At 71.4% G+C, this 57,671-nt stretch carries 53 protein-coding genes, 2 tRNA genes and 1 pseudogene (2 of these 56 only partly in view); 22 read left to right on the top strand and 34 right to left on the bottom strand.

Features of this window, described 5'->3' with window-relative positions; all coding sequences use genetic code 11:
• A protein-coding gene (locus ACYVP9_RS17915) for a cryptochrome/photolyase family protein (RefSeq protein WP_460606277.1) crosses the window boundary here: on the bottom strand, window positions 1-708 show its 5' portion. Its footprint begins 780 nt before the window's first position; only the first 708 of its 1,488 coding nucleotides appear in the window; its start codon is at window positions 706-708; its stop codon lies off the left edge, out of view.
• Between the two features lie 106 nt (window positions 709-814).
• Between ACYVP9_RS17915 and ACYVP9_RS17910 the strand changes: the two genes are divergently transcribed.
• From ACYVP9_RS17910 to ACYVP9_RS17880, 7 genes and pseudogenes are all read left to right on the top strand, one after another.
• A complete protein-coding gene (locus tag ACYVP9_RS17910) occupies window positions 815-1,855 on the top strand; it encodes a carbohydrate kinase family protein (RefSeq protein ID WP_460606276.1) in 1,041 nt (346 codons plus the stop codon).
• Between the two features lie 56 nt (window positions 1,856-1,911).
• The gene (locus ACYVP9_RS17905; RefSeq protein WP_460606275.1) at window positions 1,912-3,171 is read left to right on the top strand and encodes an ABC transporter substrate-binding protein; all 1,260 of its coding nucleotides are present in this window, start codon (window positions 1,912-1,914) and stop codon (window positions 3,169-3,171) included.
• Window positions 3,172-3,175: 4 nt separating this feature from the next.
• Window positions 3,176-4,165: a carbohydrate ABC transporter permease gene (locus tag ACYVP9_RS17900; protein ID WP_460606274.1), complete on the top strand. Its 990-nt coding sequence runs from the start codon at window positions 3,176-3,178 to the stop codon at window positions 4,163-4,165.
• The gene (locus ACYVP9_RS17895) at window positions 4,162-5,007 is read left to right on the top strand and encodes a carbohydrate ABC transporter permease (protein WP_460606273.1); all 846 of its coding nucleotides are present in this window, start codon (window positions 4,162-4,164) and stop codon (window positions 5,005-5,007) included. The genes ACYVP9_RS17900 and ACYVP9_RS17895 overlap by 4 nt, the downstream gene beginning before the upstream one ends.
• Window positions 5,008-5,062: 55 nt before the next feature.
• On the top strand, window positions 5,063-5,437 hold the full coding sequence (locus ACYVP9_RS17890; protein WP_460606272.1) for a hypothetical protein: 375 nt from the start codon (window positions 5,063-5,065) through the stop codon (window positions 5,435-5,437).
• Window positions 5,438-5,496: 59 nt separating this feature from the next.
• Window positions 5,497-5,619 (top strand): annotated as a pseudogene (locus ACYVP9_RS17885) (helix-turn-helix domain-containing protein); the annotation flags it as partial.
• A 531-nt stretch (window positions 5,620-6,150) separates the two neighbouring features.
• Window positions 6,151-6,723, top strand: a complete 573-nt coding sequence (locus tag ACYVP9_RS17880) for an HhH-GPD-type base excision DNA repair protein (protein WP_460606291.1) — start codon at window positions 6,151-6,153, stop codon at window positions 6,721-6,723.
• Between the two features lies 1 nt (window position 6,724).
• On the opposite strand, the gene ACYVP9_RS17875 is transcribed toward ACYVP9_RS17880, so the two are convergent.
• From ACYVP9_RS17875 to ACYVP9_RS17855, 5 genes are read right to left on the bottom strand one after another with little or no spacing between them, the layout of a single operon-like run.
• Entirely contained in the window at window positions 6,725-6,877 is a 153-nt protein-coding gene (locus tag ACYVP9_RS17875; RefSeq protein WP_460606271.1) for a hypothetical protein, read from the bottom strand.
• 56 nt (window positions 6,878-6,933) lie between these two features.
• Window positions 6,934-7,593, bottom strand: coding sequence for a type 1 glutamine amidotransferase family protein (locus tag ACYVP9_RS17870; RefSeq protein WP_460606270.1), 660 nt, complete (start codon window positions 7,591-7,593; stop codon window positions 6,934-6,936).
• A gap of 3 nt (window positions 7,594-7,596) precedes the next feature.
• Window positions 7,597-7,758, bottom strand: a complete 162-nt coding sequence (locus ACYVP9_RS17865) for a hypothetical protein (protein WP_460606269.1) — start codon at window positions 7,756-7,758, stop codon at window positions 7,597-7,599.
• On the bottom strand, window positions 7,758-8,621 hold the full coding sequence (locus tag ACYVP9_RS17860) for a class E sortase (protein WP_460606268.1): 864 nt from the start codon (window positions 8,619-8,621) through the stop codon (window positions 7,758-7,760). Before ACYVP9_RS17860 ends, ACYVP9_RS17865 begins: the two co-directional genes overlap by 1 nt.
• 11 nt (window positions 8,622-8,632) lie before the next feature.
• Entirely contained in the window at window positions 8,633-9,409 is a 777-nt protein-coding gene (locus tag ACYVP9_RS17855; RefSeq protein ID WP_460606290.1) for a DUF881 domain-containing protein, read from the bottom strand.
• A gap of 122 nt (window positions 9,410-9,531) precedes the next feature.
• Here ACYVP9_RS17855 and ACYVP9_RS17850 point away from each other — a divergent pair, with 122 nt between their 5' ends.
• Together ACYVP9_RS17850 and ACYVP9_RS17845 are read left to right on the top strand one after the other, a co-directional pair.
• Window positions 9,532-9,813: a cell division protein CrgA gene (locus ACYVP9_RS17850; RefSeq protein ID WP_460606267.1), complete on the top strand. Its 282-nt coding sequence runs from the start codon at window positions 9,532-9,534 to the stop codon at window positions 9,811-9,813.
• Between the two features lie 88 nt (window positions 9,814-9,901).
• On the top strand, window positions 9,902-10,345 hold the full coding sequence (locus tag ACYVP9_RS17845; RefSeq protein ID WP_460606266.1) for a PH domain-containing protein: 444 nt from the start codon (window positions 9,902-9,904) through the stop codon (window positions 10,343-10,345).
• On the opposite strand, the gene ACYVP9_RS17840 is transcribed toward ACYVP9_RS17845, so the two are convergent.
• From ACYVP9_RS17840 to ACYVP9_RS17815, 6 genes are all read right to left on the bottom strand, one after another.
• Window positions 10,338-11,201, bottom strand: coding sequence for a rhomboid family intramembrane serine protease (locus ACYVP9_RS17840; protein WP_460606265.1), 864 nt, complete (start codon window positions 11,199-11,201; stop codon window positions 10,338-10,340). The two genes, ACYVP9_RS17845 and ACYVP9_RS17840, sit on opposite strands and share 8 nt — an antisense overlap.
• A complete protein-coding gene (locus tag ACYVP9_RS17835) occupies window positions 11,201-11,713 on the bottom strand; it encodes a peptidylprolyl isomerase (protein WP_460606264.1) in 513 nt (170 codons plus the stop codon). The genes ACYVP9_RS17840 and ACYVP9_RS17835 overlap by 1 nt, the downstream gene beginning before the upstream one ends.
• A gap of 20 nt (window positions 11,714-11,733) precedes the next feature.
• Window positions 11,734-12,378 (bottom strand): hypothetical protein, encoded by a 645-nt coding sequence (locus ACYVP9_RS17830; RefSeq protein WP_460606263.1) that lies wholly within the window; start codon window positions 12,376-12,378, stop codon window positions 11,734-11,736.
• A gap of 118 nt (window positions 12,379-12,496) precedes the next feature.
• The gene (locus ACYVP9_RS17825; protein ID WP_460606262.1) at window positions 12,497-13,228 is read right to left on the bottom strand and encodes a type 1 glutamine amidotransferase; all 732 of its coding nucleotides are present in this window, start codon (window positions 13,226-13,228) and stop codon (window positions 12,497-12,499) included.
• Entirely contained in the window at window positions 13,225-14,493 is a 1,269-nt protein-coding gene (locus ACYVP9_RS17820) for a MurT ligase domain-containing protein (RefSeq protein WP_460606261.1), read from the bottom strand. Before ACYVP9_RS17820 ends, ACYVP9_RS17825 begins: the two co-directional genes overlap by 4 nt.
• A gap of 85 nt (window positions 14,494-14,578) precedes the next feature.
• Window positions 14,579-16,489, bottom strand: a complete 1,911-nt coding sequence (locus ACYVP9_RS17815; RefSeq protein WP_460606260.1) for a S53 family peptidase — start codon at window positions 16,487-16,489, stop codon at window positions 14,579-14,581.
• A gap of 376 nt (window positions 16,490-16,865) precedes the next feature.
• Here ACYVP9_RS17815 and ACYVP9_RS17810 point away from each other — a divergent pair, with 376 nt between their 5' ends.
• A complete protein-coding gene (locus tag ACYVP9_RS17810; RefSeq protein WP_460606259.1) occupies window positions 16,866-18,020 on the top strand; it encodes an EAL domain-containing protein in 1,155 nt (384 codons plus the stop codon).
• Between the two features lie 24 nt (window positions 18,021-18,044).
• Here ACYVP9_RS17810 and ACYVP9_RS17805 read toward each other — a convergent pair whose 3' ends face one another.
• The 5 genes from ACYVP9_RS17805 to ACYVP9_RS17785 form a co-directional block, all read right to left on the bottom strand.
• Window positions 18,045-18,863: a serine/threonine-protein kinase gene (locus ACYVP9_RS17805; RefSeq protein WP_460606258.1), complete on the bottom strand. Its 819-nt coding sequence runs from the start codon at window positions 18,861-18,863 to the stop codon at window positions 18,045-18,047.
• Window positions 18,860-20,896 carry a cation:proton antiporter gene (locus ACYVP9_RS17800; protein ID WP_460606257.1) on the bottom strand — a complete coding sequence of 679 codons (2,037 nt, stop codon included), beginning with the start codon at window positions 20,894-20,896 and terminating at the stop codon, window positions 18,860-18,862. The genes ACYVP9_RS17805 and ACYVP9_RS17800 overlap by 4 nt, the downstream gene beginning before the upstream one ends.
• Window positions 20,897-20,907: 11 nt before the next feature.
• Window positions 20,908-22,443, bottom strand: coding sequence for an FHA domain-containing protein (locus tag ACYVP9_RS17795; RefSeq protein ID WP_460606256.1), 1,536 nt, complete (start codon window positions 22,441-22,443; stop codon window positions 20,908-20,910).
• A gap of 76 nt (window positions 22,444-22,519) precedes the next feature.
• Window positions 22,520-23,002, bottom strand: a complete 483-nt coding sequence (locus ACYVP9_RS17790; protein ID WP_460606255.1) for a hypothetical protein — start codon at window positions 23,000-23,002, stop codon at window positions 22,520-22,522.
• A 10-nt stretch (window positions 23,003-23,012) separates the two neighbouring features.
• On the bottom strand, window positions 23,013-24,728 hold the full coding sequence (locus ACYVP9_RS17785; protein ID WP_460606254.1) for an FAD/NAD(P)-binding protein: 1,716 nt from the start codon (window positions 24,726-24,728) through the stop codon (window positions 23,013-23,015).
• Window positions 24,729-24,977: 249 nt separating this feature from the next.
• On the opposite strand from ACYVP9_RS17785, the gene ACYVP9_RS17780 reads away from it, so the two are divergent.
• Both ACYVP9_RS17780 and ACYVP9_RS17775 read left to right on the top strand, forming a co-directional pair.
• Window positions 24,978-27,410: a serine/threonine-protein kinase gene (locus ACYVP9_RS17780; RefSeq protein WP_460606253.1), complete on the top strand. Its 2,433-nt coding sequence runs from the start codon at window positions 24,978-24,980 to the stop codon at window positions 27,408-27,410.
• Between the two features lie 140 nt (window positions 27,411-27,550).
• The gene (locus tag ACYVP9_RS17775; protein ID WP_460606252.1) at window positions 27,551-29,863 is read left to right on the top strand and encodes a serine/threonine-protein kinase; all 2,313 of its coding nucleotides are present in this window, start codon (window positions 27,551-27,553) and stop codon (window positions 29,861-29,863) included.
• Between the two features lie 125 nt (window positions 29,864-29,988).
• Here ACYVP9_RS17775 and ACYVP9_RS17770 read toward each other — a convergent pair.
• The 10 genes from ACYVP9_RS17770 to dnaA form a co-directional block, all read right to left on the bottom strand.
• Window positions 29,989-30,061: transfer RNA gene (locus ACYVP9_RS17770), tRNA-Ala, on the bottom strand.
• A gap of 10 nt (window positions 30,062-30,071) precedes the next feature.
• Entirely contained in the window at window positions 30,072-30,203 is a 132-nt protein-coding gene (locus tag ACYVP9_RS17765) for a DLW-39 family protein (protein WP_460606251.1), read from the bottom strand.
• A 54-nt stretch (window positions 30,204-30,257) separates the two neighbouring features.
• A tRNA-Ile gene (locus ACYVP9_RS17760) sits at window positions 30,258-30,331 on the bottom strand.
• Window positions 30,332-30,429: 98 nt separating this feature from the next.
• Entirely contained in the window at window positions 30,430-31,086 is a 657-nt protein-coding gene (locus ACYVP9_RS17755; protein ID WP_460606250.1) for a DUF3566 domain-containing protein, read from the bottom strand.
• A gap of 22 nt (window positions 31,087-31,108) precedes the next feature.
• Entirely contained in the window at window positions 31,109-33,598 is a 2,490-nt protein-coding gene (gene gyrA, locus ACYVP9_RS17750) for a DNA gyrase subunit A (RefSeq protein ID WP_460606249.1), read from the bottom strand.
• 177 nt (window positions 33,599-33,775) lie between these two features.
• Complete coding sequence (gene gyrB / locus ACYVP9_RS17745; protein ID WP_460606289.1) at window positions 33,776-35,755, bottom strand: DNA topoisomerase (ATP-hydrolyzing) subunit B; 1,980 nt, start codon at window positions 35,753-35,755, stop codon at window positions 33,776-33,778.
• Between the two features lie 375 nt (window positions 35,756-36,130).
• Window positions 36,131-36,778 carry a DciA family protein gene (locus ACYVP9_RS17740; protein WP_460606248.1) on the bottom strand — a complete coding sequence of 216 codons (648 nt, stop codon included), beginning with the start codon at window positions 36,776-36,778 and terminating at the stop codon, window positions 36,131-36,133.
• 178 nt (window positions 36,779-36,956) lie between these two features.
• Window positions 36,957-38,126: a DNA replication/repair protein RecF gene (gene recF, locus ACYVP9_RS17735; protein ID WP_460606247.1), complete on the bottom strand. Its 1,170-nt coding sequence runs from the start codon at window positions 38,124-38,126 to the stop codon at window positions 36,957-36,959.
• A gap of 31 nt (window positions 38,127-38,157) precedes the next feature.
• On the bottom strand, window positions 38,158-39,303 hold the full coding sequence (dnaN, locus tag ACYVP9_RS17730; protein WP_460606246.1) for a DNA polymerase III subunit beta: 1,146 nt from the start codon (window positions 39,301-39,303) through the stop codon (window positions 38,158-38,160).
• Window positions 39,304-39,744: 441 nt separating this feature from the next.
• A complete protein-coding gene (dnaA, locus tag ACYVP9_RS17725) occupies window positions 39,745-41,349 on the bottom strand; it encodes a chromosomal replication initiator protein DnaA (RefSeq protein WP_460606245.1) in 1,605 nt (534 codons plus the stop codon).
• A 448-nt stretch (window positions 41,350-41,797) separates the two neighbouring features.
• Here dnaA and rpmH point away from each other — a divergent pair, with 448 nt between their 5' ends.
• From rpmH to ACYVP9_RS17685, 8 genes are all read left to right on the top strand, one after another.
• Entirely contained in the window at window positions 41,798-41,935 is a 138-nt protein-coding gene (gene rpmH / locus ACYVP9_RS17720; RefSeq protein WP_460606244.1) for a large ribosomal subunit protein bL34, read from the top strand.
• A gap of 57 nt (window positions 41,936-41,992) precedes the next feature.
• Entirely contained in the window at window positions 41,993-42,367 is a 375-nt protein-coding gene (rnpA, locus tag ACYVP9_RS17715; protein ID WP_460606243.1) for a ribonuclease P protein component, read from the top strand.
• A gap of 77 nt (window positions 42,368-42,444) precedes the next feature.
• Window positions 42,445-42,681, top strand: coding sequence for a membrane protein insertion efficiency factor YidD (gene yidD, locus ACYVP9_RS17710; protein WP_460606288.1), 237 nt, complete (start codon window positions 42,445-42,447; stop codon window positions 42,679-42,681).
• Window positions 42,682-42,685: 4 nt separating this feature from the next.
• Window positions 42,686-43,810, top strand: a complete 1,125-nt coding sequence (yidC, locus tag ACYVP9_RS17705; protein WP_460606242.1) for a membrane protein insertase YidC — start codon at window positions 42,686-42,688, stop codon at window positions 43,808-43,810.
• A gap of 71 nt (window positions 43,811-43,881) precedes the next feature.
• Window positions 43,882-44,454 (top strand): Jag family protein, encoded by a 573-nt coding sequence (locus ACYVP9_RS17700; protein WP_460606241.1) that lies wholly within the window; start codon window positions 43,882-43,884, stop codon window positions 44,452-44,454.
• Between the two features lie 119 nt (window positions 44,455-44,573).
• A complete protein-coding gene (rsmG, locus tag ACYVP9_RS17695) occupies window positions 44,574-45,239 on the top strand; it encodes a 16S rRNA (guanine(527)-N(7))-methyltransferase RsmG (RefSeq protein WP_460606240.1) in 666 nt (221 codons plus the stop codon).
• 89 nt (window positions 45,240-45,328) lie between these two features.
• Window positions 45,329-46,294 carry a ParA family protein gene (locus ACYVP9_RS17690; RefSeq protein WP_460606239.1) on the top strand — a complete coding sequence of 322 codons (966 nt, stop codon included), beginning with the start codon at window positions 45,329-45,331 and terminating at the stop codon, window positions 46,292-46,294.
• A 58-nt stretch (window positions 46,295-46,352) separates the two neighbouring features.
• Complete coding sequence (locus ACYVP9_RS17685; protein ID WP_460606238.1) at window positions 46,353-47,480, top strand: ParB/RepB/Spo0J family partition protein; 1,128 nt, start codon at window positions 46,353-46,355, stop codon at window positions 47,478-47,480.
• Here the strand turns inward: ACYVP9_RS17685 and ACYVP9_RS17680 are convergent.
• Window positions 47,459-48,058, bottom strand: coding sequence for a nitroreductase family protein (locus ACYVP9_RS17680; RefSeq protein WP_460606237.1), 600 nt, complete (start codon window positions 48,056-48,058; stop codon window positions 47,459-47,461). The two genes, ACYVP9_RS17685 and ACYVP9_RS17680, sit on opposite strands and share 22 nt — an antisense overlap.
• 81 nt (window positions 48,059-48,139) lie before the next feature.
• Between ACYVP9_RS17680 and ACYVP9_RS17675 the strand changes: the two genes are divergently transcribed.
• The gene (locus ACYVP9_RS17675; protein WP_460606236.1) at window positions 48,140-49,375 is read left to right on the top strand and encodes a pyridoxal phosphate-dependent aminotransferase; all 1,236 of its coding nucleotides are present in this window, start codon (window positions 48,140-48,142) and stop codon (window positions 49,373-49,375) included.
• 18 nt (window positions 49,376-49,393) lie between these two features.
• A complete protein-coding gene (locus ACYVP9_RS17670; RefSeq protein ID WP_460606235.1) occupies window positions 49,394-49,993 on the top strand; it encodes a GNAT family N-acetyltransferase in 600 nt (199 codons plus the stop codon).
• Window positions 49,994-50,006: 13 nt separating this feature from the next.
• Here the strand turns inward: ACYVP9_RS17670 and ACYVP9_RS17665 are convergent, their stop codons facing one another.
• The 6 genes from ACYVP9_RS17665 to ACYVP9_RS17640 form a co-directional block, all read right to left on the bottom strand.
• Complete coding sequence (locus ACYVP9_RS17665; RefSeq protein ID WP_460606234.1) at window positions 50,007-51,122, bottom strand: N-acetylmuramoyl-L-alanine amidase; 1,116 nt, start codon at window positions 51,120-51,122, stop codon at window positions 50,007-50,009.
• A 179-nt stretch (window positions 51,123-51,301) separates the two neighbouring features.
• The gene (gene trxA / locus ACYVP9_RS17660; protein WP_460606233.1) at window positions 51,302-51,631 is read right to left on the bottom strand and encodes a thioredoxin family protein; all 330 of its coding nucleotides are present in this window, start codon (window positions 51,629-51,631) and stop codon (window positions 51,302-51,304) included.
• A gap of 90 nt (window positions 51,632-51,721) precedes the next feature.
• Window positions 51,722-52,783, bottom strand: coding sequence for a thioredoxin-disulfide reductase (trxB, locus tag ACYVP9_RS17655; RefSeq protein WP_460606232.1), 1,062 nt, complete (start codon window positions 52,781-52,783; stop codon window positions 51,722-51,724).
• The gene (murJ, locus tag ACYVP9_RS17650) at window positions 52,780-54,777 is read right to left on the bottom strand and encodes a murein biosynthesis integral membrane protein MurJ (protein ID WP_460606231.1); all 1,998 of its coding nucleotides are present in this window, start codon (window positions 54,775-54,777) and stop codon (window positions 52,780-52,782) included. Before murJ ends, trxB begins: the two co-directional genes overlap by 4 nt.
• Window positions 54,778-57,126, bottom strand: coding sequence for a DUF6049 family protein (locus tag ACYVP9_RS17645; protein ID WP_460606230.1), 2,349 nt, complete (start codon window positions 57,124-57,126; stop codon window positions 54,778-54,780).
• Window positions 57,123-57,671 carry the 3' portion of an NUDIX hydrolase gene (locus tag ACYVP9_RS17640; protein ID WP_460606229.1) on the bottom strand. 408 nt of this gene lie beyond the right edge of the window, so only the last 549 of its 957 coding nucleotides appear in the window; its start codon lies beyond the right edge, outside the window; it ends in the stop codon at window positions 57,123-57,125. Before ACYVP9_RS17640 ends, ACYVP9_RS17645 begins: the two co-directional genes overlap by 4 nt.

Raw genomic sequence — 57,671 nt, 5'->3', positions numbered from 1 at the left:
GAAGTGCGGCAACCGGTGTGCCACGAAGTCGCGCAGCGACGCCATCGCCTCGTCGCGGGTGACGGGGAATCGGCGGGGACCGTCCTCGCCGACGAACGCGACGTCGCCGTCGCGTTCCCAGCGGTCGAGCTGCCGCCGCACCTCGTCGTCGACGTCGTCCTCCTGCGGCCACCAGGGCTCGTCGACGCCGAGGGTCGGCTGCTTCGGTGGTGGCTCCCGGTTCTCGTGGTCGTAGTTCCACGTGCCACCCGCAGGCTCGGTGGCGTCCATGAGCACGTCGAGCCGGCGCCGCGCGTCCCGGTAGAAGTCCTCCATGAGCAGGCGGCGCTTGCCGCGGCCGTCCGCCCACGCTGCGAACTCCTCCAGCGTGGTCGCGTAACCGCGCGGCGGCAGCACCTCGACCTTCCCGTCCGCCTCCAGCCTGCGGACGAGGTCGAGCGCGGCGTGCGTCGTCGGGTGGCAGACGGTGAGCCGGTCACGGGTGCGGCCGACCACCTCGCCGTAGGTGTCGGCGCGCACGTAGCGGCACCGGTCGCCGAGCTCGGCCGCGCGGTGGCGCATCGCCGACAGCACGAGATGGGCCTTCTGGCGGTGGAACCGGCGGCGGCGGAACACCGAGCGCGCCTCGATCAGCAGCACCTGCTGGTCGGGCTCGTCGAGGAAGTGCGGACCCACCTGGTCGCCGAACAGCCAGCGTCGCTCGGTCACCTCCGTGACGTACCCAGCGGCACGGCCCGGTACCGGTTGCGCCGCGAACCGATCTGCGTCGCGGTCGCCCGTACCGCTGCGCCCACCCGTCCGGTAGGAAAGATCGGTGACCGACTTCGACCTGGTGCTGCAGGGGACGGTGTTCTTCGACATCGTCTTCACCGGGCTCGAGGCGCCGCCCGCCCGGGGCGCCGAGACGCTGGCCACCGGCATGGGGTCCTGTCCCGGCGGCATCGCGAACCTCGCCATCGCCGCGAGCCGGCTCGGTCTGCGCACCACGCTCGCCGCCGCCTTCGGCGACGACGTGTACGCCGACTTCTGCTGGCGCACCCTCGCCGAGCAGGAGGGCGTCGACCTCGGGCACTCGCAGCGCTTCCCCGGCTGGCACTCGCCGGTGACGGTGTCGATGGTGCTCGACCGCGACCGCGCCATGCTGACGCACGCGCACCCGTCGCCGCTGCCGCCGACGACCATGATCGGACGGCGGCCGTCCGCCCGGTTCGGCTTCGTGCACCTCGAACCCGACCCGCAGGCCTGGGTCACCCACGCCGCAGCGGACGGGATGAAGCTGTTCGCGGACGTCGGCTGGGACCCCGTCGAGGAGTGGTCGCCGAAGATCCTCGAGCAGCTCGACGACTACTACGCGTTCCTGCCCAACAGCGTCGAGGCCATGGCCTACACCCGCACCGACGACCCGCACGACGCCGCGCACGCGCTGGCCGACCGGGTCGAGGTGGCGGTGGTGACCTGCGGTGGCGAGGGCGCGATCGCCATCGACTCCGGCACCGGGGAGGAGGAGTGGGTGCCCACCTTCCCGGTGAACGCACACGACCCGACCGGCGCCGGCGACGTCTTCGGGGCGGCCTTCGTGCTGGGGACGAAGCACGGCTGGCCGCTGGCGCGGCGGCTCGCGTTCGCCAACCTCTGCGCGGCCCTGTCGGTGCAGTACGTGGGCGGTTCCCTCGCCGCCCCGGGGTGGGGTGACATCGCCGACTGGCTGCAATCCGTCCGACGCCGCGCGGCCGCGGGCTCGACCACCGCCGCGGCGAGCGCCGAGCGCTACGCGTTCGTCGACGAGGTCATGCCCGCCGAGCACGCGGCGGTGCGTCGGGCGTCGGCCACCATCGCCCGGTCGTCCGACGCGTGATGCCGTCGTCCCGGACGGTTACTGTCCGAACCGTCCGCCCGATCATGGAGGCAGCCATGCCACGAGCTCGATCCCGCCGCGAGTTCCTCGCGCTCGGCGGCGGTGCGGTCGCCGCCGCACTGCTCGCCGCCTGCGGTTCCAACACCGGCCGCGGGGGCGGCTCCGGCACGCTCGTGCAGTGGTACCACCAGTACGGCGAAGCGGGCACGCAACAGGCGGTGAAGCGTTACGCCTCGAAGTACGACGACGCCGACGTCGACGTCGTCTGGACCACCGGTGACTACGACCGCAAGGCGGCCGCGGCGCTGCTGAAGGACGGCGGCCCCGACGTGCTCGAGCTCGCCAACGGCCCGACGATCGACCAGATCCGCGCCAAGCAGGTCGTGCCGCTCACCGGCATCCTCGGCGACACCGAGTCCGACTTCACCAAGCAGATCATCGCCCGCATGTCCTACGAGGGCGAGCTCTACGCCGTGCCCGAGACCATCGACATGCAGCTGCTCTTCTACCGCAAGAGCCTGCTCGAGAAGGCGGGCGTGCAGCCGCCGGCCACCGTGCCCGAGCTCGTCGAGGCGGCGAAGGCGTTGACCACCAAGCAGGTCAAGGGTCTGTTCGCCGGCAACGACGGCGGAGTGACCGTCCTCGGCGGCCCGGCGCTGTGGGCCGCCGGCCTCGACTACCTCGACGCCGACAACGAGATCGGTTTCGACGACCCGGCGGCCGCCACTTCCCTCGCCGCGCTCCACACGATGTTCGCCAACGAGTCCCTGCTGCTCGGCGCACCGTCGGACTGGTCCGACCCGTCGGCCATCCAGCAGGGGTTGTGCGCCATGCAGTGGTCGGGGCTGTGGAACGTTCCCGTGCTGCAGAAGGCCCTCGGTGACGACCTGGGCGTCGCGCCCTACCCGGCCCTGTCGTCGTCCGTCGGTGCGCCCAGCGTGCCGATCGGTGCGTACGGCTCGGGCGTGAACGCGAAGAGCAAGCAGGTCGACGCCGCGAAGAAGTACGTGAAGTGGCTCTGGGTCGACAACACCGCCGACCAGCTCGACTTCGCGCAGAGCTACGGCTTCCACATCCCGGCCCGGCGCAGCCTCGCGCCCAGGGCCAAGGGCCTGCAGTCGGGCATCGGCAAGGACGCCGCCGACTTCGTGGCGAAGTACGCGAAGGCGCAGACCCCGCTGCTGTGGACGCCGAAGTCGATGACCGCCTACCAGGACGCCGTCAGCCGCATCATCAAGGACGGCGCGAACCCGTCGTCCGAGCTGAAGAGCGTGATCGGCACGGCGAAGGCCGAGCTCAAGCGCATCGGCAAGTAGCAGGTTGTCAGCCCCCACCCTGCGCCGTCGGCTGCTCGGGACGCAGAACCGCAACCTCTGGTTCTGGGTCTTCGTCGGCCCGTTCCTCGCCGGCCTGCTGGTCTTCGTGGTGCTGCCGATCGGCTGGTCGGTGTACCTGTCGTTCTTCGACGCGTACAACACGGTCACGCCGACGACGTTCGTCGGCTTCGGCAACTACCGCGACCTGTTCGAGGACGGCGCCTTCACCGACAGCCTCGTCACCTTCATCGTGTTCGCGCTGTTCATCGTGCCGGTGACGTTCGTCGGTTCGCTCGCGCTGGCGCTGCTGGTCAACCGGGCGCGGTGGGGCAAGGCGTTCTTCCGCTCGGTGTTCTTCATCCCGGTCGCGTGCTCGTACGTCGTCGCGGCCCTGATCTGGAAGCTGTCGATCTTCTCCGGCGTGCGCTTCGGGCTGGCCAACCAGCTGCTCGGCAGCGTCGGGCACGACCCGATCGCCTGGCTGGGCGTCACCCACCCGCCCTACTACTGGGTCGTCATCGTCTCGGTGCGGCTGTGGCTGCAACTCGGCTTCTACATGATCCTGTTCCTCGCCGGCCTGCAGCGCATCTCGCCGTCGCTGTACGAGGCCGCCGCCATCGACGGCGCCCGCTCGGGGTGGCAGACGTTCCGCCACATCACGTTCCCGCAGCTGCGCGGCACGTCGGTGGCGGTGGTGATCCTGCTGCTGGTGAACGCGTTCCAGGCGTTCGACGAGTTCTACAACCTGCTCGCGTCCGCGGGCGGCTACCCGCCGTACGCCCGGCCGCCGCTGGTGTACCTGTACTACATCGCGCTCGGCAGCCAGCAGGACCTCGGGCACGGCAGCGCCGGCGCGGTCATCCTCGCCGCCCTGATCGCGGTCTTCGCGCTGCTGCAGGGACGGGTCGTCGGTTTCGGCGAGACGTCCGCCAAGGACGCGCGCCGCGAGCGCCGGGCGGCGAAGCGGACGGTCGAGCGGACGGTGACCACGTGAGCATCGCCCGCTCGCAGCGCGACCAGGTCGGGTCGGTGGCGCGCTACGTGCTGCTCGTCGTCGGCACCGTGCTGTTCCTGACGCCGTTCTACCTGCTGGTGCGCAACGCGCTGTCGCCCGAGGCCGACATCACCTCGCCCGACTGGAAGGTCGTGCCCGGCCACCTGCAGTGGTCCAACTTCTCGGAACTGTTCGACGACGAGTCGGTGCCGATGTTCCGCAGCCTCGTCAACTCGGTGGTCGTCGCGGTGGCGCAGACGCTCGGCACCGTGGTCATCTGCTCGATGGCCGGGTACGGGCTGGCCCGCATCCCGCACCGCGCCGCCAAGGCCGTGTTCGGCCTGCTGCTCGCGACGCTGCTCATCCCGGCCGCCGTCACCTTCGTGCCGAGCTTCATCGTGGTGTCGAGCCTCGGCTGGCTCGACACCTACCGCGGGCTGATCGTCCCCGGCCTGTTCCAGGCGGTGTCGGCGTTCCTGTTCCGCCAGGCGTTCCTCGGGTTCCCGTCCGAGATCGAGGACGCCGCCCGCGTCGACGGGCTCGGCTACTTCGGCACGTTCTGGCGCATCGTCGTACCGAACAGCAAACCGATCTTCGCCGCCGTCGGCACGCTCGCGTTCATCGCCAGCTGGAACCAGTTCCTCTGGCCGCTGATCATCGCCCAGGACCCCGATTCGTGGACGGTCCAGCTGTCGCTGTCGACGTTCATCACCGCCCAGTCGGTGAACCTGCACGAACTGTTCGCCGCGGCGATCGTCTCGATCGTCCCGCTGCTCGTCGTGTTCGTCGCGCTGCAGCGCTACATCGTCCAGGGCGTCGAGCGGACGGGCGTCAACGGCTGAGAACCGCCGCGCGAACGGCGTTGCTATTGGCCGTTCGGCCGATCATGTTAGGTGCATGGCCGACAAGCTGCTGTCCCGGCTCGTCACCGGGTACGTCCTGATCGTCGTCGCGACCCTCGTCGCCCTCGCCGTACTCAGCGCGGTCCGTCCCTCGCTCGCCACCGACGACGCGTGGGTGCACGCCGCGATCGTCACCGCGTTCGCGGTGCTGTTGCCGCTGCGGTTGCGCTCGGCCGCACACGGCAATGCCGGAGCGCTCCGCGCAGTGGCGATCATCGCCACGGTGCTCGTCGTGGTGAACGTCGTGGAGGCCGCGATCCCCGGCACGTTCCCCGCGTGGATGCGCATCGAGATGGTGGGCATCGCCGTCCTCATGGCAGCCGTGGCGCTGACCGCCGCGCGCACGCGGCGTCCCGTGCCGGCCCGGTGAGGCGCGACCCCGCCCGACCGCGGCAGCGGTTGAGTGCCGCCGAGCGCCGCGAACAGATCATGGCCGCTACCGTCCGGGTGCTGGCGTCGCGCGGGTTCGCCGCGGCGAGCGCCGAGGTGATCGCCCGCGAGGCCGACCTGTCGAAGGGCCTGCTCTGGCACTACTTCGGCAACCAGCGTGACCTGATGCGCGAGACCGCGCTGCGCACCGTCGCCATCCTGCGCCGTGCGGTCGGGTCGGCGATCGACCTCGACGCGCCCGTGCCCGTCCTGGTGCGGGCCGCGCTGCATGCGGCGGTGTCGCTGCGGCACACGCACGACGACGAACGTCGCGCGATGCGGGAGATCATCATGAACCTGCGCGGTCCGGACGGGACATCGGTGCTGTCGCTCGACGACTACGACGACACGTTCGCCGCGCAGGAGGCGATCTTCCGGCGTGGACAGGCGAACGGTGACATCCGCGCCGACCTCGACCCGCGCCTGCTCGCGGTGACCTACCAGGGCGCGGTCGACAGCATGCTCGGCTACCTCGACGCCCACGCCGGTCTCGACGCGGACGCCTACGCCGACCTCGTCGCCGACGTCCTGCTCGGAGGCTGCCGCACCACGACGGCTTTGGCAGACTCGGAGCGTGAGCGAGCGCCAGCGAGCGAACCATGGGCACAGCGCGCCGGGAGTCTCATGCGCGCCCGGAGCGAAGCGAGGACGTGCATGAGCTTCCACATCGCCAATGAGCCCGAGGCGGACAAGGTCCTGGACGGTCACTCGTTCGCCCCGCTGGTCGGCATGATGCTCGACCAGCAGTACGGCATGGAGCACGCCTTCCGCGGGCCGTGGAAGGTGCTGAGCCGGTTCGGCACCCTCGATCCGGCCGCGATCGCCGCCGCCGACCCGGACGAGTTCAAGGCGCTGTGCAGCACCCCTCCGGCGATCCACCGCTTCCCCGGTTCGATGGCCGCCCGGCTGCAGGACCTCGCCCGCATGGTCGTCGACGACTACGACGGCGACGCCGCGAACATCTGGAGCGGTGTCGACACCGGCAAGGAGCTGTTCACCCGCATCAACGCCCTGCCCGGCTTCGGCAAGCAGAAGGCGCAGATCTTCGTGGCCCTGCTCGCCAAACAGCTCGGCGTCCGTCCGGACGGGTGGGAGAAGGTGGCCGGTGACTACGCCAAGGACGGCTACCGCTCCGTCGCCGATGTCGTCGACGCCGCGTCGCTGCAGAAGGTGCGCGAGTTCAAGCAGCAGAAGAAGGCCGCGGCGAAAGCGGCGGCGGACGGGTGATTCAGTCGGCGATCTGCGGACCGCCGGCGGCGCCGAAGGCGTCCTGCTCGTAGCGCAGGAACGCGGTCATGCCCAACAGCACGCCCATGATGCCGGCGCCGGCGACCGGGACGAGACGACGCCAACCGCGGACGGGACCCAGGTGGTTGCTCACGCCGTCCACGGTCGCGGCCGCGGGTGAACCGCCGGCACCGCGCAGGTGAAGGTGGATCAGGTGTGCGCGAACGCCCCGGCCCGCATCGCCTCGACACCCGCCTCGAGCTCGTCCACGAGCACGTCGTCGACGTCGGCGCCGCACTGCCGCAGCCAGTTGGCGACGATGCGGTGACCGCCCTGCGTCAGTACCGACTCGGGGTGGAACTGCACACCCTCGATCGGCAGTTCGCGGTGGCGCAGGGCCATGACGACGCCGGACGCCGTCCGTCCGGTCACGACGATCTCGGACGCGAGCGCGTCCTCGCGCACCGCCAACGAGTGGTAGCGGGTGGCCGTGAACGGCGACGGCAGACCGGCGAGCACGCCGGCGTCGTCGTGGACGACGTCGCTGATCTTGCCGTGCAGCAGTTCGGGTGCCCGCACGATCGGCGAGCCGTAGACCTGCCCGATGGCCTGGTGGCCCAGGCAGACCCCGAACAGCGGCAGCCGGCGCTCGGCGCACGCCGGCACCAGCGACAGGCACGCACCGGCGTCGTCCGGGGTGCCCGGGCCGGGCGAGAGCAGCACGCCGTCGAGTTCGAGTGAGTCCAGATCTCCTACCGAGACGGCGTCGTTGCGGCGGACCTCGACGTCCGCGCCGAGCTGGGCGAGGTACTGCACGAGGTTGTAGACGAAGCTGTCGTAGTTGTCGACGACGAGAATGCGCGCGCCCATGCCTCAGTTACCCGGAACCGTGACGTCGTTGATCGGCAGCTTCGGCTCGACCCACGGGAACACGACGAACAGCAGCAACGCGCACACCGCGGCGACGAGCACGAGCGTCTGCAGCAGCTTGAGCGCGACGTTGCCGGGCAGGTGACGCCAGATCCACACGTACATCAGCCGGTCACCTCCGAGTACAAGCGCGAGACCGCGGCCGGCATCGCCTTGACGTGCTTGCCCTGCGCATCGACCGCGGTCACCTGGTCGACGAGCCGCGCGTGCACGATCATGCGCTGCTCGGCCGTGAACTTGGGGTGGCAGGTGGTCATGGTCATCAGCTTCTGCACCGGACGCAGGTCGGGATGGTTGGGCACGGCGTCGAGCACGCGGCCGGCGCCGGGGTCGACGATCTCGCGTCCCGGCACGTCGACGGTGTCGCCGCCCGCGGTGCGCACCGCCGACATGTTGCCCTGCGGGTCGGAACCCGGTTTCGAGCCCAGCACCGCGTAGACGAACCACGACTTCTGCGTCTCGACGATCACGGTGTCGCCGACCCGCAGCTTGTCGAGGTTGAGGAACGGCTCGCCCTTGCCGACGCGGTGACCCGCGACGCCGAAGTTGCCGACCTTCCCCGGCAGCGCGGTGCCGGTGTAGTGGCCCGGACCCTCCTCGAGCTGCGCGTCCCCGGTGCCTTCGACGATCGTCCAGTGGTAGTCGCGACCGAGGCGCGGGATGTAGATGTTCGCGACGCCGGTGCCGAGCGGGATCGTGCCGCTGCCGCTGCTGGGCAGCGTGGGGTCCTCACCCTTCGCCCACAGCGTCTCGGTCCTGCGCGCGATGGCGTCGTTGTCCGACCGGGCGAAGATGCTGGTGATCCAGACCTCGTAGACGACGAACAGCAGGACGACGAGGCCGAGGGTGATGAGCGTCTGCCCGATGCCCCGCAGCACGAAGCGCACCTTGTCCCCGAGCGTCGAGCCGCCGCCGGCCGCGTGCCGGGGCTGCGGCGGTGGGTCGGCGACCAGCGTGTCGTCCGCCATCGTGTCTCCGTCTACTTCCCTGCCCGGGCGTAGCCGAGCGTGATCGAGCCGCGATAGGCCGGCAACGTCAGGTCGTCGTCGGTCTCGGTGGTGTAGCCGAGGCCGTACGAGCTCGCCGCGCCCCGGAACAGCTGCACCCCGGGCGACGCGTCGAGCCTGTCCAGCATTGTCCGCGACGGGCCTATGGCCGCAACCCGGTACGGGGGCGAATACACCTCGCCGTTCAGCAAGAGGGTGTTGCCGACGCAGCGGACGGCCGAGGTCGGGATGATGCGCTGGCCCGCGATGGTCATGGCCTCGGCGCCGCCGGCCCACAGCGCGTTGACGACCGCCTGCAGGTCCGACTGGTGGACGACGAGCTGGTTGAGGTCGACCGAGCCGTCGTTGCCACCGTTGCCGTCGTTCTGGTCGTTCGACGCGTCGGCGGTGTCGGCGTCGTCGAGCACGACCACGAGGCCGGCACCCCGGACCGCCCGCAGGCCACCGGGCAGCAGCAGCGGGGCGACGCGGCGCTGCTGCCGGGCGACGGCCGAGTCGCCGGCACCGGCGTCGCGGGTCAACCGGCTCACCTCGGCCTGCAACTCGCTCACCCGGGTGTCGAGCTGGCGGACCCGGCCCTCGGCCCGTCCGACGGTGTCGGCCAGGCTGGTGATGCCGGGGGTGCGCAGGTCCTCCCCGCCGGAGTCCCGGGCGCTGGCGGCGAAACCGACGCCGGCCACCAGGCACACGACCGGGACGAGGGCATGCCAGCGGCCACCTGCCCGCAGCCGGGTCAGCCGTTCGCGCATCGGCACGCTGCCTCCTCAAAGCACCGGCGTCTACGCTAGTCGGCAGAATCCGCGCCGATCGGGCGTGTCGCGATCACCGCGCCGTCCGTACGCCCGTGCCGTCGAGTCCGTGAGAGGTTGTCGTGCCCAAGTCGAAGGTCCGGAAGAAGAGCGACGGCCCCAGCCGTCCGGCTGCCACCAGCAGCTCCACCCGCACCCGGCAGCTGGCCCCCAGCCCCACCTGGTACCCGATCGCCATGGCGGTCGTGCTGCTGCTGGGCCTCGCCTACCTGGTCGTGTTCTACCTGACCGCGAGCGGCACCGACCCCGAGGTGCCGGTCATGGGCGGCCTCGGCGCCTGGAACTTCGCGATCGGCTTCGGCGTGATGCTGCTCGGGTTGGTCATGGCGGTGCGCTGGCGATGACCGTGCGGACGGCCGCCACCGGCCGTCCACATGGTTTTCCACGCCTGTGATTACACGGCTGTAGTTCTGCACATCTGGGGACAACCCTGTGGATGACATCTCCCGGCGCACCAGCGTGCGCTTCGTCCCCGACCGCCGACTGACCGGTCTCGCGGCGGGCGGGGCGGTCGTCGCCGCCCTGCTCGCGCTGCTGGCCACCGACGATCCGAGCCGGCTGCTGTTCGCCGTCGCCGTGGTCGTCCTGCTCGCCTTCGCCCTGAGCGACCTGGTGTTCTCGCCCCGGCTCGAGGCCGACGCCGCCGGCGTGCGGGTGCGCTCGCCCCTGGCCCGCGCGTGGTTGCCGTGGTCGCAGATCGACGCCGTCCGCCTCGACGAACGACCCCGCCTCGGACGGCGCAGCGTGACGCTCGAGGTCGACGCGGGCGAGACCCTGATCGTGCTCAGCCGCCGCGCGCTCGGCACGGAACCCGAGGACGCCCTGGCCCTGGTGAACGCGTTCCGTCCGCCGCGCACTGACCCGCGGGTCAGCTGAAGGTCGCCGATCGCACCGCGACGACGAGCACGACGAGCACCAGTACGGCGCCCAGCCCCGACGCCTGCACGGTGCTCGACGGCCGGGTCGAGACGCGGGGGATGCCCCCGATCGCGAGCGCGCACAGCAGGCCGGTCACGAACCCGCCGATGTGCCCCTCCTTCGAGATGCCGTCGACCCGGAACGTGATCACGAAGTTGAGCACCAGCATGGCGACGAGCCACTGCAGATCGAGTCCGAGCCGGCGCACCAGCACCAGGCAGGCGCCGAGCAAGCCGAAGATGGCGCCGGACGCGCCGGCGGTCGGGGTGAATTGGTCGCCGAAGGCGAAGACGGCGGCGCTGCCGCCGAGCGCGCTGATCAGGTAGAGCGCAAGGAAGCGCCACCACCCGAGCAGCCGTTCCAGGGCCGGTCCGACGAAGGCGAGCGACAGCATGTTGGCGCCGATGTGGATCAGGCTGAGGTGCAGGAACGCCGAGGTGATCAACCTGTAGTAGGCGTCGGCGTTCCAGATCGCGTACGGCTGCAGTTGCCACGATTGGAACAGCGCCGACCCGGTCGGGTCGTTCAGCGAGGCGCCCGCCCCGGTGCCGGTGGCGAGGTAGGCGGCGACGTTGAGCGCGATGAGCGTGAACGTGACGTACGGGGTGCCGCCCGTGATCCGGGCGCCCACGCTGGTGCGTGGGGCCCGGATCGAGCGGGCACCCTCCCGGGCGTCGTCCGGACAGTGGAAGCCGACGGACGCCGGGCGCATGCACTCCGGGCAGATCGGACGGTCGCAGCGGACGCAGCGGACGCCGGTCTCCCGGTCGGGGTGGCGGTAGCAGTGCGCGACACCGCTGCCGCCGGGATGCATCAGTCGACGGTGACCGAGTTGATGGTGATCGGCTCGACGGGCTTGTCGTTGCGACCGGTCTTCGTGGTGGCGATGGCGTCGACGACCGCGCGGCTGTCGGCGTCGGCGACCTCGCCGAAGATCGTGTGGCGGCGGTTCAGGTGCGGCGTGGCGCCGACGGTGATGAAGAACTGCGAGCCGTTGGTGTTCGGGCCCGAGTTGGCCATCGCGAACAGGTAGGGCCGGTCGAACTGCAGCTCGGGGTGGAACTCGTCGGCGAACTTGTAACCCGGGTCGCCGTAGCCCTCACCCAGCGGATCGCCGCCCTGGATCATGAAGCCGGCGATGACGCGGTGGAAGATCGTCCCGTCGTACAGCGGGTCGTTCGTCTTCGTCCGGGTGCCGGGGTGGGTCCACTCCTTGGCGCCGGTCGCGAGGTCGACGAAGTTCTTCACCGTCTTCGGCGCGTGGTCGTTGAAGAGGTTCAGGCGGATGTCGCCCTGGGACGTGTGCAGCGTTGCGGTCTGGGCCATGCGGTCAATCCTGCCAAACGCTAGAACTTCCCGACGATGGCCTCGGCCACGTAGCGGGAGTTGAAGGCCGTACCGGCCTTGTTCTGATCGGTGCGGACGACCACGAGGACCCGTCCCTTGGCGAAGGCCCACGCCCAGTCGTTGCCCCCGTCCTGCGAGTAGAACTTCGTGCGGAAGTTGATGCCGTCGACGCCCTTGACGAAGTTGCGGTAGCCGCGGGCGTTCCTGCCCGCCTCGCCGGTCGCCACGAGGGCCGCGTGCGCCGCCGCGGCGGAGGGGTACGTCGTGGGGATGATGTCCGCGACCGGGTGGAAGTCGGTGTAGAAGTAGAACCGGCACCCGACCGGCTTGTGCCGGGTCAGCACCGTCACCCGGCCCACCCGGTTGCCCTCGAGGTCGGCCAGGTTGGGACCGTCGGTGGGCTCGATGTCCACCCCGGCCTTGATGTACGGGCAGGTGCCGTCACGCTCGCCCGCCGGCGGCTTGGTGCCCGGCGGCAACGACGGCACGTACCCGAACTCCAGCGGTGCGCCCGACGTGGGCGGACGGGTGAGCGTCCTCGTGTCGATCACCGTGCTCGTGCGCCCGGGCGTCGGCGCCGGATCGGACGTGCAGCCCGCGAGCGCACCGAGCGCGACCAGCAGCACGATCACCACGCGTTTCACGCCCGCAGCCTAGGCAGCGAAACCCCGCCCTTCCTGTTGGGTGGCGCGGTACGCGGTTATGTGGCGCGAAATTCTGCGCCACAGACCGCGATTCCGCGCCACGGAACAGGAGTGAGGGTCAGCGCGGGCGGCGGACGGCGACGTCGGCCGCTCGCAGCGCGAGCGAGTCGTCGAGCGGTTCGAGCGCGGTGTCGGCGCCGCGGCGGGCGTAGGCGCGCTCGAGCAGCTGGTCGGCGAACACCGGGCTCTTCGCCAGCACCGGACCGTGCAGGTAGGTGCCGATCACGTTGTCGCGGACGGCGCCCTCGGTGCGGTCGGTGCCGTTGTTGCCCCGTCCGGCCTGGGTGCTGCCGAGCGGCTGCACGCCGGCGCCGAGAGTGGTGAGTCCGCTGTGGTTCTCGTAGCCGACCAACCGTCCGGCCGCGATGCCGTCGGACGTGTCGACCCAGTTGTTGCCGATGAGCCGTTCGGGACCGCCGTGGGTGACCACGTCGAGGACGCCCACACCCGGAATGCGGCGACCCTCGTGCGTGACGAACTCGTGCCCGAGCATCTGGAAGCTGCCGCAGATCGCCAGCATGACCACGCCGTCGTCGGCCATCGCCCGCAGCGTCGCGCCGCGCTGCTGGAAGTCGGTGCCGATGTCGCCCTGCGCGGCGTCCTGGCCGCCGCCACCGAGCACGATGTCGGCCTCGGACGGCATCGGGTCGCCGACGCTGACCGGGACGACCGTGACCGGACGCTCGCGCCACTGCAGCCGGCGCCGCAGCACGAGCACGTTGCCGGTGTCGCCGTAGATGTTCATCTCGCGCGGGTAGAGGTGCACGAGGGTCAGCACGGGCGTGGTCACGAGACCGCCTCCCCGATGCGCTGCAGCACCGCGTGCAGCGCCCACATCGCGGTGTAGGTGCTGAAGACGACGACCCGGCCGGACGCGGGGACCGCCCGCACCGCCGAGCGCAACGCCTTCTCGAGGTCGGGTTCGACCTCGTCGACCCGGACGTCGTCGTAGCGCAGCCGGACGGCCATGTCGGCCGCGCGGGTGCCCGAGGTCGACCGGCGCGACGGCAGCGGGGCGAGCGCCTGGAAGTCGACGTCCCACAGCCACGAGACGTCCCGGCCGTCGGCGTAGTCGTCGTTGATGACCACCACCACCGCGTCGGGGGCGCCGGCGTCGAGGGTGCGCAGCGACTGCCGGAATCCGGCCGGGTTCTTGACCAGCTGCAGCGTGACCTGCCGTCCGTCGACCGTGAACGACTGGCCGCGTCCGAAGGCGGGCTGCACGCGGGCGAGCCCGGCGACGACGGTCGCCTCGTCGAGGCCGACGGCGAGGGCGAGGGCGGCGGCGCCGCAGGCGTTCTGGGCGTTGTGCGGCCCCTCGGCGCGCAGCACCAGCTCGTGCTCGGGACCGTCGCCGACGCGCAGCGCCAGGGCAGGGTGCTCGGCCGACGGCAGTCGCTGCAGCTCCACGGCCGCGGGCAGGTCGGACACGTGCACCGGCCCGCCGTAGAGCTCCTCGTCGTTGGGGAAGGCCTCGCGCAGGGCACCGGTGACGCCGTAGTACGACACCGCCGCGGACGTCTGCGCCGCGAGCGCGGCGATGCGCGGGTCGTCGCGGTTGAGCACGACGTGCTCGGTGGTCGCCGCGGCGACCTTGCCCAGCAACCGGGCGGTGGTGTCGATCTCGCCGAAGCGGTCGAGCTGGTCGCGCATGACGTTGAGCAGCAGGCAGTGCCGGGGCTTCACCCGCTCGACGAAGCGGACCGCCCACGCCTCGTCGAGTTCGAAGACGGCGACGTCGTACGGCAACCGTCCGCCCCAGCTCGCATGCTCGACGGTGGCGGTGATGGCACCGCGGACGAAGTTGGAGCCGGTGTCGTTCGTGAGCACCCGCAGCTTCTCGCCGAGGACGGTGGCCACCATCTTGGTGGTGGTCGTCTTGCCGTTCGTGCCGGTCACCACGACGACGCCCTCGGGCAGTCCCGCCAGGGCCCGGGCGAGGAAGCGCGGGAAGACCTTCTCGACCACGAGGCCGGGCAGCGCGTTGCCACGGCGGCCGATCAGCCGCAGCGCGAGCAGCGTGAGCTTGCCCAGCCACACCGCGAGTACCTGCATGGCGACGACGCTACCGATCGGGCCCCGGACGCCGACGGGGCGCGCCACCCGGAGGTGACGCGCCCCGTCGCCGAGGTGCGGTGGATCAGCTGGCCGGGGCGAGAGCCTTCAGCCAGCCGGGGTTCGGGGCGCCGACGCCGGTGACGTTGTCGTAGCCCTTCGTGGTCGCGAGGCTGCCGTTCTCGCCGAACGTGCGCACCGAGTAGGTGAGCCCGTCGTCGGCGTTCTCGCCGTTGACGTAGTCGACGCGGACGTCGCCGGCCTGCGGCGGGTTGCCCTTGACGTCGGTGAACGCCTTCTTGCTGCTGTAGATCGTCGGGTTGAGCAGCCCGGCACCCCGACCGCCCGCCTGCTGCAGGGACAGCGCGGTGACGCCGGCGAACAGCGGCGACGCCAGGCTGGTGCCGCCGATGCGGTACTCGTCGTAGTAGACGCCGTCGGAGAACGTCTGCGTCTGGCCGACGAGCATGCCGGTGTTGGGGTCGGCGTCGAGGCCGACGTCCGGGGTGTTGCGGTACGGGCCCGCCACGACACCCTGCTGGTAGTCGGGCTTGTTGAACAGCGCCGACTGGCCGCCGCCGGCGCCGTACAGGTACCCCGCGGACGTCCAGCTCTTGCCGTCGGACGACAGGGTGTACTTGGTGGTGCCCCAGCCGGTCTGGAAGTCGATCGCGCCGGTCTGGCCGATCGCCGTCGAGGTGCCGCCGATGCTGGTGGCGTACGGGTCGGACGACGGGTAGTCGACCGTGCGGACGCCGGAGCCGGCAAGGTTGTCGCCGCTGTCGCCCGAGGAGAACATGAAGCTGATGCCCTCGGTCGCGCCCTGCAGGAAGACGGCCTCGTAGGCGGCGACGCTGTCGGCGCTCTCATTGGCCTCGAGGTCGCTCCACGAGTTCGTCACCAGCTGGCTGTCGTCGTCGTCGACGACCTGCGCGAGCGTGTCGAGGAAGTCGTCGTCGAAGCAGCTGGCGGCGCCGTAGTAGTGGATCCTGGCGCCCGGTGCCATCGCGTGCACGGCCTCGATGTCCAGCGTCTCCTCGCCGTACCAGCCGGACGGGTCGCAGTCCTTCTGGTGCGTGAACTTGGCGGCCTTGGTCTCGTAGTACTGGCCGGCCGCATACGTGCCGTCACCGTGGCGCGCGGCGTAGGTGTTGGCGTCCTTCTTCGCGGTGGGCGAGGCGTAGGCGTCGGTGATGGCGACGGTGACGCCGGTGCCGTCGAGGGTCGTGTCGCCCTCGTAGGCCGGACGCAGCTGCGGGCCGGTGTAGCCGCACGGCGCGTACGACAGCGTCTGGCCGCGGAACTTCGGCAGCTTGGTCTTGAAGTCGGCCTTGTACGTGGCCTTGACCGAGCCATAGGCGATCGAGCACGGCCGGGCGTTGCGGAAGCCCGCGGACGGCGGCGCCGCCTGCTTGCTGCTCGGGCTGACCCGCCTGGGCGTGGTGTCCAGACCCTTGATCGTGAGGATGCTGGAGCGCAGCGACGCGGGGACGGTGAGGCTCTTCGTCGGCGCCTGCACGGTGCGGCCGTCGTGGCGGAACCGGTCGAGCTGGGCGCCGAAGGCCTTGCGCGCGGCCTTCGCGCTGCCGGTGACGGTCACGTACCGGTTGTTGCCGCCGACGGCGCCGACCTTCAGGCCGCTGTCGCGCAGGTAGGACGACACCTTCGAGACCGTGGCCCCCGTCGGGTCGAAGCGAGCGTGGTACTGCGCGCTCGACAGGAACCGGTGGTACTGCGCGTTGCCCTTCGTCGAGACCGCGGTGGCGACCTGCTTGACGGCGTCGAGACCACCACGCGGCGCGAGGTAGACCCGGGCGTGCACGCGGGCGCTGTCGCTCGCGTGACCCAGGCTGCGCGCGTGGGCGGTCCAGGCGGGCTTGGTGTGCGGTACGGCCTGGGGCGACGCCGCTGCTGATGCATCCCCCGTGGCGGTGACCGAGGTGACGAGCGCCGTGGTGACGGCGACCATCCCCGCGGTGATGCCGCGCTTGTGCATGAAGCTCCTCCACATCCGATTGTTGTGCGTCTCTTACGCAACGCACATCGCACGACGCTAAGTCGGAATTGCGGCGTACGGGACGGCGCTCGCTGTCCACTTCGTGCCGTGCACGTTGTTGCACGCGGCAAGATGTTGCCTCCGTGTAAGAGATTTGCTTTACAACGCCTTCACGACCTCGCTAGCGTGTTCCGGACGGCGGGGGGGTCGGCCGTGTGGGTGGACTCGGCGACGGAAGGTCGACAGTGAAGACATGTGCCTGTGTTCGCGGCGTGCTCGGTCGTGACGCGAACCGGACCTGTGACCTCGAGGGCGGTGACCGCGACGTGCACGCGCCGGACGCCGTGACTGTCGACCGCTGCGAGGTGACGCTCGGGTGAGCGTCACCGACATGGACACGAACAGCCCCGCACTGCGGTCCGCGCGCCCGCGCCCGGGTCCCGCCCGGGACGGCGTGCCGACACCGCCTCGTCCCGAGGTCCGCTACATACCGATCCTGGACGTCGAGCGCGGGGTCGCTGCCGGCTACCAGGCCCAGGTGCACACCGACCCGGGCCGCCCGGCACCGTCGGGCCCGCCGGTGGCCCCGTCCGGGCCCGATCGCTCGGGCGAGACGACCGCGCACGCCATCCGCACCGCGCTCGCCGCGGTGCCGACGCTGCCGAAGCACACGTTCCTGACCCTGCCGGTCGGAGCCGACGTCGCCGCCCGACCCGCGGTGCGCGACGCACTGGCCTCGCGCGACTCGCTCGCCGGCGTGATCCTCGACGTCACCGGCTTCAGCGCCGGCCGTCCGGTCGGCGATCTCGAACTCGCCCTCGCCGAGTACCGCGAGCGCGGCGCCCGCATCGCCGTGGGCGGCAACGGCGCGGCGCAACCGGAACTGACGTCGATCGTGCGGCTGAAGCCCTCGTTGCTGCGGCTCGGGCGCGACTGGATCCGCGGTGTCGACAGCTCCGAGGCCAAGCGCTCGGCCGTCGAGGTCATAGGCCAGCTCGCCGGCCAGCTCGACGCGTGGATCCTCGCCGAGGGCGTGACGACCACCGCCGAGCTCCGCTCGCTGGCGGGGCTCGGGGTGCCCCTCGCCCAGGGCCCGCTCGTCGGCGAGGGCCGGCGGTTCTGGCCGTCCGCCGACGTCCTCGCCGGCCGGGCGCTGCCCGAGCTCACCACCGCGCGCGGAGATCGGCTCCGTCCGCTGCTGGAGCAGGCGTACACCACCCGGGACGCGGTCGCGGCGGGGTCGCTGCAGCCGGGGACGATCGGCTTCGACGTGATGGTCGTCCTCGACGGCGACCAGCGGCCCACCGCCGTGCTGGAGCACTCCGCCACCGGATGGGCGAACCACGACGTGCTCGTCGTGCCCGTCGAGACACCGGTCGCCGACACGGTCGCCCGCGCGATGGCGCGTCCCCGCGAGACCCGGTTCGGCCCTCTCGCCTGCACCGACACGGCCGGACGGTTCCTCGGCATCGTGCGCATCGAACGGTTGCTGGCCCACCTGAGCTCGGACGGGTCGACCGACACCCCCTGACCGCGGTCAGGGGTTTCACGTGAATCAGCGCAAAGTCTCGAGTCGCTCGGCGAACTCCAGCGCGGTGTTCGGACGGTCGGCCGCGGCGCCGCCGATCGCCCACCCGACCAGCTCCGCCGCCGCGGGATCGAGACCCGGGTCGACGGTCGGCGGCTGCGAGAACACCTTGCGCAGCGCGAGCATCGCGTCGCCGGACGGCAGCTCGCCGTAGAGGCCGGTGCCCGACAGCGCGCGGTGCAACGTGGCGCCGAGCGAGAAGATGTCGGTGGCCCGTGACGGCGCCGCCCCCTGCAGCAGGGCGGGGTCGGTGTACTCGATCGAGGTCACCTCGCCCATGCCGGTGACGGTGACGCCCGGTGCGAGCACGTGGCTCAGGCCGAGGTCGGCGAGCTTGGCCCCGCCCTCGTGCAGCAGCACGTTCTCGGGCTTGATGTCACGGTGGACCAGCCCGGCCTCGTGCAGCGCGTGGGCCGCGCGGCTGGCGTCCGCCACCGCGGCGATCGCCCGCGCCCGGTCGACGTGTCCTGCGGTGATCATCGCGCCGAGCGACCCGTCCGGCAGGTACTCCATCGCGTAGTAGAAGGAGTTGCCCTGCTGGCCCGCGTCGTACAGCGACACCAGGTAGGGCGACTGCACCGCGGCGAACGCGGCGAGCTCGCGCGTGGCGCGGCGGAAGACGTCCTCGGACGTCGGCCCCGACAGCACCTTCACGGCGACGAACTCGACGTCGACGGGCAACCGATCCGGCTTGCGCGCGACGAAGAACTCGCCGTGGTTGCCCCGCCCGAGCGACCGGACGAAGTCGTAGTCGGCGATGCCCGCACTGCCGTGGGTCGTGGTCATGACTGCCTCTCGATGGCATCGACGGGACGGCGGTCGCCGCCCGGACGGTCTGCGCCGGACGGCGGCGCGGCGGCGCCGTGCACGAACGGCACCCAGTCGGACAGGTCGTCGGCGGTGTCGTCCGGACGGGCCCGCGCGGCGAGGTGGACCGCGAGGTCGCCCTCGGTGCCGACGAGCAGGGCACCCGCGGGCGCCTCCGCGCCGACGACGACCTCGACCCCGCGCGCGGCCAGCTCCGCCGCGACTCCGCGTTCGCGGCGGGCGCCGCCGACGAGGTGCAGCGCAACGCCGTGGGCCGCGGCCAGGTGTGTCGCGACCTGCAGTGCCGTGGCGCCGTCCGCCCCCGCCTCCGCGCGGACGGCCACGCCCGCGGGCGTGCCCGGGGGCACGTCACCCACCGACACCCGTCGGGGCAGGCGCCCGTCGGCCGGCAGCGCGGTACCGGCCGGCACGACCACGAGGTCCGGATCGGCCGCGCGGATCTGTCGCGCGAGGTCCCCGGCGGGGTCGTCGCCGAACTGCGAGTGCACCGATGTCTCGACCCCCGGGAACGCCGCGGCGCGCGCGGCGAGGTCGTGCAGCTCGGTCATGTTCGCGGTCATGGCCAGCAGATCGGCGCCCATGCCGGTGCCGACCTCGAGCCGCGCCTGCCGCTGTTGCGGCAGCACCCGCGCGATGACCACGCGGGCGGTGCCCCGCGCGGCGGCGATGGCCAGCGCCACGTCGACGACCCGCTCCGGACGGTCGTCCTTGGCGGCGACGGCGAAGACGGTGTAGCGGCTGTCTCCGGCGAGAGCCGCGCGCTCGGCGTCGGCGATGTCGCGCTCGACGAGCCGCTTCGGGTAGATGACCGACAGCAACGGCCCGGTCATCACCGTGGTCACCAGCGCCATGACGACCATCAGCGAGAACAACGACTCGTCCAGCACCCCGATCTCGACGCCGACGGTGAGGATGACGATCTCGGTCAGGCCGCGCGTGTTCATCAGCGCCGCGAGCGCGCCCGCCGGACGTCCGCTGATGCCGGAGGCGCGGGCCCCGAGGTAGGCACCGACGAACTTGCCGCCGATGGCCACGCCCAGGATCGCCAGCAGCTCGACGACGGCGGCGACGTCGATCGTGCGCAGGTCGACCTTGATGCCCGCCACCACGAAGAACACGGGCAGCAGCAGCAGCACGCTCAGCTGCTCGAGCCGTTCGAGGATGCTGTGCCGCAGCTGCTCGCCGTCCTGGCGGGGCATGACGGCGCCCATGATGAACGCGCCGAAGATGAAGTGCACACCGAGCCATTCGGTGGCGGCCGACGACGCGAGCAGCAGCACGAGCACGATCGCGAGCAGGTCCGGTGTCAGCCGCGCCGCCTCGCGGAAGCGGGTGTTCACATAGCTCATCAGCGGACGGACGAGCAGCGCCATCACGATCAGGTACGCGGGCGACAGCAGCACGTGCCACTGGTCGTCGCCGTGGCTGCCGGCGACCGTGACCACGACGGCCAGCAGGCTCCACGCCGTGATGTCGTCGACCGCCGCTGCGGCGATGGTGAGGCCGCCGAGGCGGGTCCGGTGCATGCCCCGGTCGGTGAGGATGCGCGCCAGCACGGGAAAGGCCGTCACCGACATGGCCGCGCCGACGAACAGGCTGAACGCGACGGCGCCCCCCTCGTGGTCGTGGCGCGTGGCCAGCCACAGGCCGAGCAGGAAGCCGCCCACCATCGGCAACGCGATCGACCCGATGGACACCGAGGCGGCGACCTTCTCGCGGCCGCGGATGAGCTTGATGTCCAGCTCGTAGCCGATGATGAACATGAACAGCACGAGGCCGACGTCCGCGACCGCCGAGAAGGTGGGCCGCAGTTCCAGCGGGAACAGCGACTCGGTGAAGGACGTGCCGAACAGGCTCGGCCCGAGCGCGATGCCCGCGACGATCTCGCCGATCACCGGTGGCTGGCCGAGACGGCGGGCCGCGGCGCCGAAGATGCGCGCGAGCACCACGATCAGCGCCAGGACGGCGAGAAAGTGCGTGACGTCGAACATGGCCGTGCGCCTCAGGTGTTGGTGTGCGACTCGTAGCGGACGCGGCGCTGACCGAACCCGACCTCGGTGCCGGGCTTGACGGTCACGGGCACGCCCGGGGGCAACCGCCGCCAGGCCTGCTCACCCGGCACGAGGATGCCGGTGCCGTTGACCGAGTTCAGGTCGACCACGGTCACGTTCCACTGGTCGAGGCGGATGTGCACGTGGGCGCGCGACAGCGTCCCCTGCCGGTCGTCGACCCGCAGCGGACGGGCCGACCCGGACGTGACCGCGTCGTGGCGGTCGGGATTGCGCCCGATCACGTAGTCGGTCTCGAGGCTGAAGATCGTCCCGTCGTCGAGCACGAGCACCCCGAGCGGGGGCCGTCGTCCGGGCCGCGGGATCAACGTCAGCTGCGCCATCGAGATGCCGCACACCGCGCAGTACCGGGCCGCCGGATCGTTGAAGTGCCCGTTCTTGCAGTAGACGCCGAGCACCTTGACGCCCTCGTCCGCCACCGGGTGCGCCGCCGGGGCGACGTCCGGGGCCGGGGGCGGCAGCGGTGCGTCGACCACCGGCAGCGGGGCACGCTGCTCGACGGCCGGCGCGGCGGCCGGGAACAGCGACACCGACTCGAACGGCTGGCTGCGATCGACCTGCGCGGCCGGGCCGGGCTCGACGGGAGGCTGCGCGGAAGGCTCGACGGGAGGCTCGACGGAAGGCTCGACGGAAGGCTCCGCAGCGGGCACCGGCTCACGCAGGTGATCGGGCAGCGGCGGGGGCTCGGGGATCGTCTCGGGTTCGTCCGCGGGTGACGCCCCGGCGGCGTGAGCGGACGCCGGCTCCTCCGGAGCGGGCGCCGGGGGCTCGGGCGGCGGGGCGAGCGTGGGCTCCGACCCGTCGACGTACCCGTCGGTGTACCCGTCGGCGGACGAAGCCGGGTCGGTGCCCATACCCGTCGTCGACGGGGCAGGCGGGGGAACGGGGACGAGCCCCGCGACGGCGGGTTCCGGCGCGGCCGGGGGCTCCGGCGCAGCCGCAGGTTCCTGCACCTCGGCGGGTTCCGCGACCGCCGGCGCAGCCGCGACGGACGGGGGAGCGGCGACGTGCCGTCCCGGGGCGCCGTCCGGCACGTAGACCAGGCCGGCCGCGGGCACGACCCCGCCGTCGAGACGCGCCCAGTCGGACGTCGCGACCTCGGACGGGTCGCCCAGCCCTGCCCGCACCGAGACCAGGTCACCGGGCAGGATGCTGCGCACGCCGCCGCCGTCCTGGCGCAGGGCGAGCCGCTGCTCGCCGTACTGGGTGGTGATGTCGGCCCAGGCGTGACCGAAGACGGCCACCGCGGTGCCGCCGGTCGAGGCCGGCCCGAACGTGACACCCGCGAACGGCGCCTGGCCGACGGCCCGCTCGACGGCGGACGCGAGGTCGTTGCCGTCGCCGCCCGTCCGCCCGGCCTCGGCGTGCGCCGCCAGCGCAGCGGCGGTGAGGTCTCCGGCGGCGCAGAGGAGGACGAGGTCACGTGCACGCGCGAGGGCGCCGTCGCCCGGAGCGGGTCTGAGGCTCATGCACGTACTCGCTTCGCTCCGTGCGCGCACGAGACTCCCTGCGCGCGATGACATTGATTCGCTCGGCAGGCCTCGCTCATACGAGCCGCCCACCGAAGAAGCGCCAATGGATGTTGAACACGCGCATCGGACCGTTCACGAAGATCCACACTGCCATCCACACCACGATGAACAGCGGCCAGAAGAACCAGAACGGCGTGACGCCGATGCCCGCATCGGACAGTTCCTCGCGGCCCGCGTAGCCGGGCAGCACGCCCTCGTTGCTGAGCAGGTACACGACGATGCCCTCGGGCAGGAACGTGATGAAGCCGAAGAACGTCGGCCAGTCCTTCTCCCACCGCCACTGCATCAGGAAGTGGTAGATCACCTCCCAGACGACGCCGAGGATCGCGACCCACATGAGGGCGACGAAGCCGTCCTGCAGCCGGTACTTCCAGGGCACGTCCTGCCCGTTGATGCTGGCCGGGAGGATCGAGGCCATCACGAAGGTCCAGAAGGCCCCGATGGTGGCGAGGAAGAAGATCCGGGACTGGATCCGTCCGTTGAGTGTGGGAAGCATCGTCCGATTCCTAGATCTGCTTGTTCTTGGCCCACTTGAGCCACTGACTGACCGAGCGGGCCGGACCGATCTTCTTGCAGAACCCGCGCCGGGCGAGGTCGTCGGCGATCTCCTGCGCGGCGACCTGCAGGCCGAGGAACGTGTCGACGCCGGGGAAGTAACCGCCGAGCGTGGGCGACCCGGACATGTACATCGCACCCGGCGGGCTCGCCGTCCCCCGCAGCTCGAAGCTGCGCTCGACGTCCATGCGGCCCTTGGGGTTGCGGCCGGCGTTGCCGTGGTCGAGCAGGTCCTTGAGCACGCGGTGCTCGGCGACGTCCGCCTCGAGGCCGGTGCAGTCGATGACGAAGTCGGCGGCGATGTCGAAGACGCCGCGGTCGGTCTTGACCTTCGTGACGATGCGGCCGTCGGGGATCTTCTCCATCGACTCGGCCGTGCCCTGCAGCGTCTGGTACCAGTTCTCGGCGCGGCCCTTGTTCATCTGCGCCTGCCAGCTGCGGCGCCAGGGCGTGTTCGTGCCGCCCATCTCGTCGTAGGCGACCGCGCGCTCCTTGCCCTCGAGGCGCCGCATCTTGGACTTCAGCTGGCCGCCCCACACCGACTTCGGGTAGTTGAAGCCCTGGTAGGCGAAGCCGTTGCCGCCCTTGCGCCGGTTCCACGCGTTCTTGCCGTGCGAACCGGTGATGTAGGTGCGGAACAGGTGGACGATCGTCGTCTGCAGCCCGTACTTCTCCCGGTCGTCCATGAGTCGCTGCAGCACGCGGGAGGCGACGATGCCGCCACCACGGATGAGGACGGTGCCCGGCCGCGTCCGCAGTTGGTTGTAGACGTGCTCGTGGTCCTCGTAGGCGCTGACGACGTGGTGGAAGTCCTGGTGCTCGGTGCGGAAGGCCTGCAGGTCGGGCAGGTACTTCAACCCCGGGTAGCCGATCGCGATGTGCACGTACTGCGAGCGGTAGATGATGCGCTTCGTCTGTGTCGCGCCCTGTGGCGGCGTGAGAACGGTGAAGTAGCCGCCGCCCTGCCGGCGGCGCACCATGCGCACCTGCCCCTTGACCAGCATGTCCCAGTAGCGGATGCGCCTGGCCTCGCGCTCGAGGTGACCGAAGACCATGCCGGCCTTGGGCGTGTAGAAGTCACGCCACATCGGCTCGAGGAAGACGTTGATCGCCTGCTTGAGCGACTTGTCCCGCCACGCCTCCTCGATGGCGTACGACGGGAAGCCCCAGATGTTGTCCGGACGGGACGCGGAGTCCGACCGGATGCGCTCGGGGCGGGGGATCTGCGAGACGCGGGTCAGGTACTCGTACGTCTGCCACGGGTGGTCGATGTTCGACAGGATCTTGATCTGGTCGACCGGCACCCCGGCGATGCGCAGGTAGTCGACCGTCACGAACGAGCCGATGCCGCCGCCCACCGTCACGAACGGGACGTCCACGATCGGGATGCCGGCGCGCTGCACCATGTCGTCGGACCACCAGTCGGACTGCAGCAGCTCGTCGGTGAGGTCGCCCGGGCCGGCCTGCTGTCCCTGCGGCGGACGAGGGGCCTGAGGCGCGGGCGGGGCCTGCGGCGGCGGCTGGCCGGGTGCCCAGCCGGGCGTCCACCCGGGCTGCGGTGCGGGCTGGTAGCCGGGTTGCGGGCCGCCCGGCCCAGCGGCGGGAGGGGGCACCGGATGCTGACCGCCGGGGAACGGTGCGCTGCCCGGCGGTTGCTGGTACGACATGGTGCGACTCCCCACCTACTGATCCGGCGTCCTTCGAACCGGGTCGACGTAGCGCGGAGGTTATCCAACTCTCAGGGTTCCGGAAGGCCCTTTCTTTCGGACCTTTCGGGACGTTCGGGATCCCGGCGGACGAGTTGCCGACGGGGAGCGCTTCCCGGCGCGGCCCGGGCGGTGCGTGCGACCATGGGCGCACCCCCGCGCACCGACCGACGAACCCGACGACCCGGACCCGTGACAGGGAGCAGCACCGTGCCCGAGACCTTCGGCCGCTACGAGCTGCGCGGCCTGATCGGGCGCGGTGGCATGGGCGAGGTCCACCGCGCGTACGACACCGTCCGCGACCGGGAGGTCGCCCTCAAGCTGCTGCCGGCCCACCTCGCCGGCGACGAGTCGTTCACGACGCGCTTCCGGCGCGAGGCCCGCATCGCGGCACGGCTGTCCGATCCGCACATCATCCCCATCCACGACTTCGGCGAGATCGACGGACGGCTGTTCCTCGACATGCGGCTCGTCCGCGGCAAGGACCTGTCCGACCTGCTCGCCGACCGCGGACGGCTGCCGGCCGATCTCGCCGTCGGCATCCTCGGCCAGGTCGCGTCGGCGCTCGACGCCGCGCACGAGAGCGGCTTGATCCACCGCGACGTCAAGCCTTCGAACGTCCTGCTGACCGGTTTCGGCGGCACCGGACGGACCGACGCCGACGACACCCCGTTCGCCTACCTCGTCGACTTCGGCATCGCCCGGGCCACGTCGTCCGAGGGCACCCAGCTCACCTCGACCACCACGACGCTCGGCACGGCCGCCTATCTCGCGCCCGAGCGCATCGGCGGTCAGGTCGGCGACCGGCGGGTCGACGTCTACGCCCTGGCGTGCATGACCTACGAGCTGCTCACCGGCCGCAAGCCGTTCGAGGGCGAGTTGTTCGCGATCATGTACGGCCACGTGAACCAGCCGCCGCCGAGCCTGCTGCAGGAACTGCCCGGCTGCCCGCCCGGGCTCGACGCCGCCGTCCGGCGGGGGATGGCCAAGGACCCCGACCAGCGCTATCCCACGGCGGGCGAGTTCGTCCGGGACCTGCGCACCGCGCTGCGGGTGGCGGCCGTGCCGCTCGCACCACCGCCCGTGCCGCAGCCCCCGCGCAACGAGCCCACCCCGGTGCCGCCGCTCGAGATCCCGGGACGCCGGCCGGGAAGCGTCCCGCCCCGGACCGCGCCGGCCCCGGCCGACGCCGGGCCTGACGTCGAGCCGCCCACCCGAGCCGGCCACGCCGCCGGTGTGGACCCGCGTCCGGCACCGCCGTCCCGACCGCTGTTCGGCCCGGCGACCGAGCACCGGTCGACTCCGGCACCGCTGCCGCTGCGGCCCGACACCGGCAGCCGGTCCGGACGGCGCAAGCGCGGCTTCGCCGTCGCCGCGGCCGTGGCGGTCGCCGTCGTCGTCGCCGCTGTCGTCGCCGCCCTCTCGCTCGGCGGCGACGACTCGCCCAGCGCCGGCCCGAACCCCTCGTCCTCCGTCCGGACGACCGGCTCCCAGGGCGGCGACTTCCCGAGCGACGGTGCGTCGACCAGCCTGCACACCGGCACCGGGACCACCGCCGACTGGGCCGACTACCGGTCGTTCTCGCAGCTCGTCGGCACGAGCGACGGCGACACCGGACACGCCTACGGCAAAGCCGACTGCCGGCTGTTCGTCCCCGGTGACGCTGCGACGGTGGGGTACGTCAGCGCGATCAAGTGCACGCTTCCCGGCAGCACCACCACCTTCGGGCTGTCGCGCTACCGGACCGCGGAGCTCGCGCAGGCGCGGGTACGAGCACTGGCGCAACGGCGCTACGCGCTCACCAGCTGGGCGGTCTCGGGCAGCGACAGCCCGCGCGGCCTGACCTACACCGCCCCCCAAGGCGCCGCCGCCGACGTCGTCAGCACCGTCTGCGGGTTGCCGACGTACCTCGTCCGCTTCGGCAACGGCCTGGCCGGTCCGTCCGCCGCCGACGTCGCCGGCCTGTGGCGCGACGCGGCGTTCCCCGACGCCGTCCCTCCGGCGTGCTCGTCCGACTTCTCCGGCTCCAGCGGCCCCGCCCTGCAGGGCAGCGCGCAGGCGAAGACCACGGCGCCGCTGACCGGTGCCGCGGCCGAGGCCCTGCTGCGCGGCACCGGTGCCGGCGTGCAGGTGTCGTCGGTCCCGATCAGGGGCGGTTCGGACCTCGCCGCCTACGACCAGAAGGGCGCGATCACCTTCTACACGTCCGGACGCAGCGGGCTGGTCCGCGTCGGCGCCAGCAGGTACCCGTACGACACGTCGTTGGGAGCGTCGCCCGACGCGTCGGTCACGTCCGCGGCCCTGCTCACCGGCATGTCGCACGCGACGTTCGTCGTGAAGGGCGTCTTCAGCGGCGACAGCTCGGGCAACGCGGTGGCGTTCGCCTACAGCCCGCAGGCCGGGTGGGGTGTGGTGAAGGCCGAGTCGAACGGCAACCTGGCTCCGTCCGGCGAGCCGGTCGGCGACAACCGCATCGGGCTGGCGTACGACTTCGGGTTGTCGGGTGGGCAGCTCGTCACCACCGACTGCTCCGAACGGGCCGCGATCGCCGAGTGCGGCAGACCCGGCAACCAGATCGTGAAGTACTGGCGCTGGACGGGGTCCGACTTCGCGCTGGCCCGCCGCGAAGGGCCGTCGCGCTGAGCACGATCCCGCCCCCGGGGGACGACGAGCCCGCGACCGGGCCCGTCGCGCCGCCCGGCACCGGGCCGGTGTCACAGCCCGACCCCGGGCCGGTGTCACAGCCCGACCCCGGGCCGGTGTCACAGCCCGACCCCGGGCCGGTGTCACAGCCCGACCCCGACCTGCTGCCGCGCCGGTTCGGACGGTACGAGCTGCGCGCGCTGCTCGGCCGGGGAGGAATGGGTGAGGTCTACCGCGCGTACGACACCGTCCGGCGGCGGGAGGTCGCGGTCAAGTTGCTGTCGGGGGCGCTGGCCACCGACAGCACGTTCCAGACCCGCTTCGAGCGCGAGTCGCAGGTGGCGGCGCAGCTGGCGGACCCGCACATCATTCCGATCCACGACTTCGGCTCGATCGAGGGACGGCTGTTCCTCGACATGCGCCTCGTCGAGGGCGACGACCTCGCCGCACACCTGAAGCGGCGCGGTCGACTGCCCCTGCACGAGGCGCTCGACATCGTCGACCAGGTCGCGTCGGCGTTGGACGCCGCGCACCAGCGCGGTCTCGTCCACCGCGACGTGAAGCCCTCGAACGTGCTGCTCACCGGCGTGCCCGGCGGACGGCCCTTCGCGTACCTCGTCGACTTCGGCATCGCCCGTCCGATCGGCACGGACGGCAGCGCCGTCACGACCTCCAGCAGCGCTTTCGGCACCGCGGCGTACCTCGCGCCCGAACGCATCCGCGGCGAACCCGGCGACCCGCGCGCCGACGTGTACGCGCTCGGCTGCGTGCTGTTCGAACTGGTCACCGGCCGCCGGCCCTGGGACGGCGACATCTACGCCGTCCTCACCGGACACGTCACCCAGCCGGTGCCGAGCATCGTGCCCGAGGTACCGGGTTGCCCGCCCGAGCTCGACGCCGTCGTGCGCACCGCGATGGCCAAGCGTCCCGACGACCGGTACCCCAGCGCGGGCGCGTTCGCCCGCGCAGCCACCGACGCCGCTCGCGCCGCCACGACGGGTCCGGCGTACGGCGGGCCGCCGGTGCCGGTCACGCACCCGGGCCCCAGCTCACGACCGATGGCCGCACCGCCGACCGTCGCCCGGCCCCCGTCGCCGGGCATCGGCGACCCGTACTCCGCGCCCTGGACGGCCCCGCCGCCTCCGCCACCCTCCCCTCCCCGCCGCGGACGCGGCCTGCGGGTCGCGCTGGCCGTCGGTGCCGTGCTCGCACTGGCGCTGGCGGTGCTGCTGGTCGTCGTGCTGCCGGACGACGGGTCGCCCAGCGCCGGCCCGTCCCGCTCCGGACTCACGAGCGGCCGCCCGTCGCCGGGTTCGAGCGGATTGGTCACCGGCAGCGGGACGTCCGTGAGCTGGGCGCACTTCGCGTCCTTCTCGGCTCTGCTCGGCACCCGCGACGGTGATACCGCCAGCTCCTTCCAGGGTGCGACGTGCAGGCTCGGCCCGCGGACGAGCGACGACCCGGCCGGCCTGATCGAGGCGGTCCGATGCGCCAAGCCACAGGGCACGAACACGTTCTTCGTCGGACGTTTCGGCACCGCCGAGCAGGTCACCGCCTACCTGCGCGACGAACTGCGCACCGACGGCTACACCGCGCAGGCCTGGGGTCAGAACGGTGTGGCGCGCGGTCTGACGCTCGTGACACCGCCGCCGCGCACCCTCGACGACCCGGTCTCCATCGACACCGTGACGTGTGCGCTGCCGACCTACGTCGTGCGGTTCAACGCCAGCGACGCCAAGGTCACCGCCGACACCCTGCGCTCGGACGTGTGGGGCGCCGCGACGTTCCCCGATCTCGTGCCGCCGGGGTGCACCGGCGACTTCACCCGGACGTCCGGCGCGACCGGGTCGGCGGCGACCCCGGCGAAGTCGCAGGTCACCCTCGACCCGGGACAGGTCGACACCCTGCTGAGCCGCTTCGTCGGCACGGGCGACCGGACGACGTCGTTCCTTCCCGGCGGCAGCGAAACCATGATCATCGCCGGGGAGCCGTCCGGCGAGCTGGGCCGGTTGGAGTTCTGGACGGCCGACGCGCAGGGCCTGTCCTACAGCGGATACGACAACTTCCCCTACGTCCCCGGCACCGGCCTGGACACCTACACGTTGAGCGGCAGCGCGCTGCAGCCGCTGAAGGGCATGCAGCACTCGACGTTCACCTTCGGCGGCATCCTCACGAAGGGACGGCTCGGCACGCTGGTCTACACCCGGTCGGCGGACGGTGACTGGGGCCCGGTCGGACTCGTGGGCGCCACCGGATCGGTCCTGCGCACCGGCGCCCCCACCTCGACGATCTTCCGCACGGTGAGCCTGGCCGGCGGGGTGCTCACCACACAGCGCTGCTCGAGGTCGTTGCCGGTGGCGGCGTGCGAGACGACGGAGAACCGCGTGGGCGTGCAGTGGGCCTGGTCGGGCACGGAGTGGCGGGCGGAGAAGCGCTTCGGTCGACGGAGCTGACCGGGAGGTCGGGCAGGCTCGGCGTCGCTCGGCTCAATCATCTGTGTTCGGCGCTGCGCGCCTGCGACGCGTTCAATCGCCTCGGATGCTCGAGCAAGCTCGGCATCACTCGGCTCACTCACGCGTGGAGACGAGGGGAATCGAACCCCTAACCCCCGCCTTGCAAAGGCGGTGCTCTGCCAATTGAGCTACGTCCCCGGGGTGGACCTCAGCGTGAGGCGTCGGCAGTCGCCTCACGCCAGAGGGCCTCGGTGTGCGTCTGTGCCTGTCGCCTCCGCACGGCAGCGGCCGCGGCAGCAGCCGCGGCGGCGACGAGCAGGAGCGGCTTGGTGAGATGCACGGCTCGACGGTACCGCCGTCGAGCCGCCGGCGCCTGTGAGGCACCGGGACGCGGTGGGCCTGGGAGGACTTGAACCTCCGACCTCTCCCTTATCAGGGGAACGCTCTAACCGCCTGAGCTACAGGCCCGCGTGACGAGGATCGAGCTTATCCGCTCGGTCCTGCGTCGTGCACACCGGATACCCCCTGCCGCGCGCGACGGCGGGCGGGGCCCCGGCGTGCCGGTACTACCGTTCGGACAGCGTGACCTCGATACCGCCGACCAGGTCGGCGCAGAGGTTGTAGACGATCGAGCCGACCGTCGTCAGGGCAATGAACAGGACGATGTTCACGACGCCGATGACCGCGGCGCCGCCGAAGATCAGGCCCGGTGTCAGCTGGAAGGCCGACCCGTCGCCGTTCAGCGTGGCCAGCACGTCGTTGACCTTGCCGACGATGCCGGCGGCGTCGAGGACGCCGTACAGCACGCCGACCGTGATCAGCCAGACGAAGAACAGCGCGATCGACAGCACGCACGAGAACTTCAGGACCGTCCACGGATTGATGTGGCGCAGCTGCAGCCGGGCCCGCCGCGGACCGCGGTTGCGCGAACGGCCCCCGCCCTGCGACGACTTGCCCGACGCGGACGAGGTCCCCGCGGACGGGGTCGACGTGGTCGGGGCGTCGGCCCGCGAGCCGCTCACCGCGGTGCCGGTCGCCAGCGCCGGCATGGTGCCGGTGGGCGCGTCGGCCTGCACCGGGCCGCCGAACGCCGGGTCGTGGGCGACGGGTCCGCCGGAGCGGCCGTTGCCGGACCATGACCCGGACGACCCTGCCGCGGTGTCGCTGGAGGCGTAGCCGTTCGAGCGTGGCGCCGTCTGCCCGGTCTGGGGCGAGTGCGTCATGTCGTGAGCGTCCCTTCGGCGATTACTCCTGCCCGTCCGGCTCGTCCGCGTTGCGGGCGACGGCAACGACGTTCACGCCGTCGGGCAGGTTCATCAAGCGGACGCCCATGGTCTGTCGCTGTGCGCGACGCACCTCGGACGCCTTCGTGCGGATCACCACGCCATCGGAGGTGATGGCGTAGATCTCGTCCTTCGGGCCCACGGCGACAGCGCCGACGAGCCCCCCTCGGGTGGACACGATACGCGCGGTCAGCACGCCCTTGCCCCCGCGGCCTTGGACGGGATACTCCTCGATGCGCGTCCGCTTGGCGTACCCGCCCTCAGTGGCGACCAAGATTTCGGCGTTCTCGTCGTGCACGACCTCCATGGCGAGAAGCTCGTCACCGTCGTTGAACCGCATCCCGAACACGCCCGACGTGGCCCGGCCCATGGGCCGCAGCGTGTCGTCGTCGGCGGTGAACCGGATCGACATGGCCTTGCGGCTCACGAGCAGCAGGTCCTGGTCGGCGGAGATGAGCGCGGCGTCGATGAGCTCGTCGTCCTCGCGCAGGTTGATGGCGATGACGCCGCCGGAGCGGTTGGTGTCGAAGTCGCTGAGCTTGGTCTTCTTGACCAGGCCGTGCTTGGTGGCGAGCACGAGGTACGGGGCGACCTCGTAGTTCTTGAGCGTGATCACCTCGGCGATCTGCTCGTCCGGCTGGAACGCGAGCAGATTCGCGACGTGCTGGCCGCGCGCGTTGCGGTTCGCCTCGGGCAGCTCGTACGCCTTCGCGCGGTAGACCCGGCCCTTGTTGGTGAAGAACAGGATCCAGTCGTGCGTCGAGGTGACGAAGAAGTGCTGGACGATGTCCTCCTGGCGCAGGGCCGCACCCTGCACCCCCTTGCCGCCCCGCTTCTGCGAGCGGTAGAGGTCGGTCTTCGTCCGCTTCGCGTACCCGGTACGGGTGATCGTGACGACGACGTCCTCCCGGGCGATGAGGTCCTCCATGGACACGTCGCCGTCGTGGGGGATGATCTTCGTCCGACGTTCGTCGCCGTACTTCTCGACGATCTCGTTCATCTCGTCGCGGATGATCTGCCGCTGCCGGCCCGGCTTGGCCAGGATGTCGTTCAGGTCGGCGATCCGCGCTTCGATCTCGGCGGCCTCGTCGATGATGCGCTGCCGCTCGAGGGCGGCCAGCCGGCGCAGCTGCAGGTCGAGGATCGCAACGGCCTGGATCTCGTCGATCTCGAGCAGCTGCATCAGCCCGCCGCGGGCCTCGTCGGCCGACGGCGCACTGCGGATGAGGGCGATGACCGCGTCGAGCTGGTCGAGGGCCTTGAGCAGAGCGCGCAGGATGTGCGCCCGCTCCTCGGCCTTGCGCAACCGGTAGCGGGTGCGCCGGACGATGACCTCGACCTGGTGCTCGACGTAGTGCGTGACGAACTGGTCGATGCGCAGCGTGCGGGGCACGCCGTCGACGATCGCGAGCATGTTCGCGCCGAACGTCGTCTGCAGCTGGGTGTGCTTGTAGAGGTTGTTGAGCACGACCTTGGCGACGCCGTCGCGGGAGAGCTTGATGACGAGGCGCATGCCGATGCGGTCGGAGCTGTGGTTCTCGATCGCCCGGATGCCGGCGAGCTTGCCGTCCTTCACGAGCTGCGCGATCGAGTCGACGAGGTTGTCGGGGTTGACCTGGTACGGCAGCTCGGTCACGACCAGCTGGGTGCCGCCGCCGCGCTTCTCGTCTTCCTCGACCTCGACGACCGCCCGCATGCGGATCGAGCCGCGGCCGGTGCGGTAGGCGTCCTCGATGCCGTCGCGGCCGACGATCAGCGCCCGGGTCGGGAAGTCGGGACCGGGGATCAGCTCGATGAGCTTCTCGAGCAGCTCGGTGTCGGACGCGTCCGGGTGGTCGAGCGCGTACGCGACGCCCGCCGCGACCTCGCGCAGGTTGTGCGGCGGGATGCGGGTGGCCATGCCGACCGCGATGCCCTCGGACCCGTTCACCAGCAGGTTCGGGTAGCGCGCCGGCAGGATCGTCGGCTCGGTCGTGTTGCCGGCGTAGTTGGGGACGAAGTCGACGGTCTCCTCGTCGATGTCCTGGAGCATCGCCATCGCGAGCTGCTGCAACCGGCACTCGGTGTACCGGTACGCCGCGGCCGGGTCGTTGCCCGGTGAGCCGAAGTTGCCCTGCGGGTCGATCAGCGGGTAGCGCAGCGACCACGGCTGCGCCATGCGCACCAACGCGTCGTAGAGCGCGGAGTCACCGTGCGGGTGGTAGTTGCCCATCACGTCGCCGACGACGCGCCCGCACTTCACGTACCCGCGGTCGGGACGGAACCCCGAGTCGTACATCCCGTACAGGATCTTGCGGTGCACCGGCTTGAGACCGTCCCGCACATCGGGCAGCGCACGGCCCACGATCACCGACATCGCATAGTCGATGTAGCTGCGCTGCATCTCCGTCTGGATGTCGACCGGCTCGACCCGGTCATAAGGAGTGCCGGGCGGTTCGGTGGTGTCGGTCATCGGCTAGCCATCTTCCATTCGAGTCGCGCGCTGACGACGGCGTCCGCAGCGCAATCAGAGGTGACCACAGCGGAGGCGGCGGCCGGACGGGCCTCGTCGTGAGCGTGGATGGGACTGGCCCCCCGAGCGAAGCGAGGGGTGGTTGCGAACGACGAGGCCCGTCCGGCCAGAGCCGGATCAGATGTCAAGGAACCGCACGTCCTTGGCGTTGCGGATGATGAACGACCGCCGCGCCTCGACGTCCTCGCCCATGAGGACGCTGAAGAGTTCGTCGGCGGTGGCGGCGTCGTCGAGCGTGACGAGGCGCAGGATCCGGTTGGCCGGGTCCATGGTCGTCTCCCACAGCTCCTTGGCGTTCATCTCACCCAGACCCTTGTAGCGCTGGATGCGCTCGGTCTCGTCCTTGGGCAGCTTGCGGCCGTGCTCCTGGCCGTCCTTGATAAGGGCGTCGCGCTCCCGGTCGGAGTACGCGTAACCCGGCTCGCCCTTCGTCCACTTGACCTTGTAGAGCGGCGGCGCGGCGAGGTAGACGTGGCCGTTCTCGATGAGCGGCCGCATGAAACGGAACAGCAGCGTGAGCAACAGCGTCGTGATGTGCTGGCCGTCGACGTCGGCGTCCGCCATCAGGACGATCTTGTGATAGCGCAGCTTGGTGATGTCGAAGTCGTCATGGATGCCGGTGCCCAGCGCGGTGATGAGCGACTGGACCTCGTTGTTCTTGAGCACCCGGTCGATGCGCGACTTCTCGACGTTGATGATCTTGCCGCGGATGGGCAGGATCGCCTGGAACTGCGAGTCGCGGCACGACTTGGCCGACCCGCCGGCGGAGTCGCCCTCGACGATGTAGAGCTCGCTCTCGCCGGGGTCGGTGGAGCGGCAGTCGGCGAGCTTGCCCGGCATGCCGAAGGTGTCGAGCGCGTTCTTGCGCGCCAACTTGCGCGCCTGCTGCGCAGCCTTGCGGGCCCGCGCGGCCTGGGTCATCTTCGTGACGATGGTCTTGGCCTCGGACGGGTTGCGGTTGAACCAGTCCTCCAGCCACACGCGGCTCGCCTGCTGCACGAACGTCTTGGCCGACGAGTTGCCGAGCTTCGTCTTGGTCTGACCCTCGAACTGCGGTTCGCCGAGCTTGATCGAGATGATCGCGGCCAGGCCCTCGCGGATGTCGTCACCCGTGAGCCGGTCGTCCTTGCTGTCCTTGATCATCTTCTTGTCGATGGCCCAGGCGTTGACCACGCCGGTGAGCGCGGCGCGGAAGCCCTCCTCGTGCGTGCCGCCCTCGATGGTCGCGATCGTGTTGGCGAACGTGTGCACGCTCTCGGCGAACGACTTGTTCCACTGCATCGCGATCTCGATCGACATCGCCTTCTCCTTGTCCTCCTCGGAGAAGTAGACGACGTCCTTGTGGATCGGCTCCTTGTCGCTCGTCCGGTTGATGTGCCGGACGAAGTCGGCGATGCCCTCCTTGTAGCAGTAGGTGAGCTCGCGGGCCTGCTTCGGCTTGGCGGCCTTGGCCTCGCCACCGGCGGCGATCTGGGAGTCGTCCTCCTCGACGATCTTCTCGACGCGCTCGTCGCGCAGCACGATCGTCAGGCCCTTGTTCAGGAAGGCGTACTCCTGGATGCGGCGCCGGATCGTCTCGAAGTCGTAGTCGGTGGTCTCGAAGATCGCCGGGTCGGCCCAGAACGTGACCGTGGTGCCGTGCTTCGTGCTGGCGGCACCCTTCTTCAGCGGCTCGGCCGGCTTCTGGTCGACGTAGGGCTGCGACCAGACGAAGCCGTCGCGCTCGATCTCGACCTCGAGGCGGTGCGACAGCGCGTTGACGACCGAGACGCCGACGCCGTGCAGACCACCGGAGACGGCGTAGGCCTTGCCGTCGAACTTTCCGCCCGCGTGCAGGACGGTGAGGATGACCTCGACCGCCGGCTTCTTCTGGGTCGGGTGCATGTCGACGGGCATGCCGCGGCCGTTGTCCTTGACCCGGACGCCGCCGTCGGCCAGCAACGTGACCTCGATGCGGTCGGCGTGGCCACCGAGGGCCTCGTCGACGGAGTTGTCGACGACCTCCCACACCAGGTGGTGCAGGCCCCGCGCCGAGGTGGAACCGATGTACATGCCAGGACGCTTGCGCACCGCCTCGAGGCCCTCGAGGACCGTGATCGAGCTTCCGGTGTACGCGGGTGCGCCCTTGGTGGACTTGCGGGCCGGGGCCGTCGCGGCTGGAGCAGCCGTCGGGGCCGTCGGGTTCTGCGGGTCGGCAGCGGAGGTCAAGGGACCTTGCCCTTCTCGCGGGCGGCAGCTGCCCGCGTCTCACGAACCCGGGGCGGACGGCGACGCGAGTCGCAGCGCGCACCCCGAGGATTGTCGGATCCCAGTCTAGTCCCCCACGCCGACGAAACGGCCCGCCACGCGCGCTGAGAGCGCCACTGAGCGATTCGAGCCCCTGGCGCGGGGGAGCCCACATCAGCGCGCGTTGTCAACCCTCAAGGGCACGTCTGGGGATTCACGGACGAACGTTGCCGTGCGGCGGGCCGCTCAGCCGTACGTGTCGCGCGGGCCGCGGTGACCGCGCACGGTGCGGTTGCCGTGGCGCCAGCTCGGTGCCGCCGGACCGGTGATGATCAGTTTCGTGACCGTGTCGGGGCCGAGTTCGGCCACCAGCCGCGCGAGCAGGCGCGAGGACAGCAACCGCAACTGGGTCGCCCACGCCGTCGACTCGGCCGCGATGCGCAGCTCGCCGGCGTGCAGCGACTGCGGGTGGGCGTGCGCCGCGATGTCGGCGCCGACGAGGTGCTCCCAGTCGGAGAACACACGGGCGTCCGCGAGCGGTCGTTCCCAGCCCTGGTCGGAGACGAGTCCCGGGACGAGGGCGCCGATCGGCTGCGGATCGCGCTCGGGGTCGGGCCCGGGGCCGGAGTAGCCGCCCCGGTTGCGGCCGGTGGGCGAGGCGCGGCCGGACAGGTTCTCGCGGCGGGTGCGGGAGCGCGCCGAGCGGCCGGGCCCGCGGCGCCGCGAACTCGCCCGTACCGCGTCGAGCACCGAGCGGGCGAGGTCGGTCTCCCCGTCGACCGCGGCGGGATCGGTCTCTCCGCGGCCGCCGTCGTCGCCGCTCGTGTCGCCGCTCGTGCCGCCGTCGGGATCGCGGACGTCGGCGTGGCTCACAGCATCGGGGCGTTCGTCCACCGCTTTGTCCACAGGCTGATGCCCGATTTGGGTGGCGTGTGACACATTGGCAGCCCGTGACCCGGGACCTCGGTCGGTTGTGTCCACAGCCGGGGCCGGTTGTCCACCGTCTCCTGTGGACAACCGTGGGACCTGGGTCACGTCCGCTGCTGACACGTCGGACGCGTCGCGCCGCGGATCACGCGGCACGGTGCACCCGTCCGTCCGCGACGTCGAAGCGTGCGGCACCCGCCTCGGCGAGCTGCGGCGGCACGTCGCCGGCCACGGCTGCCGTGAGCACCGCCTGCTCGGCGCGTGCGGCCACGACGGCCAGCTGCTCGCGCCGGTCGGTGTCGAGCTCGGCGAAGACGTCGTCGAGCACGAGTACCGGGTCACCGCCGGGCAGGGCGTCGGCGCGCAGCAACTCGTAGCTGCCGAGCCGCAGCGCGAGAGCGCTCGACCATCCCTCGCCGTGACTGGCGTAACCGCGCACCGGCAGCTCGCCGAGCAGCAGCTCGACGTCGTCGCGGTGGGGGCCGACGAGGTTCACGCCACGATCCAACTCCGCCGTCCGCGCCTGCGCGAGGCCGGCGAGCAACGCGTCGCGCAGCGTCGGCGTGTCGGGGACGTCGTCGGGGCCGGCATCGCCCAGCCCGGGCAGGTCGGCACTCAGCGAACTGGAGTACCGGCCGGCGAGCGCGGCACTGCTGGGCGCGACCGCCGCGTAGGCGGCCGCGGCGTGCGGACGCAGCGCGGCCAGGGTCGACAGCCGGGCCCGCAGCAGCTCGGCGCCGTGCTCGGCGAGATGCCCGTCCCAGACGTCGAGCGTGGGCAGGTCGCGGGTGGCCCCGCGCGAGCGTCCGCCGGCCGACTTCAGCAGCGCGGCGCGCTGCTTGAGGGTGCGCTCGTAGTCGGCTCGCACCGCGGCGAGGCGCGGCGATCGCGCGGTGGCGAGCTCGTCCAGGAAGCGTCGCCGCTCCCCGGGGTCGCCGCGCACGATCGCGAGGTCCTCGGGAGCGAAGACCACCGTCCGCAGCACGCCGAGGATGTCGCGGGTGCGGGTCACGGGGGACCCGTTCAGGCGAGCCCGGTTCGCGCGGGCGGCGTTGATCTCGACCTCGACGCGCAGCTCGCGGTCGTCGGCGACCACGGCCGCGCGCACCAGGGCCCGCTCCTGGCCGGCGCGCACGAGCGGTGCGTCGGACGAGACGCGGTGACTGCCGAGGGTGGCCAGGTATCCGAGGGCCTCGACCAGGTTCGTCTTGCCCTGTCCGTTGGCCCCGACGAGGACGACCGGACCGGCCGGCAGCTCGAGATCGGCACTGACCCAGCTGCGGTAGTCGGCGACGGCGAGATGGCGGACGTGCACGGTGCGGATGCGGAGCGGGCGGCGGGGCCGGTCAGCCCGGCAGCCGCACCGGCATAATCAGGTACGTGTAGTCGGACTCGGTGTCCGCGGCGGCCTCGCCCGCGGGCTTGAGCACCACCGGCTTGGTCGGCGACGTGAACAGCATGCGGGCGGTCGAGCTCGACAGCGCGCCCAGGCCGTCGAGCAGGAACTGCGGGTTGAACGCCGTGGTGATGCCGTCGCCGTCGTAGGACACCTCGAGCTGTTCCTCGGCGCGGCCCTCGTCGTCACCGCCGGCGGTCAGCGACACCGCGGAATCGGCGAACTCCAGCCGCACCGGCGCCGTGCGGTCGGTGACCAGCGCGACGCGCCGAACGGCTTCGACCAGCGGGCCGACCGCGAGCTCGGCGCTCGAGGCCCACTCGTTCGGCAGCAGCGACCGGTAGGCCGGGAACGTGGCGTCCAGCAGGCGGGTGGTCGCGCGGCTGGCCCGGCCGTTGGTGGTGCCGGAGAAACCGATGATGCCCTCGCCGCTGCCGCCGGCCGACAGCGAGATCGTGAGTTCGTCGCTGTGCGCCAGGCTCTTCGCCGCGTCGGCGAGGGTGCGGGCGGGAACGAGCACCTGAGCGCTCGCCGCCGAGGGGTCGCCCGGGTTCCAGCCGAGTTCGCGCACCGCGAGGCGGTAGCGGTCGGTGGCCGCCAGGGTCAGCCGGTCGCCGTCGATCTCGAGCCGGACGCCCGTCAGCATCGGCAGGGTGTCGTCGCGACCGGCGGCGATGGCGACCTGGGCGACGGCCGCGGCGAACTCCGGGCCCGGCACGGTGCCGGCGGTCGTCGGCATCACCGGCAGCTTCGGGTAGTCGTCGACGGGCATGCCCGGCAGGCTGAAGCGCGCCGAACCACAGGCGATCGTCAACCGGGACCCGTCCAGGACGACGTCGACCGGGTGCGGCGGCAGCGCGCGGGTGATGTCGGCCAGCAGCCGTCCGGACACCAGCGCGGTGCCCGATTCGCCGCCGGTCACCTCGAGCTCGACCTCGGTCGAGGCTTCGAGGTCGAAGCCGGACACCGTGAGCTGGTCGTCGTCGACCCGCAGCAGCAGACCGGCGAGCACCGGCAGGGTGGGACGGCTGGCGAGGCTGCGCGCAGCCCACGTGACCGCATCGGCCAGGACGTCGCGTTCGACCCGGAACTTCACTGATTCACCAATCCCTGCGTGCTGAGTGTGCCGATGGTGCCGGTGTGCGTGCCGCGGACGGAAGTGGGGCCCTCCGTGCCGTCGTCGAGGAGATGTGTTACCAGCCCCGGGGTGACGGGTACCACGCGCCTTCGGTGACGGCGGTTGTCCCCAGATCTCACCGGGCTTCAGTTCCTGTCGTTCATCCCCTCGAGATTGAGATTCTCGTCTGTCGTCTTCGCAGCTGTGGACGGTGGGGACAAGTCCCGTCGCGTGCGGTGAACGCTAGCCCGTGGCCACCTGCGCCCTGTGGACGACCGGCAGTCGGTTGTCCTCCGCTCGTAGGACGTGCGGTGGACGGCCGCCGACCGTACGACGACGTCCACACGACCCCACGGCGATATCCACAACTGGACCCACAGGTGTGGAGTGGCACGGAAGCTGCGGACGCCGGCTCGACGGTCACGTGCGGGCCCGGACCTTGATGCGGCTGGTGAGCTCCGTGATCTGGTTGTAGATCGCGTGCTTCTCCTTCATCTCACGCCGGATCTTGCGCTCGGCGTGCATGACGGTCGTGTGGTCGCGATTGCCGAACTTCTCGCCGACCTTGGGCAGCGACAGCTCGGTGAGCTCGCGGCAGAGGTACATGGCCATCTGGCGGGCGCCGACGATGACCTTGCTGCGCGACAGGCCCACGAGGTCGTCGAGGCTGATCGAGAAGTAGTCCGCGGTCACCGCCATGATCATCGCCGGTGTGATCTCGGGGGCGTCGTTCTCGGCGATGAGGTCCTTGAGGACCATCTCGGCCAGGGCGATGTCGACGACCTGCCGGTTGAGGTTCGCGAACGCCGTGACACGGATGAGCGCGCCCTCGAGCTCGCGGATGTTGCTGTGGATGCGGGTGGCGATGTACTCGAGCACGTCCGGCGGCGGGTCCATGCCCTCCTGGGCGGCCTTCTTGCGCAGGATCGCGATGCGGGTCTCGAGGTCGGGCGCCTGCACGTCGCTGATCAGGCCCCACTCGAAGCGCGTGCGCAGCCGGTCCTCGAGCGAACTGAGCTGGCGGGGCGACTTGTCGGAACTGATGACGATCTGCTTGTTCTGGTTGTGCAGCGTGTTGAAGGTGTGGAAGAACTCCTCCTGCGTGCGCTCGGCGCGCTCGAGGAACTGGATGTCGTCGATCAGCAGCAGGTCGACCGAGCGGTACCGGTTCTGGAACGCCTGCATGCGGTCGTCGCGCACCGAGTTGATGAAGTCGTTCGTGAATTCCTCGGTCGAGACGTACCGGGTGCGCAGGCCCGGCTGCAACCACTGCGCGTAGTGGCCGATGGCGTGCAGCAGGTGCGTCTTGCCCAGGCCGGAGTCGCCGTAGATGAACAGCGGGTTGTAGGCGCGCGCCGGCGCCTCGCCCACCGCGACCGCGGCAGCGTGGGTGAAGCGGTTGCTCGAGCCGATCACGAAGGTGTCGAAGGTGTACTTCGGGTTCAGCCGCGTCTCGCGCTCGCGCTCGTCCGTGGAGTGCCGGGCCCGGTAGGTCGGTGCCGACTCGATCGGACGGGGGGCGTCACGGTCGTCGGCCTTGGCGGGCCCGCCCGGGCCGGAGTACCGGTTGTCCGGCGGGGCGTCGTCGTAGCCGTCCCGGAAGGTGTCGCGGACGTCGTCCCGCTCGTCGTCGCGATGCAGGTCGCGGGGGAGGTCGCGGGGGAGGTCGCGGGGGAGGTCGCGGCCGCCGTCACGGTTCGGGTCGTGACCGTCGCGCGGCGCCGGTCCGGGGCCGTCGGCGGCATCGGCGGTGGCGGAGTCGTCCACGGTCACCGCGACGCGGATGTCGCGTCCCAGCTCCTGGCTCAGCACGGACGCGATGAACGACTGCATCCGCGTCTCGAGGAAGTCCTTGACCCACAGGTTCGGGGCGGCGAGGACCGCGGTGCCCTGCAGGATGCCGAGCGGACGGGTCAGCTGGATCAGGGCCCGCTGCTGAGGCTTGATCGACGGGTCGTCGAACTTGGGGCCCACTCGGTGCCAGACGTCCAGGAGTTCGGCGCTGTCGTCCACGTTGCGGGTCACTCCAGGTGTCGCGAGGGTCGCGCGGTAACGCGATGCTGCGGTGCTGCGGGTCTGCCAGCCGGTCGGCGGACGGTCCCGGTGGGGTCCGTCCGACCGTCGAGCTTGGCACAGGCCGGCAGGTCGCTGCGTCCACGCCCGGACATCCACAACGTTGTCCACAGGATGTGAATACAGCTGTGCCGACACCGCGATCGCGGTGCCGGACCCGCGCCACCCCTCCGGGCGACACGGGGCAGGAACCTAACAGCGGCGCTCGCGGGCCGACAATAGGCAGCGGCGTGTCGCTGCGGGTTCACCGGGCGGCCACCGTACGGTCGTCGGTTGCCCCTGGGGCTGGTTTGACCTGATCGCCGGGCGATCCGTACCGTGGCGGTGTCGTCCGCCGACAGGTGGTTCATCCCTGTCCGCGGTCCCGTGCCCTGCAGGACCGATAGTTGGAGCCCGAACCGTGAGCAAGCGCACCTTCCAGCCGAACAACCGCCGCCGCGCCAAGACGCACGGCTTCCGGCTGCGCATGCGCACCCGTGCCGGCCGCGCCATCGTGTCGGCGCGTCGCCGCAAGGGACGCCGCGAACTGTCGGCCTGAGGTGCCGCGACCGGTTCACCCGGCCGTCCGCACGCCGCCCTGTGCACCGGTGACGCTGTGCTTCCCCGCGCCCATCGCATGACCCGCTCGTCCGAGTTCGGCGCAGCGGTACGTCACGGTGCCCGCGCCCGCTCGGGCGTCCTCGTGCTGCACCATCTTGTCCCCGGCTCGCCCGAGAGCTCCGAAGCCGCGGGGTCGCCGTCGCCGGCCCGGGTCGGTCTCGTCGTCAACAAGGCCGTCGGCAACAGCGTCGAGCGCCATCGCGTGTCGCGGCGGTTGCGGGCCCAGCTGGCGGCCCGCCTCGACGCGCTGCCCGCCGGGAGCTCGACCGTCGTGCGGGCGCTGCCGCCCGCGTCCGCCGCCGACTCCACCTCCCTCGGTCGCGACCTCGATCGGGCCCTGTCCCGCCTGGCCCGCACGAGCCCGCGGTGAGTGGCGCCGTGCTGACCGACCCGGCCGCGACGGCGCCGGCGGACCTGCCCGCCGTCGGTTCACGACGGCGCGGTCCGCTGACCCGGGGCGTGCTGGCGGCCATCCGCGGCTACCGTGTGGCGATCAGTCCGCTGCGCCCACCGGTGTGCCGGTTCACGCCGAGCTGCAGCGCGTACGCCGTCGAGGCGATCGAACGATTCGGCCTCGTCCGCGGTGGCTGGCTGGCGGTGCGGCGGCTGTCGCGGTGCCACCCGTTCCACCGCGGCGGTCTCGACCCCGTGCCGGTGCGCCGGCGCGGAGACAGTCAGGAGTAGTTGAGTGCTTGACTTCTTGTACACGGCAGTGTCGTGGGTGCTGCTGCGCTGGCACGACCTGTTCGTGCTGCTCGGCTTCGACGAGGCCAGTGGCCTCGGCTGGGTGCTGTCGATCGTCTTCCTGGTGATCACGGCGCGCCTGCTGCTGTTCCGGCTGTTCGTCAAGCAGATCCACTACCAGCGCAACATGCAGAAGATGCAGCCGAAGCTGGCCAAGATCCGCGAGAAGTACAAGCACGACCGCGCGGAGATGAACCGGCAGATGATGAAGTTCCAGCAGGAGGAAGGGTTCAACCCGCTCTCCGGCTGCCTGCCGATGCTGCTGCAGATCCCCGTGTTCATCGGCCTCTACCACACGCTCCGGCACCTCGCGAACACGCAGATCGCCGACGGCTACAAGGGTCTGTGCCCGGGCGGCAAGCCCGGCAGCTCGGACCTGCTGTCGCTCTACTCCTTCACCCCGCAGCAGACGTGTGACGGAGCGAAGGCCGATCTGTTCGGTGCACCGCTGGCCGGCGCCTTCCGCGACAGCGACAAGGTGATCACCGCACTGTTGGGCGGCGGCGACGGCTCGGCGACGACCACCAAGTTCATCATCCTGCCGCTGCTGCTCATCAGCGCCGGCGCGACCCTGGCCACGCAGCTGCTCGCCCGGGCGAACGCCACCACCACCCCCGAGGGCACCGCTGCCACCGTGCAGCGGCTGATGCTGTGGATCATCCCGCTCGGCGTCCTCGCCTCGGGCCTGCTGTTCAATTTCCCCCTCGGCGTGCTGCTCTACTGGTTCGTCAGCAACACCTGGACCCTGGCGCAGCAGGCCTACATCATCAGGTTCCACCCACCGGAGCAGGACGCACCCGCCGCCCCGGCCGGGCAGCTCGGCAAGACGCTCGCCCCCAAGGTGGGCCAGCGTCCGCAGCGCCCGGCGAAGGCGGGAACGAAGACCGTCGACCTGGGCAAGGCTGACGATGCCGACGCCGCGGACGAGGACACCGGCTCCACCGCCGCCCGCGGCGGGAGTGCGGCGACGCGATCGTCGACGCCGCGACCCGGTCAGAAGCCGGCCCGCAGCGGCAGCGGCAAGCGGCCTCCGTCCAAGCGTCCGACCCAGGCCAAGAAGCGGCGCTGAGCGGCACCACCCCTGCGCTGCGGCGCACCCCGACCTTGTTGCATGACACCTGGCGAAAGGAACCTGCTGCCGTGAGCGACACCGACGTGCAGACCGACACCGTGACCGACGAGACGACCGACGGGACGACCGACGAGACGACCGGGACGCCCGCCGGCGAGACCGGGGACGGACCCTCGGGCTCGGACCTGCTCGTGCAGGAGGGTGACATCGCGGCCGACTACCTCGAGCGGCTGCTCGACATCGTCGACTACGACGGCGACATCGACCTCGACGTCGAGAACGGTCGGGCGGCCGTGGCCATCGTCGGTGCCGACCTGCGCGGCCTGGTCGGCCCGCGCGGCGAGACGCTCGACGCGCTGCAGGAGCTGACGCGCCTCGCGGTGCAGCAGCAGACCGGGGTGCGCAGCCGCTTGATGCTCGATGTGGGTGGTCACCGCGCGCAGCGCCGTGACGAGTTGCAGAAGCTCGCGGCCGACACCAGTGCTCGCGTCGCCGAGTCCGGCGAGCCGGCACGGCTGTCGCCGATGAACCCGTTCGAGCGCAAGGTCGTCCACGACGCGGTCGCCGCTATCGACGGCGTGACCAGCGAGTCCGAGGGCGAGGAGCCGAACCGGCGAGTCGTCGTGACGCCGGCGCGGTGACCGACGACGCCGTCGGCGACGCGCCCGACGGTGGGACGTCCGGACCGGCCGGGAACGGCGCCGGATCCGGACGCGCGAGCGAGACCGGCACGGTTGTCCCACCTGCTACTGAGCCGGTCGTGCCACCCGATCCGTCGCCGTCCGCGCTGGCGGTCTTCGGCGACCACGTGGCCGACGCCGCTCGCTATGCGGCGTTGCTCGCCGGGGACGGTGTGGCGCACGGTCACATCGGGCCGCGCGAGGTGCCACGGCTCTGGGACCGGCACCTGACGAACAGTGCATTGCTGACGGACCTGCTTCCGCACGGCGCATGCTTCGTGGACGTCGGGAGCGGGGCCGGGTTGCCGGGGCTGCCCATGGCGTTGCGGCGCCCGGACCTGAAGGCGGTGCTGCTCGAGCCGATGTCGCGGCGCACCCGCTTCCTGGATCGCGCCGTCACGGAGCTCGGGTTGTCGGATCGGGTGTCGGTCGTGCGCGGTCGCGCCGACGACGCCGGGATCCGCCGCGACCGGGCGGACAACGACTGGGTCGTGGCCCGCGCGGTTGCCCCGCTCGATCGACTGGTGGGATGGTGTCTGCCGTTGCTGCGACCGGGCGGCGTGCTACTCGCCCTGAAGGGCGAGCGCGCGGCCGACGAGGCAACCGAACACGAGCGCGCCGTGGTCCGAGCGGGCGGGTCCCCGCCCCGAGTGGTGAGCATCGGCGCAGGCGACGACCGCACGTGGGTGATCCGCATCGAACGCATCGAGGCGGCGCCGCGAGCGAGGACAAGGGGACGACGTTGAGCGACCAGGACGCGCAGTCCGTTCCGGACGGACCCCGCGACGGGCAGGCAGCCGTTTCACGTGAAACGGCGCCCGGCTCGAGCGAAGCCGTGGTTCCACGTGAAACCGAGCCGGGCACGGACGGCAGCGACGGCGTTTCACGTGAAACGGAATTCGACACGCCCATCGCCCGCGAGGCCCGGCAGGCGGTGCGCGTCCTCAACGTCCGTCAGGAGCGCTGGCCGTCGCCCGCCGGGACCCGCGTGATGACCGTCGCCAACCAGAAGGGCGGGGTCGGCAAGACCACGACCGCCGTGAACATGGCGGCGGCGCTGGCGCTGCACGGGCTGCGCGTCCTGGTCATCGACCTCGACCCGCAGGGCAACGCCAGCACTGCCCTGGGCGTCGAGCACGGAGTGGGTACCCCGTCGATCTACGACGTGTTGCTGCACGACCAGACGATCGCCGAGGTCGCCCGTCCGACGGAGTTCGCACCGACGTTGTTCTGCGTGCCGGCCACGCTCGACCTCGCCGGCGCGGACATCGAGCTCACCAGCCAGGTCGCGCGGGAGTACCGCCTACGACGTGCGCTCGAGCCCTACCTGGCCGACCACGACATCGACTACGTGCTCATCGACTGCCCGCCCTCGCTGGGCCTGCTCACCCTGAACGCGCTGGTCGCCGGACGGGAGATGCTCATCCCCATCCAGTGCGAGTACTACGCGCTCGAGGGACTCGCGCAGCTGCTCAAGACCGTCGAGCTGGTCACCTCGCACCTCAACCCGGATCTCGCCGTCTCGACCGTGCTGCTGACGATGTACGACAGCCGGACGCGGCTGGCCGACCAGGTCGCAGCCGAGGTGCGCTCGCACTTCGGGCCGCTCGTGCTGACGCCCACCATCCCGCGCAACGTGCGGGTGTCGGAGGCACCTGGCTTCGGGCAGACCGTCATCACCTACGACGCGGGCTCGCGCGGTGCGATCGGCTACGTCGAGGCGGCCCGGGAACTCGCCGAGCGCGGCGTCACCGGCGTACCGACCGCCGGGGACGCGTCCGAACCGCACCCGTCAGAATGAGCACCGCACCGTTCCCATGCGCAGCGCGCGACGACGACACCCTGCTGGAGCCGGCACCGTGAGCAACAAGAACCGCAGGGGAGGCCTGGGCCGCGGCCTCGGCTCGCTGATCCCCACCGCACCGCCGGCCCGCGAGACCGTCGCCGCCTCACCGGCGGACGTGCCCGGATCGCTGCCCTCGGGTGCCGACGCGGATCACCGCGACACCGCGCAGCCGCCGACGACGCAGCCTGCGGACTCGACCGACGCACCGACGTCCGAGGCACCGGCCGCAGGGGCACCCGACGCAGGGGCATCCGACGCGGTGGACGACCCGACCGCGCCGTTGCCGGTGCCGGGTGCGAGCTTCCGCGAGCTGCCGATCGACAGCGTCCGGGCCAACGCCAAGCAGCCCCGACAGGTGTTCGACGAGGAGGCGCTGGGCGAACTCACCCACTCCATCCGCGAGTTCGGGGTGCTCCAGCCGGTCGTCGTCCGTCCCGCCGACGGCGCCGACGAGGCGACCGCCACCGAGTTCGAACTCATCATGGGGGAGCGGCGCCTGCGCGCGGCCACCGCGGCCGGCCTCGATGTCATCCCGGCCATCGTCCGGTCGACATCGGACGACGCGATGCTGCGAGACGCGCTGCTGGAGAACATCCACCGGGCGCAGCTGAACCCGCTCGAGGAGGCCGCCGCCTACCAGCAACTGCTCGAGGAGTTCGGCACGACGCACGACGAACTGGCCCAGCGCATCGGTCGCAGCCGTCCGCAGGTGTCGAACACGATCCGGCTGCTCAACCTGCCGGTGCCGGTGCAACGCCGGGTGGCCGCGGGCATCCTCTCGGCCGGCCATGCGCGGGCCCTGCTCAGCCTCGACGACCCGTCCGCGCAGGACGAGCTGGCCGCTCGCATCGTCGCGGAGGGGCTGTCCGTCCGCGCCACCGAGGAGCTGGTGCAGCTCGCCCGGCAGCAGAAGGTGCCGGCCAAGCGGGTGAGCCGTCCGAAGCTCTCGGCCCCGGGCGTCACCGAACTCGCCGCCAACCTCTCCGACCTCTACGACACCCGCGTCCGGGTCGACCTGGGTCGGCGCAAGGGCCGCATCACCGTTGAGTTCGGCTCGATCGACGACCTCGAGCGCCTGGTCGCGCTGATGGCGCCGCAGCTCTCGTCCGAGCGCCGGCGTCAGGACCCGAACGCGCCGTAGTTCACGACCTCGTCGAGGCCACGGCGCCTACGCCGTAACGAGGGGGAGCGACGGTCGGGTGCGGCGTACCCGATGCTGACGACACCCACGATCGTGAGCCGATCGGGAATGGCGAACGCAGCGTGGACCGCTGCCGCACGCTCGGGAGGCACACCGAAGAAGCAGCCGGCGAGACCGGCGTCGGTGATCCCGAGCAAGAGGATCATCGCAGCCATTCCGGTGTCGACGTGCCAGTAGGGAACCGGCCAGCGCGCTTCGTCGCGGTCGCCCCACCCCTTGTCGGGTTCGGCATAGCGCTCGAGATAGGCCTCGCGGTCGGACAGGCAGAGCACGAGCACCGGCGCCTGCTGCATCCGAGTGCGCCACGGGTCGGCCGGACCCTCGGCGGTCGCCGACCAGAAGCGGGACCGCGACGTTATGTCATCGAGAACAAGAAACGCCCACCCCTGGGTATGGCCCGCCGACGGTGCCCGAATAGCCTGATTTAGGAGCATTTCGACGACGTCGCGCTTGACAATCCGGTCCGGATCGTATGACCGCACCATGCGCCGCTTGCGGACCACTTCTGCGAACTCCACCTGTCGATCGTGCCCCATCGCGCCGACGACGACTCGGTTGGACTGTCCAACGCACTAATGCCGTCGTGCGCCGTCGACGGGATGTGTCATCGTGGCGAGGTGGACCTGACGCAGTCGCGCAAGCTCGAGAACGTCCTGTACGACATCCGCGGCCCGGTGCTCGAGGAGGCCAAGCGCCTCGAGGAGGAAGGTCGCCGGATCATCAAGCTCAACATCGGCAACCCGGCACCGTTCGGCTTCGAGGCCCCGGACGAGATTCTCGTCGACGTCATCCGCAATCTCTCGACGGCGCAGGGCTACTCCGACTCGCAGGGCCTGCTCTCGGCACGCACCGCCGTCGTGCACCACTACCAGACCCTCGGCGTCGACTGGATCGACGTCGACGACGTCTGGCTCGGCAACGGTGTCAGCGAGCTGATCACCATCAGCCTGCAGGCGATGCTCGACGACGGCGACGAGGTGCTGATCCCCGCGCCCGACTACCCGCTCTGGACGGCGTCGACGTCACTCGCCGGCGGACGTCCGGTGCACTACCTGTGCGACGAGAGCAACGGGTGGCAGCCCGACCTGGACGACCTCCGTTCGAAGATCACGCCGCGCACCAAGGCGATCGTCGTGATCAACCCGAACAACCCGACGGGCGCCGTCTACGGCACCGAGGTGCTGCAGGGCATCGCCGGCCTGGCGCGCGAACACGGCCTCGTGGTCATGGCCGACGAGATCTACGACAAGATCCTCTACGACGACGCGACGCACACGACGTTCGCCAAGATCGCGCCCGACATCTTCACCCTGACCTTCAACGGACTGTCGAAGGCCTACCGCGTCGCGGGTTTCCGCTCCGGCTGGATGATGGTGAGCGGTCCGAAGCGCCACGCCGCCAGCTACCTCGAGGGCATCACGATGCTCACGAACATGCGATTGTGCGCGAACGTCCCGGCGCAGCACGCGGTGCAGGTCGCCCTCGGTGGGCGGCAGAGCATCCGCGACCTCATCCTGCCCGGCGGCCGGTTGCTCGAGCAGCGCACCGCGGCGGTCGAGGCGCTGCGGGCGATCCCCGGGGTCAGCTGCGTGGAACCGAAGGGCGCCCTCTATGTGTTCCCGCGGTTGGACCCGGAGATGTACCCGATCGAGGACGACCGCCGGTTCGTGCTCGAGTTCCTGCGCGCCCAGCACGTGCTCGTCGTGCAGGGCACCGGCTTCAACTGGCCGAAGCCGGATCACCTGCGCATCGTGACGCTGCCGTACAAGGACGATCTCATCGAGTCGATCGGCCGGCTGGCCGAATTCCTGTCCGGGTACCGCGGCGACCTCTGATCCACGATGGCACGTCGGTTGGAAAATCTAACCCTCGACCGGCTGGGCGACGTCGCGCGGGTCGATGGCCGGTGCCATGCCTGCTCCTTCTGGCAGACCACGCCGGCGGACTCGCTGTCGGACAGCGTCGACGCGAAGTCGGGCTGGGTCTCGGAGACGCTGCGCGAGTGGGGCAGCTGCGGTCAGATCCTTTACGTGGACGGCGATCCCGTCGGGCATGCGCTCTACGCGCCCGCCGCCTACGTGCCGCGCGCCGAGGCGTTCGCGACCGCCCCGGCCTCGCCGGACAGCGTGCTGCTCACGACCGTGCGCGTGCGCGACGACCTGGTCGGTCACGGGTTCGGCCGGATGCTCGTGCAGGGCGTCGCCCGGGACACGCTGCGGCGCGGCATCCGTGCGATCGAGGTGTTCGGACGGCACGGGCCGGCCGCGGTGAGCTCCGGATGCCTGTTGCCGTCGGACTTCCTGCTGGCCGTCGGGTTCCGGACGGTACGTCCGCACCTCGCGACACCCAGGCTGCGGATGGACCTGCGCTCGGTCGCCACGTGGCGCGAGGACGTGGAGCACGCGGTGGCCCGGGTGTTGAAGAAACGGGCGAGCCCGGCCCCGTCCGGGTGACGGGCGCGGGCGCTCAGGCGATGGCGGAGATCTGCATGACGCCCGTCTCCGGGTCGTCCGCCTTCGGCAGGTACAGCCGTTGGACGGCGACCAGCAGCCCCTCGGCGATGGTGTCGCGCACGGCGGCATCGAGCAGCCGGGTGCGGTCGAGCGGGTTGGTGAGGTAGCCCAGCTCGATGCGGACGGCCGGCATGCGGGTCATGCGCAGCAACGACCAGGTCTTGGTGTGGATGCGGTTGTTGCCGAGACCGGTGCGGGCGACGACCTCGCGCAGGGCCAGCTCCGCCAACCGCTCGCCGATGGTGGACGTCGACTCGCCGGCGCCGTAGTAGTAGGCGGCGACACCGTGGGCGCGTGGTGACTCGCACCCGTCGACGTGCAGCGAGAGCACGAGGTCGGCGCCGAGCTCGTTGGCCAGGCGCGCCCGGTCGGCCTCGGACGGGCCGTTGCCCGGACCGCGGGTCGGCCACGACTGCACGCCGAGCGCGGCGAGCCGTCCCTCGAGGCGGGACGCGACGTCCCAGACGAGATCGGCCTCGGTGATGCCGTCGGCCACGACCCCGGTGTCGCCGCCGCCGTGGCCGGCGTCGAGGACGATGCGCTTGCCCAGCAGGTTCGGACCGGCCTCGGCGACCGCGGCCATGTCGCGCAGCAACTGCGGACGGCCGCCGACGACCCGCCGGCCCAGCTGGCGCAGCGCACGCATCGTGGCCGGGCCGCACACGCCGTCGGACATCAGGCCGTAGTCGCGCTGGAAGGCCCGCAGGGCCTCGGCCGTGGCCGGACCGAACTCGCCGTCCGCCTTCGCGAGCGCGAACCCGAGTTCGATGAGCTGGGTCTGCAGCTCGGTGACGTCGTCGCCGGTGAGGGGATGGGCGGGCTCGTGCGCGAGCGGGCGGTCACCGAGCTTCCAGTGCGCCGAGCGCAGTGCGAAATAGGTCTCGGCCCCGACCGCTCCGTCGACCGAGATGCCGCGACGTTGCTGGAAGTGGCGCACCGCGAGCTCGGTGCCCTCGTCGAACAGGTTCCCGGCCGCGGGGTCGGTGTTGTTGAGCAACCCGATGGTCGCCAGCATCCCGCGGACCTCGGCGACCGCACTGCCGGTCATGCCACGGCGCAGTGGCTGCATCAGGAACGGGCCAATCGGTCGGGAGCGTCGGTCACGGGCCTGCTGCCTGCAGCGGGCCACCGGTCATTCTGCCTCACGTCGGGCGCAGGACCGGTAACGGACGGGGCCGCCCGGCGATTGCCGGGCGGCCCTGGGTCGATCTCTTCGCCGCGTCTCAGCGACGGTCGCGCCCGGACGGATCAGGCGGTGAACTCGGTGAGCTCGCGCAGGATGGCGGCCTTGGGACGCGCACCCACGATGGTCTTGACGAGCTCGCCCTTGTGGAACACGGCCATCGTCGGGATCGACATGACCTGGTAGTCGCGAGCCGTCTGCGGGTTCTCGTCGATGTTCAGCTTGGCGATCGTGAGCTTGCCCTGCTGCTCGCTGGCGATCTCGTCGAGCACCGGGGCGACCTGGCGGCACGGACCGCACCACTCGGCCCAGAAGTCGACGAGCACCGGCTCGTCGGCGCCGAGCACGTCGGCCTTGAAGCTGCTGTCGGTCACGGTCTTGGTGTGAGCGCCCATGGTGTCTCCTGTAGGTGTGGTGGTGATGGTCTGACGTCCTTGGGACGAGGTCAGAACGTACTGACCGCCCCCGACATTCCTGGCGGTGCCCTACCCGGCGACGACGGTGGGCGACACCGCGTGCTGCGCCTGGGCCGTGTTCGACTCGGTGCGCTGCGGCAGGGCGGCCAGGTAGCGCTCGGCGTCGAGCGCGGCCTGGCAGCCGGTGCCGGCGGCGGTGATGGCCTGCCGGTAGGTGTGGTCGACGAGGTCGCCGGCGGCGAACACGCCCGGGATGTTCGTGAGCGTGCCCTCGCCGGTGAGCACGTAGCCCTCGTCGTCGAGCTCGACCTGGCCGCGGACGAGGTCGCTGCGCGGGTCGTGACCGATGGCGATGAACAGGCCGCCGACCTCGAGATCGCGCTCGTGGCCGGTGACGGTGTCCCGCAGCCTCAGACCGGTGACGGCGGTGTCGCCGTGGATGTCGGCGACCTCGCTGTTCCAGACGAACGTGATCTTCGGGTCGGACTCGGCCCGCTCGGCCATGATCGCGCTGGCCCGCAACGAGTCGCGGCGGTGCACGATCGCCACGGACCTCGCGAACCGGCTGAGGAACGTGGCCTCCTCCATGGCGGTGTCGCCGCCGCCCACGACCGCGATGTCCTGGTCGCGGAAGAAGAAGCCGTCACAGGTGGCACACCAGCTGACGCCGTGCCCGGACAGCTCGTCCTCACGGGGCAACCCGAGCTTCTTGTACGCCGAACCCATGGCGAGGATCACCGCGTCGGCGGTGTAGCCGCCGCCGAGGGTGCGGACCTTCTTGACGGGGCCGGTGAGGTCGACCTCGACCACGTCGTCGGCGACCAGTTCGGCGCCGAACCTCTCGGCCTGGGTGCGGATCTGCTCCATGAGCTGCGGGCCCATGATGCCGTCCGGGAAGCCGGGGAAGTTCTCGACGTCCGTCGTGTTCATGAGCGCGCCGCCGTACTGCGAGCCCTCGAACACCAGGGGCTTCAGGTCGGCGCGCGCGGTGTACAGCGCGGCCGTGTACCCCGCCGGGCCCGAGCCGATGATGATGACGTTGCGGTGCTCTTCTGTCACTGCCGAACCTCTCGTCGTGCCTCTACGTCTGCGTGAACGGGACCGGGACCTCGCGCATTCCGCGCCCGTCATCTCCCCCGGACGGTAGCGATCGCCTGCTGGACGGCGGGGATGCGCAGGCGCCAGGCGACCACCGCGAGCACGACGAGCCCGACGACGGAACCGCCGATCAACCCGGTGACCGCCCCCGTCCGCCCCTCGCCGAGGGCAGACTCGGCGAGGCGGACGACCCCGTACGCCGCCAGACCACCGGCGACGGACGCGATGCCGATCTGGACGGCCGTCCGGGCCACGGCCGTGAAACCGAGCCGGCCGAGACGGCGGGTGAGCACGATGTGGCCGACGATCGCGCCGACGACGTAGGACAGCGACGTCGAGATGTTGAGCCATTCGATGGCCCGGTCGCCGTCGAAGGCGGCGCTGGAGACCAGCACGAGGACGACCTTGGCAGCGACCATGAACACGTTGATGATCGTGGGCGTCTTGCCGTCGCGCATGGCGTAGAACACCCGCAGCTGCAGCATCACGAGAGCGAACGGGAACAGCCCGAACGCCGACCAGGCCAGCGCCGTACCGATCAGGCGGCCGCCCTCGGCGGAGCTCGCTCCGTAGGAGAAGAGGGTGACCGCCATCGCCGGCGCCAGGGCGATGAGCCCCGCCGTGATCGGCAGCATTCCGATCGCCGACAACCGGGCGCCGAGTCCGAGGTCGGCGACGACGGCCTCGTTGTCCTCGCGGATGGCGGCCCGGGACAGCCGCGGCATGATCGCGGTGAGCAGCGAGACGACGAGGATGCCGTACGGCATCTGGAACAACAGGTCGACGTTGGTGAAGACCGTGTAACCGCCGTTGCTGTTGCCGACCTTCTGGATCACCGACACGCCGAGCTGGCTGACGGCGACGTACCCGAGCACCCATCCGCCCAGAACGCCGACCTCGCGCAGCCGCCCGACCTCGTTCGGCTGGGCGCGGAAGCGCCACTGCCAGCGGAAGCCGACCTTGCGCAGTGACGGGACGAGCACGAAGGCCTGCGCCGCGATGCCGAGCGTCGTGCCCACGCCCAGCACGACGATCTGGGGCGTGGTGATCGTGCTCGGGTTCAGCGTCGCCGGTCCCGGCAGCAGCCAGAACACGACCACCGTCACGATCATGATCATGTTGTTCAGCACCGGCGACCAGGCGCCCGCCTTGTAGCTGTGGCGGATGTTGAGCACCGCGATGAACATCGCGCCGAGACCGTAGAAGAAGATCTCCGGCAGCAGCAGGGTCGCGAAGATGGTGGTCAGGTCGCGTTGCGGGCCGGCGTCGACGAACACGGCGGAGATCCACGGCGCGGCGATCACCGCCAGGATCGTCATGACGCCCATCGCCACCGCGGCGATGGAGAGCAGCCGCTGCGTGTAGGCGACGCCCTCGTCCTCGTCCTCGGTCTGGGCGTGCACGAGCAGCGGGATGAGCACGCTCGACAGCACCCCGCCGAGCAGCAGCTCGTAGACCTGGTTGGGATACGTGTTGGCGGAGTTGTAGGCGTTGCCGACCCCGCCGACGCCGAGCGCGGCGACGATGAAGATCGTCCGCAGGAAGCCGGTCAGCCGGCTGACCAGCGTGGCCACCGCCATCGACCCGCTGGCGGCGAGCAACCGGCGGTTCGACGTGTCCTCGCTGGGTTCGGCGGGTGCTTCGGCGGGTGCCGCGTCGGGGTCGGGTCCGGCCGTCGTGCCCGGTGCCGCGCTGGTGGGGGAATCGAGCTCGGGAGCGACCCGGGTGGTGCTGGGGGTCGCCGCCTCGTCGACCGGTGGCGTCGCAGCGGCGTTCTTCTTGCGCTCGCGCCGAGGCTTGCCGACGAGGGTGGTGCTGCCCCAGACCCCGGCGTCCGCGCCGCCGCCGGGAAGTTCGGCCACGACGGTGTCGCCGCGCCGGGAGCGGGGTGAGGCTGCCCCGGGCTCGAGATCCTCGACGAACAGCGAGCCGATGGGGTCGGCCTCGGTGAAGGTCCGCGGCTCGACGTACTGCCGCGCATGGTAGATCGTGGGCGCGCTCCAGTCGCCGCCGTCGTGGTGCGTCATCTAGGCCCGCCCGCCCGGAGCGCCTGCGGCGGCCCTGCTGCGCGACGCGGTGCCCCGGCGCTGCGCGGCCTGGCGCCGCAGCCGCCGCACCCGGCGGGCGAAGCGCACGAGCAGCGCCAGCGCGAGCACGCCACCCGAGACGACGGTGATGATCACGCCGACGGTTCCGAACACGGTGCCGCGGACGTACAGCGGCACCTCGTCGCCCAGCGCCGCACCCGTCGAGGTGAGCAGCTGCGCCTCGATCGGGATGCGTCCGGTGCGGTCCAGCCTGCTGGGGACCCGGACGGTGAGCTTGGAGTTCGGCGGGATCTGCTGGGTCTCGGGGCTCTCGGTCATCGAGTACCCGGGCAGGTCGTCCTGCGAGCGCACCAGCACCTGCACCTGCACGGTGTAGCTGGAGTCGTTCTCGACGGTGATGGGCAACCGCGACTCCTCGGACCCGAGCGTGTACGTGCCCGAGGACGGCCGGACGATGCGCACGCTCGTGAGCAGTCCCGTGATGTAACGGGCCACCCCGGTGGCGATCTGCGGCCCGAGCCCGTCGTCGAAGGGGGAGTCGTCGGTGGGCCGCCAGGCCGACGAGGTGAGGCGCTGCACGATCTGCGGCAACGACTCGAGCAACGTCTCGGCATCGGCCGACCGGTTCGACGTGCCCAGCAGCGAATCGAGGGTCGGGCGTGCCGCATCGGTGTCGGCCGCCGCGGACAGGTTGGGGCCGGGCAACCCGACAGTGCTGCGGGGCACGCGCAGGGTGCTCAGCGCCTCGGGCCGGTAGCGCCCCAGCGAGCGCAGCGGTATCGCGGTGGCGAACGGGCTGACGCTGGTGTCGAGGATCGCGCGCGACGCCCGGTCGGGGTCGGGGTCGACGTAGCGGGGCGGCGCCAGCACCGCGTACGTCGGGGTGTCGTCGGCCTCGATGGACCGGATCGCCACCTCGGACACCAGCCGCGGCAGGTCGGCCTGCCCGCCGTCGTCCGGCCCGACGGCCGCCGCGGTCGTCGCGCGCAGCTGGTTGGAGATCACCGCGGCCGTGACGCGGGTGCCACCCGAGCGCAGCGTCGACACCGCCACGGGCAGGCTGTCCGCCGTGCTCGGCGTGATGCCGGTCGAGTTCAGGACCACGGTCGACGCGCCGGAGGCGACCAGGTCCGCCAGCGCCCGTGCGCCGACGGCCCCGGTGGCCGGCCACGCGACGTCGCTCAGCGGCTCGCGCCCGCCGAGCAGGTCCTGCACGCGGGCCGCCATCTCGGCCGGCAGCCCGGCGGTCCAGTCGATCCGGGTGCCGGCCAGCGCCTGCACGTCCGGGTCGGCGAAGGGGGTGAGCGAGACCTGCATGGCGTCGTCCGACCCGAGCAGGCCGGTGAAGCGGGCCAGCCAGGCCGTGGCCACCGACTCGCCCGTGCCGCGGATGGACTTGCCCGAGCCGGTGCGCACCGTGTACTTGCCGGTGGCCATCACCGCGAGCTCGTCCAGCAGTTCCGGGTCGACGACGATCGTGACCGGCACCCCGTCCCCGGACGCGGAGACGTCCTCGAGCACCCGCAACGCGCGATCGAGCCGGCCGCCCTCGGCCACGGACGCGGCCAGGGCGTCGTCGGTGAACACGGTGTCGGACCGCATGCGGTGCGGGCGGTCGATGAGGGGCCACACCCAGCTGACCCGGGTCGGCTCGACCGCGCGGTAGATCGACGGGACGTAGGTGCGGGTGGTGCCGAGCACGTCCCCGGCGCCGTCGTCGGCCCGCACCGCGAACGTCATCGGGTAGATCTTGTTGTCGCAGAGACACAGGCCGGGACCGTTGGCGAGCCCGGCCGTGGTCGTGAACACGAACGTCCTGAGCTGTCCGGGCGTGAGGTCGACGCGCACCCGCGCCGTCGGCGCGATGTCGAGGCCTTCGGCCTTCGGGGCGGACGTGTCGGCGAGGCTCTGCTCGAGCGCGGCCTGGTTGCCGATCGGCTCGCCGCGGAAGGCGAGCACGCGGGCGCCGCGGATCGTGGAGTCGCCGTTGTTGGTGACGCTGAGGGTGAAGCGCAGCTTCTGCGTCGACGACGAGCGCTTCGGGGTCGTCGGTGTGGACGGGCTGATGCGCGCCACGGCGATCGTGACCGGGGTGGTGGCCCGCGCCGTCGCCCGGGCCCGGTGCGCGCTCGTACCGGACGTCGTGGCCGTGCGGGGTACGGCCGGGGTCGAGTCCGGGGTGATCGGCGGGGTGGCCGCGGCCGGCGCGAGGGCGGGCGCGACGACGGGGCCGCCGAGACCGAGGGACGTGAGCACGGCGAGGCCCACGGCGGCGAGGCAAGGTGCCCGCCGGGTGCGGCGCCGCGCCGGCGCCGTCGCTGGGGTCACGCGGACTCCGCGAGCATCCGGCCCGCGGTGTCGACCAACCCGCGTTCGTCGGGGTAGGCGAGCCGTTCGCGGATGCGGGGCAGCGGCACCCACGCGACCTCGTCGACCTCGATGTCGGTGTCGGACAGCTCGCCACCGGTACGGCGCATCAGGTAGTGCCGCACGGTCTTGTGGATGCGCCGTCCCTCGGCGACGAACCAGAAGTCGATGACGCCGAGCTCGCCGATGATGACGCCGGCGATGCCGGTCTCCTCCTCGACCTCGCGGACGGCCGCCTGCTCGGCCGTCTCGCCGGCCTCGATGTGGCCCTTGGGCAGCGACCACAGCAGCCGGCCCTGGCGGTCGATACGGCCGATGAGGGCACCGAGGGGGACGTCGCCGGTGAGGTCGAGCACGAGGCCCCCGGCGCTGAACTCGTCGACCTGGCGCATCCACCGGCGGGCGCCCCGGCGCCGTCCGCCGGACGCCGAGCCCGCGGACGAGCCCGCACCACCCGACCCACCGGACGTGCCTTCGCCGCGGCGTCCGCCGCCCTTGCGGCCGGC

This window comes from Jatrophihabitans fulvus (genome assembly GCF_054781375.1).
The sequence above is the reverse complement of the archived record's forward strand: the minus strand, read 5'-3'. Positions and strand labels throughout refer to the sequence as shown.

Bases quoted from the DNA above. Each gene is read 5' to 3' on its own strand.
- ACYVP9_RS17905 (WP_460606275.1), top strand. From the start codon at position 1,912: ATGCCACGAGCTCGATCCCGCCGCGAGTTCCTCGCGCTCGGCGGCGGT.
- ACYVP9_RS17890 (WP_460606272.1), top strand. From the start codon at position 5,063: ATGGCCGACAAGCTGCTGTCCCGGCTCGTCACCGGGTACGTCCTGATC.
- ACYVP9_RS17880 (WP_460606291.1), top strand. From the start codon at position 6,151: ATGAGCTTCCACATCGCCAATGAGCCCGAGGCGGACAAGGTCCTGGAC.
- ACYVP9_RS17870 (WP_460606270.1), bottom strand. From the start codon at position 7,593: ATGGGCGCGCGCATTCTCGTCGTCGACAACTACGACAGCTTCGTCTAC.
- ACYVP9_RS17865 (WP_460606269.1), bottom strand. From the start codon at position 7,758: ATGTACGTGTGGATCTGGCGTCACCTGCCCGGCAACGTCGCGCTCAAG.
- ACYVP9_RS17860 (WP_460606268.1), bottom strand. From the start codon at position 8,621: ATGGCGGACGACACGCTGGTCGCCGACCCACCGCCGCAGCCCCGGCAC.
- ACYVP9_RS17855 (WP_460606290.1), bottom strand. From the start codon at position 9,409: ATGCGCGAACGGCTGACCCGGCTGCGGGCAGGTGGCCGCTGGCATGCC.
- ACYVP9_RS17840 (WP_460606265.1), bottom strand. From the start codon at position 11,201: ATGCATCCCGGCGGCAGCGGTGTCGCGCACTGCTACCGCCACCCCGAC.
- ACYVP9_RS17835 (WP_460606264.1), bottom strand. From the start codon at position 11,713: ATGGCCCAGACCGCAACGCTGCACACGTCCCAGGGCGACATCCGCCTG.
- ACYVP9_RS17820 (WP_460606261.1), bottom strand. From the start codon at position 14,493: ATGCAGGTACTCGCGGTGTGGCTGGGCAAGCTCACGCTGCTCGCGCTG.
- ACYVP9_RS17815 (WP_460606260.1), bottom strand. From the start codon at position 16,489: ATGCACAAGCGCGGCATCACCGCGGGGATGGTCGCCGTCACCACGGCG.
- ACYVP9_RS17805 (WP_460606258.1), bottom strand. From the start codon at position 18,863: ATGACCACGACCCACGGCAGTGCGGGCATCGCCGACTACGACTTCGTC.
- ACYVP9_RS17800 (WP_460606257.1), bottom strand. From the start codon at position 20,896: ATGTTCGACGTCACGCACTTTCTCGCCGTCCTGGCGCTGATCGTGGTG.
- ACYVP9_RS17795 (WP_460606256.1), bottom strand. From the start codon at position 22,443: ATGAGCCTCAGACCCGCTCCGGGCGACGGCGCCCTCGCGCGTGCACGT.
- ACYVP9_RS17790 (WP_460606255.1), bottom strand. From the start codon at position 23,002: ATGCTTCCCACACTCAACGGACGGATCCAGTCCCGGATCTTCTTCCTC.
- ACYVP9_RS17785 (WP_460606254.1), bottom strand. From the start codon at position 24,728: ATGTCGTACCAGCAACCGCCGGGCAGCGCACCGTTCCCCGGCGGTCAG.
- ACYVP9_RS17755 (WP_460606250.1), bottom strand. From the start codon at position 31,086: ATGACGCACTCGCCCCAGACCGGGCAGACGGCGCCACGCTCGAACGGC.
- gyrA (WP_460606249.1), bottom strand. From the start codon at position 33,598: ATGACCGACACCACCGAACCGCCCGGCACTCCTTATGACCGGGTCGAG.
- ACYVP9_RS17675 (WP_460606236.1), top strand. From the start codon at position 48,140: ATGTGTCATCGTGGCGAGGTGGACCTGACGCAGTCGCGCAAGCTCGAG.
- ACYVP9_RS17665 (WP_460606234.1), bottom strand. From the start codon at position 51,122: ATGCAGCCACTGCGCCGTGGCATGACCGGCAGTGCGGTCGCCGAGGTC.
- trxA (WP_460606233.1), bottom strand. From the start codon at position 51,631: ATGGGCGCTCACACCAAGACCGTGACCGACAGCAGCTTCAAGGCCGAC.
- trxB (WP_460606232.1), bottom strand. From the start codon at position 52,783: ATGACGGGCGCGGAATGCGCGAGGTCCCGGTCCCGTTCACGCAGACGT.
- murJ (WP_460606231.1), bottom strand. From the start codon at position 54,777: ATGACGCACCACGACGGCGGCGACTGGAGCGCGCCCACGATCTACCAT.